Genomic DNA, 54,724 nt, shown 5'->3' on the forward strand with positions numbered 1-54,724 from the left:
GGCCTCGCCCCCAGCGACCGGTAGAAGTTGATCGACGGGGTGTTCCAGTTCAGCACGGACCATTCAAGGCGCTCATAGCCGCGCTCCACACAGATCCGCGCCAGCTCCGTCAGCAGCGCCTTGCCGTAACCGCCGCCTCGCAACCCGGGCCGTACATACAGATCCTCCAGATAGATGCCGTGCACCCCGCGCCATGTCGAAAAGTTCAGGAACCACAGCGCGAAGCCCGCCACCTCCCCGTCCGCAGTCTCCGCGATATGCGCGAAGGCGGCGGGCCGCTCGCCGAACAGCGCCTCGTGCAGCTGCCCTTCGCTCGCCCTGGCCTCGTCCAAGGCCTTCTCGTACTCGGCGAGTTCACGGACCATACGGTGGATTTCAGGGACATCAGCAGGCGTGGCGATACGAATCATGAGGTCAGAGTGCCCGCCGACCCGGCTACCGTGCCAACAGATTCCGACCGATGGACACCTGCTCCGCCTCAAGCCGCGTCTCCCCGTCATGCACATGCCACAGGCTGTTCTGCAACACACGCCCGAGCGTCCAGGCCCGCGCCCGCTCACGGTCCAGCCCCAGCACCTCCGTCATCAGATCAGGCGCCACAGCACCTCGGACGCATCGAAGCGGTTGTAGAGCCCCGCCGCCGGCTCGTCCGGAACCTCGATCACGGCCCGGATCCTACGACTGTGGCGAGGACCACCGTGAGCGAGGACGGCGGTGGGCGAGGACCACCGCCGCGTACGACCATGGGAGCCACGGGGTAGGCGCCCGATCAGCCACCCGGTCCTGCGAGTACCCTCCCGCCACACGCACTCGAGCTGAGCAGCAGGGGCATCATGAGCACGAACACCGTCAACGGCGGCATATCGTTCTGGTACGCGCAGGAGGGCACCCCCTTCCCCAGGGAGCCCCTCCCCGGGGACACCACCGCGGACATCTGCATCGTCGGCGGCGGGTACACCGGTCTCTGGACGGCCTACTACCTCAAAAAGGCCGTCCCCTTCCTCAACATCACCGTCCTCGAAGGCAAGTTCTGCGGCTACGGAGCCTCCGGCCGCAACAGCGGCTGGCTCTACAACGGCATCGCCGGCCGCGACCGCTACGCCAAACTCCACGGCCACGACGCCGCCGTCCGCCTCCAGCAGGCCATGAACGACACCGTCGACGAGGTCGTACGCGTCGCCGCGGAAGAAGAGATCGACGCCGACATCCACAAAGGCGGCGTCCTCGAAGTCGCCCACACCCCCGCCCAGCTGACCCGCCTCAAAGCCTTCCACGCCGTCGAAATCGCCTTCGGCGAGAAGGACCGCGTACTGTTCGGCGCCCGCGAGACCGCCGAGCGCGTACGCGTCACCGGCGCCGTCGCCTCCACCTGGACCCCGCACGGCGCACGCCTGCACCCCGTGAAACTGGTCAAGGGACTCGCGGCAGCCGTCGAAGCCCTTGGCGTCACCATCCACGAGTCGACCCCCGTCACGGAGATCAAGCCAAAGCACGCGATCACCCCGTACGGCACGGTCCGCGCCCCGTACATCCTGCGCTGCACCGAAGGCTTCACGGCCAACCTCAGGGGCCAGAAGCGCGCCTGGCTCCCTATGAACTCCTCCATGATCGCGACCGAGCCCCTCCCCCAGTCCGTCTGGGACACCATCGGATGGGACGGCCGCGAAACGCTCGGCGACATGGCACACGCCTACATGTACGCCCAGCGCACCGCCGACGACCGGATCGCACTCGGCGGCCGCGGCGTCCCCTACCGCTACGGCTCCCGCACCGACAACGACGGCCGCACCCAGCCCGCCACGATCGAAGCACTGCGCGACATCATGGTCCGCTTCTTCCCCACAACGGCAGGCGCCCGTATCGACCACGCCTGGTCCGGCGTCCTCGGCGTCCCCCGCGACTGGTGCGCCACTGTCACCCTGGACCGCTCCACCGGCCTCGGCTGGGCCGGCGGCTACGTCGGCTCCGGCGTCGCCACCACCAACCTCGCCGCCCGCACCCTGCGCGACCTGATCCAACAGGACTCGGGCCAGGCAGGCCCCACCGAACTCACGGCCCTCCCCTGGGTGAACCACAAGGTCCGCAAATGGGAACCGGAGCCGCTGCGCTGGCTGGGCGTACAGGGCATGTACGCGGCCTACCGCGGCGCAGACCGCCGCGAGGCGACGGCCGGGACGGCGGAAACCGACCGCATCGCACAGATCGCGGACCGGATCTCGGGCCGCCACTGATGCCCCCGGCCGACAGCACCCAGCAGCCCCGGGAATGACAAAGCCCAGGCCGGCGAATCACCGGCCTGGGCAGCTGAGCCCCCTGTCGGATTCGAACCGACGACCTACGCATTACAAGTGCGTTGCTCTGGCCAGCTGAGCTAAGGAGGCGCGTCCGAGCAGTCTAACCGGACCGGTCACGCGCTCCGGTCGAATATTTCATCGCCGTTCAGCTGCTGACAGGACGGGGCATGCCAGGTAGCGTCTCGGCAGGTCCACGTGTGTGGACCAGACCACTCCCTTACTCGGATCGTCCGGCACGTTCCTGCCGGTGAAGGAGAAGCATCACCATGGCCACTGTCACATTCGACAAGGCGACCCGGGTCTACCCGGGCTCCACCAAGCCCGCCGTCGACCAGCTCGAGATCGAGACCGAGGACGGCGAGTTCCTCGTCCTCGTCGGACCCTCCGGCTGCGGCAAGTCGACCTCCCTGCGCATGCTCGCCGGTCTCGAGGACGTCAACGCCGGCTCAATACGCATCGGTGACCGCGACGTCACGCACCTGCCGCCCAAGGACCGGGACATCGCCATGGTGTTCCAGAACTACGCGCTCTACCCGCACATGTCCGTCGCCGACAACATGGGCTTCGCGCTCAAGATCGCCGGCGTCAACAAGAGCGAGATCCGCAAGAAGGTCGAAGAGGCCGCGAAGATCCTCGACCTCACCGAGTACCTGGACCGCAAGCCCAAGGCGCTCTCCGGTGGTCAGCGCCAGCGTGTCGCCATGGGCCGCGCCATCGTGCGTGAGCCGCAGGTCTTCCTCATGGACGAGCCGCTGTCGAACCTCGACGCCAAGCTCCGTGTCTCGACCCGTACGCAGATCGCGAGCCTGCAGCGCCGTCTCGGCATCACCACGGTGTACGTCACTCACGACCAGGTCGAGGCCATGACCATGGGTGACCGGGTGGCGGTACTCAAGGACGGGCTGCTTCAGCAGGTCGACTCGCCGCGCAACATGTACGACCGTCCGGCCAACCTCTTTGTCGCCGGGTTCATCGGCTCGCCGGCCATGAACCTCGTCGAGGTTCCGATCACCGACGGCGGCGTGAAGTTCGGCAACAGCGTCGTACCGGTCTCCCGTGAGGCCCTGTCCGCGGCCGCCGACAAGGGTGACACCACTGTCACGGTCGGTGTCCGGCCCGAGCACTTCGACGTGGTCGAGCTGAACGGTTCCGCGGCCAAGTCCCTCTCCAAGGACAGCGAGGACGCTCCGGCCGGTCTCGCCGTCTCCGTCAATGTCGTCGAGGAGCTCGGCGCCGACGGTTACGTCTACGGTTCCGCTCAGGTCGGCGGCGAGCACAAGGACCTCGTGGTCCGTGTCGGCGGGCGTTCCGTGCCGGACAAGGGTGCCGAGCTGCACGTCGTGCCGCGGCCGGACGAGATCCACGTCTTCTCGACCTCGACGGGCGAGCGCCTCAGCGGCTGACCGAGTAGCGACTGACTGAGTAGCGACTGACCGAGTCCGGCGTCACCGCCAATTCGGCGGAACGGCCCCGCAGTTACCTGCGGGGCCGTTCTGCTGCAGGGCAGGCGTGTCGACAAATACCCCGGCAGATCCGCCATTTCGATCCTGTTCGTCAACACCGATTCGAAAAGCGTCGTCGAACGATCCCTCGCCAGAGTGACTAAATGTCGCCAAATCATCACTGCCCGCTACGCTCGCTCGCGTGACCCACACAGCCCGCCGAATCGGCCGCACTCTTGCCCTCGTTCTGCCCGTCGTCCTGGTGCTCTCCGGAACCCTCGCGGTCACCAGCGTGCCGTGGGCAGGGCACAACACCGAGTCGCAGATTCTCACCGCGTCCTCGCGGAACGTCTCCGTGCGTGCCAAGTCCCGCTCGCCGCAGGACGTTCTGCGCGACCGACTGCTCGCCGAACTCCAGGAGAAGAACCCGAGCATCGCGCTCACCCACCTCCAGCGCGAGGTCGAGGAGCGTCCGTCGCTCGCCAGGCACTGCATGTCGCTCGCCCGAGCCCTCGGACGCGCCGCCGTGGACCGCTACGGCCCCACCCGCGCCCAGACGTTCTCCCGTCCCGTCTGCGACACCTCCTTCGCCACCGGCGTCTCGCAGCAGACCCAGGGCAGCTGACCGCGCGAGCTGAGCCGGGAGCTGGCCGCGGGGCCGCCGCCCACGGCGCATATCGTTCACGGCATGCATACGCCTACGTATCCGACGCAGGCCGTGGTCCTGGCGGGCGGCCAGGGCTCGCGGCTGCGCCCGTACACCGATGACCGCCCCAAGCCGATGGTCGAGATTCCCGGAACCGGGACCCCGATCATCGGCCATCAGCTTGCCTGGCTGGCCGCCGAGGGCGTGACGGATGCCGTCGTCTCCTGCGGTCACCTCGCCGAGGTTCTCCAGACGTGGCTGGAGACCGCGGAGCTGCCGCTGCGTGTCACCACCGTCGTCGAGACGGAGCCGCTGGGCCGCGGCGGCGGCCTCAAGTACGCCGCCGCTCATCTGCCGCACCCGGACCAGCCCTGGTACGCCACCAACGGCGACATCTGGACCCGTTTCTCGCTGCGCGACATGGCCGCCTTCCACGCGGAGCGCGACGCCATCGCCACGCTCGCCCTCGCCCGCCCCCGGATCCCCTGGGGAGCCGTCGAGACGGACGCCTTCGGCCACATCACGGACTTCATCGAGTCTCCACCGTCGCCGTATCTGATCAACGCGGGTGTGTACGTCTTCTCCGCGGCCTTCACCGCGCTCCTCCCCGACCGGGGTGACCACGAGCGCACCACGTTCCCGCGTCTCGCCCGTGAGCAGCGGCTGGCGGGCTTTCCGCTGCCGAACGGCGCGTACTGGCGGGCGATCGACACCGCGAAGGACCTCACCGAGGCCGCCAAGGAGCTTGCCGCGCAAGCGCGTTGACCGACCTCGGCGAGATGCACGAGGTACGCGACGAGAGGGGCGGCCACCGGACTTCGGTGGCCGCCCCTCTCGTCGCGCATCTCAGCCCAGCAGGCCGCCGATCACCCTGCCGCCGCCGGAGCCGCCGCTGCCGCCTCCGGAGCTGCCCGAGCCTCCGTTTCCGCCGCCACTGCCGCCACCGCTGCCGGTGCCGCCGCTCGATGAGGGGCCGGCGCTGCTGGACGGCGGCTGGGCCGGTTCCGACTGGCTGGGCGGCTGCTGTCCCGTGCCCTGCGTCTGGCTGGGCTGTCCGCCGAGCCGGCCGGTCTCTCGGGCCGTGTGGTCGGAGGGCGTGGGCTTCGCGGACTTGGGGCTGCCGGAGCGGCTTGCGGACGGCGACGGCTTGCCGTCGTCACCGCGCGCGCCGGAGGAACTGCGCTCGCCACTGGGCTCCTGCGGGAGCGGGAACCCGGGCAGGTGGTTGGTCGGGTCCTGGTTGGGCTCGGGCACGGTCACCATGTCCGTAGAACGTACGGCTCCGCCGAGCATCGAGCCCAACAGCAGGGTCAGGCCGACGACCACGGCGGCGACGACGCCGCCGCGCCGCAGTACGCGCCGCCGCAGCTCCCACAGCTCCGAGCGCGGCCCGAGCTTGCGCCAGGCCTCGCCCGCGAGCCGGCCGTCGATCGAGTAGACCGGGGCGCCCGCGATGATCAGCGGGGACCAGGCGGCCAGGTAGATGATGTCGGGCGCGTCGTACGCCGGCACGGTCTTCCAGGTCACGGTCAGGATGAGCATGGCCGACAGCAGTGCGCCGATGACGGCCGCGACCCGCTGCCAGAGCCCCAGCACGGTGAGCACGCCGACGACCACCTGGAGGAAGGCGACGGTGAGCCCCGCACCCACCGGGTGGGAGAGCGCGAAGTCGCGCAGCGGTTCGGCGAGTTCCCAGGGGTGCAGCGAGTTGAGCCACTTGACCATGGAGCCGCGTTCGCCGCCGTCGAAGTAGACGGGGTCGCAGAGCTTGCCCATGCCGGCGTAGATGGAGATGAAGCCGAGGAAGACGCGCAGCGGCAGCAGTACCACTCCGAGGTTCATGCGCCGCCCGGGGTAGTAGGCGTGGCGGACGACGTCGGCGCCGTGCCGCTGGGAGCGTACGTCGGCGTCGGCGAACTCCTCCTGCTCGTGGCGCTCCTGCCCGTAGCGTTCCGGCTCGTAGAACTCGCCCCCGTAGGACTCCTGCCCGTCGCGCTCCGACTCGTAGGACTCCGACCCGTAGCGCTCCGACTCGTAGGGCTCCGGCTCGTAGGAGTGGTACGAGTCGTACGCGCCGACCGCCTGCCGCATCGGCGGCAGCAGCGGCCTGTCGGGGTCGCGTGGCGCGCCGAGAGAGCCTGCTGCGGGCATCCGTGCGGTGTGCTCGGCGAGGTCGATCCGCGGGATGACCTGGGTGGCTCCCGTGTCGAAAGTGTCCCTGTCGAAGGCGTCCCGGTCGAAGGGGTCGCGGTCGAAGGCGTCCCGCCCCATGGTGGAGTTGCGCACCGCCTGGAGAAGACCGGTGGCGCCGGCGTCCCCCGGCGCCGACTTGCCGCTCCACACGACGGGCGCCCGCCTGCGCACACCCGTCCCGGCTCCGCCGACGACGGGGATCCTTGCGTTGCCCGCCATGGCACGTACGGGGCGCGGGCTCTGGGAGAGCTGCACCCGGAAGCTGGCGTGGTTCACGATGACCTGCGCGGGATCGCAGTCCACCTTGACCATGCTCAGCGCAGGCTGATCATCGAACCCGGGCCGGGGCGTTCTGGTGTCCACACTCATCTAACCGAGTGACTTGTGATTAGGACACTGCTCCGACCGGCCTAAATGTCCGAGACCCGTCAAACCATCCTCAACTACGCGTTTCGACGCCGATCGGGGCAGTCGGAGCGGTCAGGACCGACGCTTGGCCGCCTCGTAGAGGACCACGCCCGCCGCGACACCCGCGTTCAGCGACTCCGCCCCACCCGGCATCGGAATCCTGACCAGGTAGTCGCACGTCTCGCCGACCAGGCGGCCCAGGCCCTTGCCCTCGCTGCCGATGACGATGACGACCGGGCCGCCCAGGGCCTCCAGGTCCTCGATCGTGGCTTCGCCGTCCGCCGCCAGGCCCACGACCGTGATACCGGCCTTCTGGTAGCCCTCCAGCGCACGAGTCAGGTTGGTCACGCGGGAGACCGGCGTACGAGCCGCCGTGCCTGCCGAGGACTTCCAGGCGCCTGCCGTCATACCGGCCGCGCGCCGCTCGGGCACGACCACACCGTGGCCGCCGAAGGCGGAGACGGAACGAACGATCGCCCCCAGGTTCCGCGGGTCGGTCACCCCGTCGAGGGCGACGATCAGCGGGTCCTCCCCGTTGTCGTAGGCGGCGGCCGTGAGGTCCTCGGGGTGCGCGTACTCGTACGGCGGGACCTGGAGGACGAGACCCTGGTGGTTGAGCCCGTTCGTCATCCGGTCGAGCTCCGGCCGCGGGGCCTCCATCAGGTTGATGTTGCCGCGCTCACCCGCGAGCTGGAGCGCCTCGCGCACCCGCTCGTCGTTGTCGATGTACTGCTGGACGTACAGCGTGGTCGCCGGGACGCCGTCGCGCAGCGCCTCGAAGACGGGGTTGCGGCCGACGACCATCTCGGACGTGCCCTTGGCGCCGCCGCGGCGCGGGGCCGGGCGGCGGGCCGCGGCCTGCCTGGCCTGGGCTTTGCCCACCCGGTTCTTCTTGTGTCCCTTGCGCTCGGAAGCGGGCGGCGTCGGGCCCTTGCCCTCGAGCCCGCGGCGTCGCTTGCCACCGCTGCCGACCTGCGCGCCCTTCTTGTTGGACGTGCGGCGGTTCCTGCGCTGGCTGTTCCCGGCCATGACCTACCTGTTTCTGTAAAGCTCGCTCAAAAGTGTGTACGTAAGTGAAGTGTGCCGCCCGGGCGCCCGGGCGGCACATCTTTGTCGGGCGGGCCCGGTGGGTTCAGCGGGGGCCGAGTGTCCACCGCGGGCCGTCAGGCCCGTCCTCGATGACCAGACCGGACTGCAGAAGCTGGTCGCGGATGGCGTCGGCGGTCGCCCAGTCCTTGCGGCTGCGGGCGGCCTCGCGCTGCTGCAGCACCAGCCGCACCAGTGTGTCGACGACGCCGTGGAGATCTTCGCCGCGCTCGCCCTCGCCCGCCCACTGCTCGTCGAGCGGGTCCAGGCCGAGGACGCCGAGCATGGCCCGTACTTCTGCCAGCCGGGCGACGGCCGCTTCCTTGTCGTCGGCGGCCAGCGCGGAGTTTCCCTGCCGGACCGTGGTGTGGACGATGGCGAGCGCCTGCGGCACTCCCAGGTCGTCGTCCATCGCCTCGGCGAAGGCGGGCGGCACCTCGGCGGCGGGCTCGACCGGCCCGCCGGCCTTTTCCACCACGCGCTGGATGAAGCCCTCGATCCGTGCGAACGCGGACTCGGCCTCGCGCAGGGCCTCCTCGCTGTACTCGATCATTGACCGGTAGTGCGGGGTGCCGAGGTAATAGCGCAGCACGATGGGCCGCCAGTGCTTGACCATCTCCGAGACGAGCACGGAGTTGCCGAGCGACTTGGACATCTTCTCGCCGCTCATGGTGACCCAGGCGTTGTGCACCCAGTACTTCGCGAAGTCGTCGCCGAAGGCCTTGGCCTGTGCGATCTCGTTCTCGTGGTGCGGGAAGATCAGATCGAGTCCGCCGCCGTGGATGTCGAAGGCCTCGCCGAGGTACTTGTGCGCCATCGCGGAGCACTCCAGGTGCCAGCCGGGCCGGCCGCGGCCCCACGGCGTCTCCCAGCTCGGCTCGCCCGGCTTCTCCGCCTTCCACATGGCGAAGTCACGGGGGTCGCGCTTACCGGTCTCGCCCTCGCCGGACGGCTGGCGCAGATCGTCCAGGTCCTGGTTGGAGAGCTCCAGATAACCGGGGAAGGAGCGCACGTCGAAGTAGACGTTCCCCTCGGCCTCGTAGGCGTGACCGCGTTCGATCAGGCCGCGCATCATCTCGACCATCTCGGTGATGTGGCCGGTGGCGCGCGGTTCGTATGTGGGCGGCAGGCAGCCGAGCACGTCGTAGCCGTCGTTGAAGGCGCGCTCGTTCTCGTAGCCGATGGACCACCAGGGGCGGTTCTGCTCCGCCGACTTCCAGATGATCTTGTCGTCGATGTCGGTGACGTTCCGCACGAAGGTCACGTCATAGCCGCGGTACTCGAACCAGCGGCGCATGATGTCGAAGTTCAGACCGGACCTGATGTGCCCGATGTGCGGGGCAGCCTGCACCGTGGCGCCACACAGGTAGATCGAGACGCAACCCGGCACGAGCGGGGTGAAGTCACGGATCTGCCGGGTGCTGGTGTCGTACAGGCGAATGGTCACGCAACAAGGGTAGTGGCCCGCTACCAGTGCCCCGCGACCCCTTCCGGGTCGCGGGACGAGTTTGTGACGTTGCCCTACCCGAAGACGACCCGAAGACGACCTGGATGCGATGCAGATACGACGCAGCTGCGATGCGGACGCGAGCCCGGTCCCGGCTGGTTGGCCGGTCGGTCGGTCAGTCAGTTCCTGACGACCAGCGCGGTGGCGATGGCGGCCAGCCCTTCGGCCCGACCCGTCAGTCCCAGCCCGTCCGTTGTGGTCCCGGACAGGGAGACCGGCGCGCCGACCGCCGCGCCGAGTGCCTTCTGGGCCTCCTCGCGCCGCTTGCCGATCTTCGGGCGTACGCCGATGACCTGGACGGAGACATTTCCGATCTCGAAGCCCGCGGCCCGTACGATCCGTGCCGCCTCGGCGAGCAGCGTGACGCCGGAGGCGCCGGACCACTCGGGCCTGGAGGTGCCGAAGTGGGCGCCGAGGTCGCCGACGCCGGCGGCCGAGAAGAGCGCGTCGCAGGCGGCGTGGGCGGCGACGTCGCCGTCGGAGTGCCCGGCGAGGCCGTCCTCGCCCTCCCACAGGAGTCCGGCGCACCACAGCTCGCGCCCCGGCTCGAAGGCGTGCACGTCCGTGCCGATGCCGACCAGCGGAATCCGCGTCTCAGAAGACATCGTTGGCCCTCCTCCGGGCGAGTACCGCCTCGGCCAGTACGAGATCGAGCGGCCGGGTCACCTTGAACGCCTCTTCATGGCCCGGTACGACCACGACGGGCGTGCCGAGCTGCTCGACCATGCCGGCGTCGTCGGTCGCGCCCTCGCCGTTGACGGCGACCGTCTCGTGCGCGCGGACCAGCGTGTCGCGGTCGAAGCCCTGCGGGGTCTGCACAGCGCGCAGCCGCGCCCGCTCGAGGGTCGCGACGACCGGTTCGGGCCGGCCCTTCTCCGTCGGCTCGACCTCTTTGACGGTGTCGGCGAGAGGCAGTGCCGGTACGACGGCCGGCGCCCCGTCCCGTACCGCCTCGATGACCGCGTCGACGGTGTCGACGGGTACCAGCGGGCGGGCCGCGTCATGGACGAGGACGACGGTGATGTTGTCCGGAAGTGCGTCGAGGCCGAGGCGTACGGACTCCTGCCGGGTGTCGCCGCCGGCCACGACCAGGAAGTCGGTGCGTTCGGGCAGGGCGTGCTCGTCGAGGAGGTTCTTCACCTCGGGCGCGCCGTCGGGCGGGGCCACCACGACGACGAGCGAGACGGCCCGGGAGGCCGCCATGGCGCGTACAGCGTGGATCAGCATGGGCGTGCCGTTCAGCGCGCGGAGCGCCTTGGGGGCGCCGGGGCCGAGCCGTACGCCCCGGCCGGCCGCCGGGATCACCGCGGCGGTGCGGTACGGGCGCGATTCGTCTGACATCGGTTGCACTCCGGCAGGTTTGTTTCCTTGGCCGACATGGGTATGGCCACAGCGTGCCGGGCGCGACGCCTTGACCGGACCCTTCCGTGACAACTGGTCTGCGCCAGCCGCCCGGGCCCGGCACAGCCAGTGGTACGGCGCACACTGGTTCGGCGCAAGTGCACTGTGAGCACAGACACCTTTGAACACGGGCACTTTTGAACGCAGACACAGTGAGCACAGCCGTACGGGGAGCACAGCGGTAGGTGCCGCGACGGACATGCCGCAGCGCCCGGCGACAGGACTGTTTTCACAGCATGTCAGCGGGCACCGCGGCATTGTTGCGCGTCAGGACGCGAGGACCTCGTCGAGCAGAGCCTCGGCCTTGTCTTCGTTGGTGTTCTCCGCGAGGGCCAGCTCGCTCACCAGAATCTGGCGCGCCTTGGCGAGCATCCGCTTCTCACCTGCGGAAAGCCCACGCTCTCGCTCACGACGCCACAGGTCACGCACCACTTCGGCGACCTTGATGACATCGCCGGAGGCGAGCTTCTCGAGATTTGCCTTGTAGCGACGGGACCAGTTCGTCGGCTCTTCGGCATACGGCGCGCGCAGCACCTCGAAGACCCGCTCGAGCCCGTCCTGACCGACCACATCGCGTACGCCGACGAACTCCGCATTGTCCGCTGGCACGCGAACCGTCAGGTCGCCCTGGGCGACCTTGAGCACCAAGTAGGTCTTGTCCACGCCTTTGATCTGGCGAGTTTCGATGGCCTCGATCAGCGCGGCCCCGTGATGGGGATAGACCACGGTGTCGCCAACCTTGAACGTCATGTGACAGGTACCCCTTCCGTGGCTATCCAGAGTAACACGAGAACGGCTTCTACTGAATGGCGTTTTCGCAGGTCAGGGCATATCTCGGGGCTTGACAACAGCAACGCGAACGTGCTGCGGACGCCTTCCGGAGGGGGGTATTCGCAGGTCGGAGCGGCTGCACGGGCGGACAGAAACGCGCACGTTACACACAACAGAACGCCCTCCCTGGAGGGTGAAACATCCCGTTTTGCCGGTTTCCAAGTGGTGAACTTCCCGTACTCCGTTCGGTGGCCGGTCACCCGTACGGACGGATGTGCTGTCGAATCCGGAATTGATCTACGTGGGGTATTCGGTAAGCAATGTGCGGTGGCCCGGAGAATTGATCACCCCGGTTATGTGAACGGAGTACGAAACGACACGATCGGACTGCCTTCTCGGACTGCGTTCTCGGACCGCCTCCCGAGCTGCCTCAGGACGCCTCCCGACCGCCTCTCCGGCGAAGGGGCGGGTCGGGTGCGGGGCGGGCATGGCGGCTCGGTAACCTAAGCGCGAGCTGACACCCCCTTAGCCGATCTTCGAGCCGGTGCAACCGCCGGCTCAACTGCCGGTGCCGGCTCACCGCCCGTCCATAGCCAGTCCGTACGTCCTAGGAGATGCCGCCGCCGTGAGCCGCAGCCTTCGACGCGGCGCCCTCGCCGCAACTGCCATCGTGTTCTCGATCGCCGCGCTCTCCGCCTGCGGTGCGGGCACCGACGCGCAGACCCTCGCCGTCAAGCCGGACAACGCCGCAACGACGGTCGACACGATCAAAATCCAGAACGTGATGGTGATCACCCAGCCGGATCCGAAAGCGGAGGGCCCCGCGGTCGTCAGCGCGACGGTCTTCAACAACGGCACCACGCAGCAGACCATCGACGCGATCACGCTGCCCGGCACGAGCGCCCAGGTGAAGCTCAGCCCGGCCAAGGGCTCCGGCCCGATCACGGTGCCGGCCTACAGCTCGGTCATCATCGGCGGCGCGGGCAACGCCTCCGCCGTGATCGAGAACGGCCGCGAGGCCGCCAAGGCCGGTAACGTGCAGGAGGTCGTCTTCCGATTCAGCGAGACCGGCGACGTAAAGGTGCAGGCGTTCGTCGTTCCGGCGAAGGGCTACTTCGCGGGCTTCGGCCCGAGCTCCCTGCCGAAGCCGCCGGAGAAGCCCGCGGAGAAGCCCTCCGGTACCCCCTCCTCAACGCCGTCCGGCACTCCCTCGGGGGGAGCCACGGGCGCGGCGGGCGAGCCCGGCAACGGCCGGTCCGGCGAGCCCGGTACGCCGTCGGACTCCGCCTCGGCGTCGAACGCGTCGAACGAAGCCGGTCACTGACGACCACGCCGGAGCAGCCGTAACAACGCGAGGGGCGCCCCGCCGGAAAGGATTCCGGCGGGGCGCCCCTCGTCGTACTGCTGCCGGTTTACGGCTCGAACTTGTAGCCCAGGCCGCGCACCGTGACCAGATACCGCGGCGCACCGGGGTCCGGCTCGATCTTGGCGCGCAGGCGCTTGACGTGGACGTCGAGGGTCTTCGTGTCGCCCACGTAGTCCGCACCCCAGACGCGGTCGATCAGCTGCATACGGGTCAGTACCCGGCCCGCGTTGCGCAGCAGCATCTCCAGCAGGTCGAACTCCTTCAGCGGGAGATCCACCTTGCCGCCCGAGACCGTGACGACGTGACGGTCCACGTCCATCCGGACCGGGCCGGCCTCCAGAGCTGCCGGAGTGGCCTCCTCCGGTTCGCCGCGGCGGCGCAGGACCGCGCGGATGCGGGCGACCAGCTCCCGCGAGGAGAAGGGCTTGGTGACATAGTCGTCGGCTCCTATCTCCAGCCCGACGACCTTGTCGATCTCACTGTCCTTGGCGGTCACCATGATGACCGGGACGTTCGACCGGCCGCGCAGCTGGCGGCAGACCTCGGTGCCCGGCAGGCCGGGCAGCATCAGGTCGAGGAGGACGAGGTCGGCGCCATTGCGCTCGAACTCGTCGAGCCCCTCGGGCCCCGTGGTCGCGATGGCGACCTCGAAGCCCTCCTTACGGAGCATGTAGGACAGGGCGTCGCTGAATGATTCCTCATCCTCGACGACGAGCACTCGGGTCACGGAAGGACCTCCGGGGCAGGGATTTCGGCGTTCGGATCGGTGTCGTAAGGCCGGTCGTCGTCCTCGTCGACGCGATCCGGTCCGGTGGTTTGGCGGTCCCGTACGGCGCCCGCTTCGGGCAGCCGCAGGGTGAAGGTGGAGCCCTGTCCCTCGGAGCTCCACACCGTGACCTCCCCGCCGTGCGAGGCGGCCACATGCTTGACGATGGCCAGTCCCAGACCTGTACCTCCGGTGGCCCGGGAGCGGGCGGGGTCGACGCGGTAGAACCGCTCGAAGACCCGCTCGCGGTCCTTCTCGGAGATACCGATGCCCTGGTCGGTGACGGCTATCTCGATGAGATCCCCGCCGGGTGCGGCGACGCGGCGCGCGGATACACCGACGCGGGTGCGGGCCGGGGAGTAGTTGACCGCGTTCTCGACGAGATTGCCGAGTGCGGCGGCGAGCTGGCCGCGGTTGCCCCAGATGTGCAGGTCTGCGGTACCGCCGGCGGCCATGGTGATCTGTTTGGTGGACGCCGGCTGCCGGGACCTGTCGATGGCCTCGGCGACCAGTTCGTCCACACGTACCGGCTCGGCGTCCTCCAGCGGGTTGTCGTTCTGCACCCGGGAGAGGTCGATGAGCTCCTGTACGAGGTTGGTGAGCCGGGTCGCCTCGATCTGCATCCGGCCGGCGAAGCGGGTGACCGCCTCGGGGTCGTCCGAGGCGTCCATGACCGCCTCGGAGAGCAGGGAGAGCGCACCGACCGGGGTCTTGAGCTCATGGCTGACGTTCGCGACGAAGTCGCGTCGTACCGCTTCGATACGGCGGGCCTCGGTGAGATCCTCGACCAGGAGCAGGACGAGGCGGGAGCCGAGGGGAGCCACCCGGGCGGAGACAGCGAGGGCCTCGCCGCGGCCGGTGCCGCGCCGGGGCAGGTCCAGTTCGACCTGGCGTATCTCGCCGTCGCGGCGGGTGTCGCGGGCCATGTGCAGCATCGGTTCGACGGCGAGCTTTCCACCGCGGACCAGACCGAGGGCGTATGCCGCGGAGCTGGCCTTGACGACGGAGTCGCTCTCGTCGAGGACGACCGCGGAGGAGCGGAGCACGGACAGGACAGTGTCGACGCCGGGCGGGAGCACGGCGTCAGTGTGCAGGGAGGTGCGGGTGGGTCTCCTCTGTTCGCGTTCGCTCCAGCGGAACGCCAGCATCGCGATGACACCGGTGCACAACCCGGCGATCGCTGCCGCTGCGGCGACCGCCGCGTTCACGTCCATGCCTCCAGGTTATGCGTGCTCCCGGAGATGCTCCCAGCCAAACGGGTGGCACCTCGAACAGTCGTCGCCCAGAGTTCACCATGGGGATAGAGCCGGTTCACTTCCGGTGGAGGAGCCGGACGCGTAACGGACAGAACGTGGGAGCGTGGGGGTCCGAGCCCCACCCGGACCCCGGTCGCACCAAGAGAGGGACAACCCATGCGGGACGCGTACCACGAGGAACTGGACTCGATCGGCGAGGGCCTGGTCGAGATGGCCCGGCTGGTCGGGTCGGCGATCGGGCGCGCCACCACGGCCATGCTCGACTCCGATCTCAAGCTCGCCGAGAACGTGATCGCCGCCGACCAGAAGGTCGACGATCTGCAGCACGACCTGGAGGCACGGGCCATCGCCCTGCTGGCCCGGCAGCAGCCGGTCGCGACGGATCTGCGGATAGTGGTGACCTCACTGCGGATGAGCGCGGACCTGGAGCGCTCGGGCGACCTTGCCCAGCATGTGGCCAAGCTGGCCCGGCTCCGCTTCCCGGACACGGCGGTGCCGCACGACCTGCACGCCACCATCCTGGAGATGGGGCAGCTGGCGCAGCGGCTGATGGCCAAGGCGGCGGAGGTGATCATCACCAAGGACGTCGACCTGGCGCTGCAGCTGGAGACGGACGACGACGAGATGGACCTGCTGCACCGGACGCTCTTCCAGCACCTGATGGACGACCGCTGGAAGCACGGCATCGAGACGGCGGTGGATGTGACGCTGCTCGGCCGCTACTACGAGCGCTTCGCGGACCACGCGGTGTCGGTGGCGAAGCGGGTCGTGTACCTGGTCACGGGCGAACACGCGGACGAGCTCCAGCCGCCGACGCAGGTCGAGGGCGTCTAGCGCGCCCTGCGCGCCGGGGGGCGCCCGCAGGAGCAGGGGGGCGGGGGCGTGCCTCCGCGCGCTGTTGATGCGCCCGTCGCAGCGGGCATGCAATGGGCAGAGGCGGACCATCTGGTACGCCATGAGGAGGGACCCATGGCCGAATCCCCCATGACCGACTCTCAGCAGGACACGCCTGTTGAAGTGGTGTTCCTGCCCGTCCTCGGTGCCTGCGGCTGCGGTCCGGGCTGTGGCTGCGGCTGCCAGTCGGGTGGGCCGTGCCAGTGCGGTGGCTGCTGCGGGTAGCCGATCCCCGGTACCTACGCGCGTACGCGAAAGGGCCCCGTCCGTGGAGGACGGGGCCCTTTCCGACGGGCCCGGTACTACATTCTTCTCGCCCTGGGTCTGAACGGCCCGTTTTTCGCCCGGGCAGACTTTGGTGACGGTCTTCTCGTAGCCGCCTTCGACCGCCAGGCGTATAAGCAGCGCCGGGCACTGACCAACGAGTCCAGCGGTTGCCCGTATCCGGGGAAGGCGGACAGGCCGGAACTCCGGGTGGCGGATGCAGCGCCGACCTCAGTGCCTGAGGCTCTTCTTCGTCCTCTCCACAGCCAACTGGATCTTGCCCTTCACCTTCTCGGTGCGACCTGCGGCCCGCATGCGCCTGTCGCCCATGACATGCCCAGCGGTCTCTTTGAGCTGGCCCTTCATCCGCGTCGCCGTGGCCTTCGCCTCTACCTTGTTCATGGCCGGTACCTCCTGTGACGAGCGATTACCGAACTACACCGTGGGCCGCCGCGCGGGCTCGGGCCGTTTCGCTGCGGATCGCATCGCGAGCGCCACCGCGACCTCGCCCAGGCTCATGAGGACCAGCCACAGCCCGAGCAGTCTGGCCAGCGCGGTCGCGGATTCCACCGGGAACGCGAGCACCACAATGCCGGCCACGATCCCGAGGACGGCCACGGCGAACGCCAACCCCCGGTGCGGCATATCGCGTTCGCCCCCGACGACGAAGGCCGCCAGCAGCCCCGACACCAGCCAGTAGGCACCGAGCACGAGCGCCAGCACCGCGGTGGTCTGCAGCGGGTGCCGCAGGCACAGCACACCGGCCAGGATGGCCACCACCGCGACCAGCACCGCTGCCACTCTGCCGCCGCCCTCCCTGTCCCGCGAGAAGGCCGTCACGAAGCGGAACGCGCCCGAGATGAGCAGGTACAGGCCGATGATGACCGCCAGAACGTGCAAGCTCTCGTCCGGCCAGACGAGCACGATGATCCCCGCCGCCAGGGTCACCAGAGCGATGCCGAGCAACCACGTCCATGCGCCGCCTACATCGGCCAGCACGTCACTGGGGTCGGCCGGCCCCGGTGACGTCGCGGAATCGGTTGGTGTGTTCATGACGCCCTCCCGGTTCACGGAGGTCGGGAGCCCGGAGTACCGGCCTTGAGGTGGTGGGGCGGCTCAGAGCAGGCACTGCTCCGGACGAGCAGGAAGGCGATGCCCCATACGAAGATCTACATCACGGAAGGAGCGCGCCTTCGTTGTCCGCTTGCACAAAACCGCTCTCGCTCCATCGTCGCGCGGTTTCGACGCCGAAGCCATCCAAGCCCTGGATCGCACCGGTCGTCGGCAAGGCGCGGGTAGTCGAGGCGGCAGCCGGGGAGAGCCTGATGCCGAGCAGTCGGGACCGCGCGCGGAAGGCCATCGGCTGGGCACTCAGGCCGCAAGAGCCGCCGCACTGACGGCCCACAGACGGCCCGAGATGCAGCGTCCGCAGCGTCCGCCGGGTATCGCTCGCCCCCTCTGACCTGCACTTTCCTGCGGACGCTCAACAGAATGTGTAGCGTCCGGCCACCCTCCGCTACTAAGGGCGCGTTTCCACAGGTCAACACGGCTCTTAGCATGGGGCCGGTTGCGGACGCTGCCCCCTCCGGAACAACGAAGAGACCACCCATCCGGCCGGGGTGGTCTCTTCGTTCTAGGGCCTGTCCGACGGGTCGCGTCACCGACCCCGCACCCGACAGCACTGTCACCCGAATGGCTCAACATGACGTGCCACCCACATGGGTGAAGATCAAGCTGACAAGTGCCCCAACCGATGCAATCCGTGAAAGGGAAACCAAATGCGCATTCGACGAATCCTCGCCGCCGTCATCGCCACGGCAGCCCTCGCCGGACTCGGCCTCACGGGCGCCGCCGCCGCCACCGCCACCGCCACCACACAGGGTGCCCCATCCTACGTCACCCCTTCTGAGTGCAAGCAGGGCGGCGGAACGCCCGATCTGGCGGACAACCTGTGCAAGGGCGGTACACACGACGGGGAGAAGGTCGACTAAACCCCACAAGGCGCCCCGCAGCCACGCGCCGCGGGGCGCTCCCGCTCGAGCGTAGCCGGGAGAGTCGCAGGGACTGTGCCGACCCGTCGGGCACGCTAGGTCCGAGTCGGCCCGGACCCAACGGCGGGCACATCTGGCGTACGTCGCTGAACGAAAACCGCTGGAAGCCTCTCTCGCGAGGGCGGGCGTCATCCCGCAGGCCAAGAGCCGGGAGCACGCCGCTGCCCGGGAGCACGGCATGCACGCCTTGCGGCACTTCTACGCGTCCGTCCTTCTGGACTCCGGGGAGAGCATCAAGGCCCTCGCGGAGCACCTGGGCACTCCGATCCGGGGCTGACGCTGAAGGTGTACGCGCACCTCATGCCAAGCAGCCGGGAGCGGGCCCGGAAGGCTCTCGGGCAGGCTCTCCGCCCGGAAGATCACACGGGCTGAGGTTCCAGGGAGGTCCCAGACCGTGAAAATGCCCCCGATCCGCACCGAAAGCGCAGATCAGGGGCATGATCACGAAAGCTACTTCTTCTTGCCCTGGTTCTTGACCGCCTCGATCGCGGCTGCGGCCGCGTCCGGGTCGAGGTAGGTGCCGCCCGGCTTGAGCGGCTTGAAGTCGGCGTCGAGCTCGTAGGCGAGCGGGATGCCGGTCGGGATGTTGAGGCCCGTGATGTCGGCGTCGGAGATGCCGTCCAGGTGCTTGACCAGGCCGCGCAGGCTGTTGCCATGGGCGGCGACCAGGACCGTACGGCCGGTCAGCAGGTCCGGGACGATGCCGTCGTACCAGTACGGCAGCATGCGCTCGACGACGTCCTTGAGGCACTCGGTGCGCGGACGCATCTCGCTCGGGATCGTGGCGTAACGCGGGTCGTCGCTCTGCGAGAACTCCGCGCCGTCCTCGAGGGGCGGCGGCGGGGTGTCGTACGAGCGGCGCCAGAGCATGAACTGCTCCTCGCCGAACTCGGCCAGCGTCTGCGCCTTGTCCTTGCCCTGCAGGGCACCGTAGTGACGCTCGTTCAGCCGCCAGGAGCGGTGGACCGGGATCCACTGGCGGTCCGCGGACTCCAGCGCGAGCTGCGCGGTGCGGATGGCGCGCTTCTGGAGGGAGGTGTGGAGTACGTCGGGGAGCAGGCCGGCGTCCTTGAGCAGCTCACCGCCGCGGACTGCCTCCTTCTCGCCCTTCTCCGTCAGATTGACGTCCACCCACCCGGTGAACAGGTTCTTCGCGTTCCATTCGCTCTCGCCGTGGCGGAGGAGGATCAGCTTGTACGGTGCGTCGGCCATGTGTCCGAGCCTAATAGACGCGAAAGAACCGGACGACACCGGCGACAGTTGACGGTCGGCGTCAATTGACTGGCGGCGCCGAGCGGCGCGCTTGTAACGTGCGGATGCCTGCCAAGCCACTTACACCCGGGGGGAATCCGCATGTCTGTCGCCGGTCTGCGACGTGCCGCGAGAGAGAGCGTCTCGGGGCTGCCCCGTGAGTTCTGGTGGCTGTGGACAAGCACTCTGGTCAACCGGCTCGGCGCCTTCGTCGCGACGTTCATGACGCTGTACCTGACCCTGGAACGGGGCTATTCACCCTCGTACGCGGGACTTGTCGCCTCCCTGCACGGGCTCGGCGGTGTTGTCTCCTCGCTCGGTGCGGGTGTGATGGCCGACCGGATCGGCCGGCGGCCCACGCTGCTGATCGCGCAGAGCTCGACTGCCGCGTCCGTGGCGCTGCTCGGCTTTGTGCAGCACCCGGTCGCCATCGCGGCCGTCTCCTTCCTGGTGGGTATGGCGTCCAACGCGTCCCGGCCCGCCGTGCAGGCGATGATGGCCGACATCGTCCGGCCCGAGGACCGGGTGCGGGCCTTCTCGCTGAACTACTGGGCGATCAACCTCGGATTCGCCGTCTCCTCCGCGGGCGCGGGTTTCATCGCCGAGTACAGCTATCTCGCCGGCTTCCTCGGCGAGGCCGCGATGACGCTGATCTGCGCGGTCGTCGTCTTCGTCAAGCTGCCGGAGTCGCGGCCGGAACGGGCGAAGGCCACTGCGGACAAGCCCGCCGAACCTGAGGTCAGCCTGAGGACCGTGCTGTGCGACGGGCGGTTCATGAGCGTCGTCGGGCTGTCCTTCCTGATCGCGCTGATCTTTATGCAGGGGAATGTGGGACTGCCGCTGGCGATGGGCGCGGACGGCTTCAGCAGCTCCGACTTCGGCATGGCGATCGCGGTCAACGGGGTACTGATCGTGGCCCTGCAGATCCCGGTCACCCGCTTCATCGAGCACCGCGATCCGCGCCGGCTGCTGATCATTTCCTCGCTGCTCGCGGGGTACGGCTTCGGGCTCACCGCTTTCGCCGGGTCGATCGCCGTGTACGCGCTGACCGTCTGCGTCTGGACGCTGGCCGAGATCGTCAACGCGCCGACCCAGACCGGACTTGTGGTGCGGCTCTCGCCGCTGCACGGCCGCGGTCGCTACCAGGGCATGTACACGCTGTCCTGGTCGGTCGCTGCACTCATCGCCCCGCTGATGTCCGGTTTCGTCATCGACCGGTACGGGGCGGAGTGGCTGTGGGGGATGTGCGCGGCGCTGGGGACGGTGGCGGGGCTCGGGTACTGGCTGCTGATGCGGAACCTGCCCGCGGAGAGCGGGAAGAGCGGGGAAAGGGAGAGCGCGGAGAGCGGGGAGGATGCCGCCGGGCCCGTGCCCGCCGCCGGAGTGGTCAGCCCGCCTGCGTCCGTCGCGTAGGAGCCGCCGCGGGCCCGTCAGGTGCGGGCCGGTCAGGTGCGGACCGGTCAGGTGCGCAACGCCCGCTGGGCCTCGTACAGATTGCCCGGACGCACACCGCCCGGCTGTCCGTACGCCTCGATGCGCGAGCCCAGCGTGCCGCTGAAGTCCGGTACGTCGATCTGGTCGAACTCGCGGACCGCGCTGATGGCGACGGTCGCGCTGTACGGGGCGATCTGGTCGATCTTGATCAGCCCCGCGCGCTCGTTGGTGACGGTGACATTCCAGTGGGTGAACCGGGCGCCGTACAGCGGTCCGGCGGACGCGTCGCCGCCGTGGCGGCCGTTGTTGTTCACCGTGATCTCGGTGCGGACGTTGGCGAACGGCATACCGCGGTGCGTGTCGAAGGTGCCCATTCCCATGTTCCCGCGCGACCAGACGTTGTAGCTGGACAGGCCCTCCACATTGATGCCGTGGAGCTGGGTGTTGGCGGGGGCCGGGACGGTGCGCCGGGCGATGGTGAAGTCCTCGATGAGGTTGTCGTGCGAGCCCTCGCGGCAGAAGTACGGATGGTGGGAGCCGCGGCCCTCGACGCGGGTGCGGCGCAGGGTGCAGGCGGAGGCGGCGACCAGACCGAAGCCGTTGTCGACATGACGGACGGTGATGTCGTCGGCCCAGCAGTCGTACGCGCACTGGAAAGTGACGCCGTTGTAGCCCTTGTCGAGGAGGTGCTGGGACTGCGGGGTCTCCATGGCTTCGAGGGTCAGGCCTTCGACGCCGGAGCCGGTGAGCGGAGTGACGAGGGTGGTGATCCGCGGGTCCCATTCGGGGCGTACGTCGAGGGGCAGCGGCCGTTCGAAGGTGACCTTGTTCCGCTTGACGGCCGCGATGCGTACGGGCCATTCATAGGGGACGTAACTGGTCAGCTTGGTCTTGTCGTCCCAGACGTACGCCTCGGGGCCCGCGCCGCCGCCGGCCATGTGCTCAAGGAGGGTGTGGCCGGCGTCGTCGGCGAGGCGGAGCAGGACGAGCTGTCCGCGACGGAGGTGGGAGGCGTCGGGGACGGTGACACACCAGTCGCCGCGCCTGGCGGGCCGGACGGTGGCGAGGGTGCGCCACTCGTCGCGCTTGTTGCCGGTCCAGCCCTCGAAGGGCCACGACTTGGCCTTGATGGCGGCGGTGAGACTGTCCCAACGGCCCTTCGGGCAAAGCCAGATGAGGCCGCCAGCCCAGGACCACGACGACTTGTCGCCGCCATAGCGGCTGCCGTACACGCCGATGAGCTCGGTGAGGTTCTTGGTGGCGTAGAGCTTGGTGCGGGTGCTGCCGGCGCCTTTCAGTACGACGTTGCTGTGGCCGATACGGATCAGGTCGTCGATGCGGTAGGTGCCGGCGGGGATGAGGACCGTGCCGCCGCCGCGTTCGCCTACAGCGGCGACGGCACGGTTGATGGCGGGGGCGGCGTCGGCGGAGCCGTCCCGTTTGGCGCCGTAGGCAAGGACGTTGGCGACGACGGGGCCGCGGGGGAAGCGGTGGGCTCCGCCTCGTTGACCTGCGCGGCCTACGTAGGGGATCTGCGGGTGGCTGTAGCGGTTCCGGCGGAACTCGTCCCACAGCGGGGAGGAAGTGGGGGGCGCGGTGACGGCCGCGGCTGCGGTGCGGGTGCCGGCGATGCCGCTCGCGGCGCAGGCGGCCGCGACGGCTGTGGCACTGCCGAGCAGACTCCGTCTACTGATGGCGCGTCGACCGGTCTCCATGAGCCCACCCTTCCACGTATGTGAACGACGTTCATATGAGCGTCGGCGGCGAGCATGCCATGAGCCTGCGGCGCGCGGGAAGGGGTCGTGCGGGGTCTTGTGGCCCGGGCCCGGGGGTGCGGGTTGCCTCCGGCGGGGTGCGGGTTCTTGTCGGGTGCGGGCTCCGGTGCCCCTCCGGGCTCGACTCCTCGGGGTCGGCGGCATGCAGGCTCTTGGTGCGTGACCCCGGCTTTGCCGCCAGTCCCCCCACAGTTCGCCGGTGGAAACCACCCACGAAGAGCAACCGCCAACACCCCCGGCCACCCTGACCACATGACCGAGCAACCGGCGGGGCCGACACTGCACGGCACCTCCCCACCCGAACGAGACAAGACCGCTCGCCGCGGGGGTACAGCGGCTCGCCGGAGGAAACCACCCACCGGACAGCAACCACCAACGCCCCCGGCCCACGCTCACCACATGACCGGGTGACTCCACCAACGTCCCCGGCCCACGCTCACCACATGACCGACAAATTGAGCGACGCGGCGCAGCCGCTGGAGCTTCGGGGGTGTGGGGGCGTCAGCCCCCACACCCCCTTCCCCCGGCAGGGGGTCTGGGGGCGCAGCCCCCAGTTCGGGAAGGGGCGAGTCAGGGGAACACCCCCGCACTCCTACTTGGTCAGGTTTGTGAACGCCTCAAGATTCCGCGTCGACTCCCCCCGCGACACCCTCCACGCGTACTCCTTGCGGATCGCGCTCGCGAACCCCAGCTCCAGCAGCGTGTTGAAAGAACCGTCCGCCGCCTCCAGGACCGTGCCCAGGAGGCGGTCCAGTTCCTCCGGGGTGATCACGGAGAGCGGGAGCCTGCCCACCAGGTAGATGTCGCCGAGGCGGTCGATCGCGTAACTCACCCCGTACAGGCGCAGGTTGCGCTCCAGCAGCCAGCGGTGGACCGCCGCGTCGTTCTCGTCCGGGTGCCGGATCACGAACGCGTTGATCGACAGCGAGTGCTTGCCGACCATCAGCGAGCACGTCGTCGACAGCTTGCGCGTGCCAGGGAGTTTCACCACGTACGAGCCGGGCTCCGGGCTCTCCCACTCGAGTTCCGCGTCCTTGAGCGTCTGCTCGATGACCTGCGCAGCCTGCCGTACGTCAGCCATGGTGCGAGCGTACCCGGCGGCGGTGTTCGTACATCGCCGCCGTGTAGACGTCCGCCGTCGCCGATGCCGCCGTGTCCCAGCCGAAGGACTCCGCGTGGCAGGCCGCCGCCGCGCCCATCCGGTCGGAGAGGGCCGGGTCGTCCAGCAGGCGGTGCAGCGCGGCCGCGTAGTCCTGCGGGTCGTGGCCCCGGACCAGGAAACCGGTCAGCTCGTCGCGGACCGCCACCGGGAGGCCGCCGACCTCCGCCGCCACCACGGGCGTGCCGGCCGCCTGGGCCTCGATCGCGACCAGACCGAAGGATTCGCTGTACGAGGGCATGACCAGCGTGGATGCGGCCCGGAACCAGTCTGCGAGGCGGTCCTGGCCGACCGGCGGCTGGAAGTGGACGATGTCCGCGATGCCGAGGCGGGCGGCCAGTTTCTGCAGGCCCTCCGGCTTGGCCAGGCCGCTGCCGCTCGGGCCGCCGACTATCGGTACGAAGAGCCGGGAGCGCAGGGACGGGTCGCGGTCGAGGAGCAGCGCCACCGCGCGGAGCAGTATGTCGGGAGCCTTCAGCGGCTGGATGCGGCCTGCGAAGAGCGGGACGAACGCGTCCTGCGGCAGCCCGAGGCGGGCCCTGGCGGCAGCGCGGCCGTCCGCGGGCCGGAAGCGTTCCAGGTTCACGCCCGGGTGTACGACGGCGACCTTCGCCGGATCGGCGTCGTAGAAGCGGACGAGCTCGTCGGCCTCCTCCGCGGTGTTGGCGATCAGCCGGTCCGCGGCACGCACGATCTGGGTCTCGCCGATGACACGGGACGGCGGCTCGGGGGTGTCGCCCTCGGCGAGCGCGGCGTTCTTGACCTTGGCCATGGTGTGCATGGCGTGGACGAGCGGGACGCCCCACCGTTCGGCGGCGAGCCAGCCGACGTGGCCGGAGAGCCAGTAGTGGGAGTGGACGAGGTCGTAGTGGCCGGGGCGGTGGCCGGCCCAGGCCTGCATCACGCCGTGTGTGAAGGCACACAGCTGGGCCGGGAGTTCTTCCTTGGCGAGGCCCTCGTAGGGCCCCGCGTCGATATGCCGTACGAGCACGCCGGGAGCCAGCTCCACGACCGGCGGCAGCCCGCCCGCGGTCGCCCGCGTGAAGATCTCGACCTCGATGTTGATGGCGGCGAGCCGCTTGGCGAGTTCGACGATGTAGACGTTCATGCCGCCCGCGTCGCCCGTACCCGGCTGGTGCAGCGGGGAGGTGTGGACGCTGAGCATGGCGACCCGGCGCGGCTTGCGATGGCCGCCGGGGAACCGGATACGCGGTGCCACCAGGCTGCCGCCGAGGCGGGAGACGTACTGGCTCACGTCGACGTTCCTCCTCGCTGCGGACGCGGCAAGCTGCGGGGCGATAGCAACCTCCAAAGCCTCACAACAGCGGACTCCCGGCTTCCATTTCCAGCCCTCTTCTGCTTTGCCAAATCATTACCGTACGGAGGCCGTGTCACGACCGCATACCCTCGCCTTTATGACCCGTCCCGTCGGCACCGCGACCCGCGGGACGACCAACCCCAACCGGCTGCGGCGTATGGACCGCTGGATCGCGGCGACGCACGGCCCCGCGCTGCGCCACGACGACGCGCCCGTCGCCGTCGACCTCGGGTACGGCGCCGCCCCCTGGACCGCGCTGGAGCTGATGCAGCGGCTGCGTACGGCCGAGCCCCGGTGCGAGGTCGTCGGCATCGAGATCGACCCGGCACGGGTCGCGGCAGCGAAGCCGTACGAGCGCGAGGGGCTCAGCTTCCGGCACGGCGGCTTCGAGGTCCCGTTGGAGCGGCGGCCGGCGCTCATCCGGGCTGCGAATGTGCTGCGCCAGTACGACGAGGGCGAGGTCGCCGCCGTCTGGGCGCGGCTCCGTGCGCGCCTCGCGCCCGGCGGGCTGCTGGTCGAGGGCACCTGCGACGAGATCGGGCGACGGCACGTCTGGGTCGCGCTCGGCCCGGAAGGTCCGCGCACGCTCACCTTCGCGACCCGGCTCGGCTCCCTGCAGCGCCCGTCCGATCTGGCGGAACGGCTGCCGAAGGCGCTGATCCACCGCAATGTGCCGGGCGAGCCGGTGCACGCCTTCCTGCGGGATTTCGACCGGGCGTGGGCGGCGGCCGCTCCGTACGCCTCACTGGGCGCCCGGCAGCGCTGGATCAGAGCCGTACGGGACATGGCGTCCGACTGGCCGCTGACGGACGGCCCGCGGCGGTGGCGGCAGGGGGAAGTCACGGTGAACTGGGCGGCACTCGCCCCCAATTCCGTATGAACAGGCGCCGCGCGAGGGAACGCAGAGGGCGCGTTGTTCGTCCCTGACGAGTGGGATTGATCCTCCAGTCGGCAGATCAACACCCGCTGACCCTGTCGATTTTGTGGACGTCGTGGCACCATCGCGACGTCGCCCGTAAGTTACTGACGGTAAATCACATTTACGTGTTCTGATGTGCGCCCGAAGTCCGAAGGGGGAGTCGTGAACCGACGCCGCTGTGCCACTGCCGCGATCACTATGGTCTGCGCACTGACCGTGCTGGCGTCACCCGGCCAGGCCTTCGCGGCCCCCGAGCCACCGCCGACGAGCGGGTCGGGCGCCGCCAAGGACGCCGCCAAGGACGCCCCCAGGAAGTCGCTGGAGCAGGTGCGCCAGGAGATCGACGCCCTCTACCGCAAGGCCGCGTCCGCGACCGACGCGTACAACCTCGCCAAGAGCCAGGCCGACAAGCAGTCGGCCGAGATCGTCAAACTCGCGCAGGAGATCGTCAAGGGACAGGCCCGGATCGACGATCTCAAGAACCGCGCGGGTGCCGCCGCCCGCGCCCAGTACCGCGACGGAGGACTGCCGCCCGAGGCGCAGTTGGTGCTCACCGACGATCCGCAGCTGTTCCTGGACGGGGCCGGCCGGATTCAGCAGGGCCAGAAGGCCACCAAGGACCTCCTTGGCGAACTGACCAGGACGCAGGCCGACTTGGCGGCGTACACCAAGGACGCGAGCACCCAGTGGCAGAAGCTCGAGGCCAACCGCGTCAAGCAGGCCAAGGCCAAGAAGGAGATCACCGCCCAGCTCGCCGCGGCCAAGAAGATAGAGGACAAGCTGGCGAAGCAGGAGCGGGAGCGGCTCCTGCAGCTGGAGCAGAACGCCGAGTACAAGGCGCAGACGGCCTGGCTGAGCTCGGGCGTACTGAAGGAGATCAGCCGCAGCGCGAGCCCGCAGGGCAAGAAGGCGATCCAGTTCGCGACGGCACAGATCGGCAAGCCGTATGTGTGGGGAGCGGAGGGCCCGGGGTCGTACGACTGCTCGGGGCTGACGTCACAGGCGTGGTCGGCGGCGGGGAAGGGCATCCCGCGCACCTCGCAGGAGCAGTGGCGGCTGCTGCGGCGGATCGAGATCAAGGACATGCGGCCGGGCGACCTGATCATCTACCACGCGGACGCGAGCCATGTGGGGATGTACATCGGCGACGGAGCGATCGTGCATGCGCCGCGACCCGGGCGGAATGTGACGATTACGGGCGCGGGCTCGATGGCGATGCTCGGAGTGGTACGTCCGGACATGTGACGCGCATAAGCGACCCGTGCGAGTGACGCGTAAAGGAACAAGTCCGCGGAGTGACAATCGCGTGATGTTCGTCATGACGCCTTGAGCAAGTACCTCCCCATGCGCGGCATATGACAGTGGCTCTTCGCACTTCACCATTCCGCTCCGACACCCGGTACCGCTATGGTCCCGGTCTGGTGAAGCGTCGATCGTCGCATCACCGCGCCCTCGGGGGGAGGGAAGGAACCAGGAACGATGCCCGTACCCGTACCCCGACAGAGGGGTGTCCCCGTCGCGGAGACCGACCGTGGGAGCACCGGCGCCGCCGGCAGCTCCGGCGGCGGCGACCTCACGCTTCTGGTGATCGAGGACGACCCGGCGGGCACCTTCACCGTCCCCCAGCTGCTCGACGCGGCAGGCACCCGGGTCCGTATCCGCAGCGCCCGCAATCTGACCGAGGCGGAGCGGCTGCTCACGGACGACGTCCACTGCATCCTCGTCGACCTCGCGCTTCCCGGACACGGCGAGGAGGAGCTCGCCCCGCTCAAGCACGTGCTGCGCCTCGCGCCGCGCCACGCCGTCCTCGCCCTGACCACCTCGGGCGATGCGGAGCGCGCCGCCGAGGCGGTACGGGTGGGGGCACAGGACCATCTCTTCCGCGACGAGCTCGACGGACGGCTGCTGAGTCGCGCCATCCGCTACGCCGTCGAGCGCAAACGCGCCGACACGGCCCAGGTGAAGCTGGCCGAGTCGAGACTGCGAGCCCAGGAGAACGCCCGCCTGGAGCGCGGTCTGCTGCCCACTCCCCTGCTCCAGGGCTCGGATCTGCACTTCGCCGCGCGCTATCGGCCCGGCCGCTCGCGGGCACTGCTCGGCGGCGACTTCTACGACACGGTCCGCACCGCGGACGGCACGGTCCACGCGATGATCGGCGACGTCTGCGGCCACGGCCCGGACGAGGCGGCGCTCGGCGTCGAGCTGCGTATCGCCTGGCGGGCGCTGACCTTCGCGGGCCTGTGCGGGGACGAGCTGCTCTCCACGCTGCAGCAGGTGCTGGAGCACGAGCGGGAGAGCGAGGAGATCTTCGCGACGCTCTGCACGGTCGACATCGCCCCGGACGGGCGGCGGGCCGGCCTCTGCCTGGCGGGCCACCCGACGCCGCTGATCGCCCGGCACGGGCGCACGGCCAAGCTGCTTCCGTACGACGACAACGGCCCGGCGCTCGGCCTGCTGCCGCGCGCCCGCTGGCCGCGCCGTCAGGTGGAGCTGGGCGGTGCGTGGAGCCTGATGATGTACACGGACGGGCTGATCGAGGGCCGCCGGGGACCGGAAGAGAAGCAGCGCCTGGGCCAGGACGGGATGGTCGAGATGATCAACCGGCAGCTGGCGGCGGGGCTCGAGGGCGAGGCACTGCTGGAGGCGGCGGTCTCGGAGGTGCGCGACCTGAACGGCGGGGAGCTGACCGACGATGTGGCGGTGCTGCTGCTGAGCAGGCACGGGGCCCGTAGGTAGCCCGCACCCGAAGGCGGGGCCGACGGGCTACCGGGTCTACCGGCCGCCGTTGTACGGACCGTACGGGCCGTCGCTGCTGGAGCCGCCACCGCGGCGGCCGCCGCCGCCGGAGACCTGCTTGAGGGCGGGCCGCACGTCCACGAAGAAGACGATGCTGGCGATCAGTCCGGCGATCGACAGGAACAGCACGGAGACGAAGAGGTTCACCGCGACCGTGATGCCCAGGATGATCAGCCAGAAGGACTTCTTCTGCTTGTCGGCAGCGCGGTAGGCGTCCTCGCGGGCCATGGCCGCCATGATCAGCGCGGTCACGGACGTGCCGAGGAAGACAAGGTCGAGCACCAGCCAGAGCCCGAAGTCGAATCCCGCACGCAACATGCTGAGCACCGCCTCATCAGTGGTTTGTAGCGCCTCGCGGCCAAGGTACCGGGAGCGAGGTACGGGGAGAACGAGCCGGACACCCCCAAAGGTGCCCGGCCCGTCTGCCCGGTAAGCGTTACCGGTGTTGCTTGGTGTTACTTGGCGGACTGCGGCGCGGGCTTCTTCGGCGTCGCCTTGCGCGCCGGGACCTTGCGGGCGGCTGCCGGAGCGGGCTTCTTGGCCTCGGTCTTCGCCTCGGTCTTCGTCCCGGTGGCTGCGGCCGCGGGCTCCTTCTCGGCGTCCGGCTCGACGGCGACGGCGATCTCGGCGATCTCATCGGCCGCCTCGCCGCGCCATGACCTCACGACCTGCTCGCCCTGCTCGGCGACCTTCTCGTAGGTCTCACGGGCCTTGACCGCGTACTCGGCGGCCACGCCGACACCACGCAGCGCCAGGTCCTGAGCGGTCTCGCCGAACTTCTTCAGATCGGTGTCAAGGGTCTCGAGCACCTCGGTGACCTTGGCCTGCACGGTGGCCTGGGCCTCCTTGGCCTGGGTGGTCACCTTCTCCTGAACGGCCTTGGGGTCCGCGTTGCGCACGGCATCGATACGGCTCGGGGCCTCGGCCTTGAGCTGCTCGATCAGCGCGGGAACCTTCTTCGCCTGCTGGACGGCGAGGTCGGCGGTACCGGCCGCGAAGTAGAGGGGAGTCGGGTCGGTGAGGGTCTTGCGCAGGTCATCGGTGATGGCCATGACTGTGGTCCTCCCGGATCGCAGATCAGTTTGAGGGTTGGTCGGCAGCACTGCCGTCGGCCGTGCGGGGGCCTTCAGCGGCGGTGTCCATGGCGTCCGTGGAGTCCATGATGTCCGTGGAGTCCGTGTTCTCGAACCCGTTCTCCTTGCGGAAGGACTCGTAGATCTGCAGCAGCACTTGCTTCTGCCGCTCATTGATCGAGGGGTCGGCGAGGATGACGGCACGCGTCTCCAGCTCCTCCCGCTCCCGCTCGTCAAGGATCCCGGCCCGTACGTACAGCGTCTCGGCGGAGATCCGCAGCGCCTTGGCAACCTGCTGCAGAACTTCCGCGCTCGGCTTGCGCAGGCCGCGCTCGATCTGACTCAGATACGGATTGGACACCCCGGCGGCGTCGGCGAGCTGCCGCAGCGAGAGCTGCGCTGTGCGCCGCTGCTCACGCAGATACTCACCGAGATTGCCGACGTTGAGTGATGCCATGCCCCGATAGTGCCCTGCCGTCGCTAACTATTGCAAGCACATGCTTGCAATAGTGTTCCACGACACGACCCGCGAGGGGTTCACCCGGCGGCGACTGACGCCTTCCCAGCTCGCCCATACCTCCTTACGCCGGTCGGCGCTCTCCTGATCGCCGCCACCCTCACCGCCGAAGCCGCCCACGTCTTCGCCCAGCTCGAACCCGCACTCGCCACCTATGCCACGCGTTGACCCCACTGTGGTCGGATCGGGATATCGCCCCCGCTCAATGACGAAAGGGAAAAAATGGCCAGCGCTACCCCCGCCGGTACCCTCACGCTCGCGGACGACCTCACCATCAGCCGCATGGGCTACGGCGCCATGCAACTGGCCGGTCCCGGCGTCTTCGGGCCGCCCAAGGACCGTGACCAGGCCATCGCGGTGCTCCGCGAGGCGGTCGACCTCGGCGTCACCCACATCGACACCAGCGACTACTACGGCCCCGTCGTCGTGAACGAGATCATCAAAGAAGCCCTGCACCCCTACCCCGAGGACCTCCACATCGTCACCAAGGTCGGCGCCCGCCGCGGCGACGACGGCTCCTGGAACGCGTCGCTGGAGCCCGACGACCTCAGGGCCCAGGTCCGCGAGAACCTGGAGCACCTCGGCCTCGACACCCTCGACGTCGTCAACCTCCGCATCGACTCCTTCGAGGGCACCTCCGACAAGTCCGTCGCGGAGCAGTTCGGCGCTCTCGCAGAGCTCCGGCAGCAGGGGCTCATCCGCCACCTCGGGCTCAGCGGCGTCTCCTCGGCGCAGCTGACCGAGGCTCAGGCCATCGCCCCGGTCGTCACCGTGCAGAACCTCTACAACCTCGCCACCCGGCAGGACGACGACCTGGTCGAACGGTGCGCGGCGGAGAACATCGCCTTCGCTTCGTTCTTCCCGCTCGGCGGCATCAGCCCGCTCCAGTCCGAGACCCTCACCGGCGTCGCCGCCCGTCTCGAAGCCTCGCCGCAACAGGTTGCCCTCGCCTGGCTGCTGCAGCGATCCGCGACGACGGTCCTCATCCCCGGCACTTCGTCCGTGGCCCACCTCCGCGAGAACGTCGCCGCAGCGAGCCTCGAACTCCCGGCCGATGCGGTCGCGCAGCTCGACGCCATCGGCCGATAGCCCCCGGCCACGGTCGCCGTTGTGCGGTGCAGGTGGCCGGTCACCTGAAAGCCGCGATGTTGCGCACCGCCCACTCGGCGAAGGTCCTGGGCCCGCGGCCCAGGATCCGCTCGACGTCCGGGCTCACCCGCTGCTCCGCGGCCGTCGGCTCGCCCAGGATGGTGAGGGTGCCGTCCACCACGGGCTCCGGCATGAACTGCACCATCTGCGCCCGCGCCTCGGCACGGCTCAGCTCGACGAATCGTACGGAACTCCCCAGCGCGTCCTCGATGGCGTGCGCCTGTTCACGCGGGGAGACCGGCGCCGGGCCGGTGAGTTCGTACGTGCGGCCCGCATGACTCCCGTCGCGCAGCGCCGCGGCCGCGACCTCCGCGATGTCCGCCGGGTCGATGACCGGCAGGCCGATGTCGGCGAAGGGCGCGGCGGCCGTCCGCTGCGTACGGACCGTCTCCGCCCATGCGAAAGCGTTGGAGGCGAAGCCGCCCGGCCGCAGGACCGTCCAGGCCGGGCCCGCCTGCCGGACGGCGTGCTCGAAGTCCCGCAGATGGGCGTGGGCGAGGGACCCCGGCCGGGTCCCCACGCCCTGGGAGGAGAGCAGGACGACCCGGCGTACCCCGCCCGCCGTCACGGCGTCGAGGATGCCCTGCGGGTTGAGGTTCTCGCCGTCGGCGGAGACGAGGAGGAAGAGCGCATCGGCTCCGTCGAGTACGGGCTTGAGGCGCTCGGGTTCGGCCAGATCGGCCTGCCGGTGGAGTACGCCTTCCGGTGCCGATGCCTCCGAAGGCCGCCGCGAGACGGCCGTCACCTGCTCGCCGGCGGTGGTGAGGGCCTGCACGAGCGAACGTCCGACGTTCCCGGTGGCTCCTGTTACGACGATCATGGTCAACTCCCGTTTCCAGTCCGAAGTTTCGGTTCTGATGCCATCCTGGAGACCAAACTGGCCATCTTCTGGCCAGTTTCCGGAGGAGAGTGATCTGCTGTGAGAGCTGATCGTCTGGTGGCGACCCTGCTGTTCCTGCAGACGCGGGGACGGGTGACCGTGGCCGAGGTGGCCGCGGAGCTGGAAGTGTCCGAACGCACCGCCCGGCGCGACCTGGAGGCGCTCGCGACCTCCGGCATCCCCGTCTACTCGCAGCGCGGCCGCGGCGGCGGCTGGTCACTGGTCGGCGGGGCCCGGACCGACCTCACCGGGCTGACCGCCGACGAGATCCGGGCGCTGTTTCTCGTCGCGGGACCTTCGTCGGCCACGCCCGAGCTGCGGACGGCGCTGCGCAAGCTGGTGCGGGCGCTGCCGTCGACGCTGCGGTCGGGAGCGGAGGCCGCCGCGAACGCCGGTGTCACGGACGACACGGACTGGTCGCGCTCCCCCGTCACGGCCGCGGCGCCCCAACTCGGCGCGCTCCAGAGGGCGGTGGTGGAAGGTACGCAGATCCGCCTCGGATACGCACGCCCCGGCAGGCCCGCGGGCGAGCGTACGGTCCATCCCCTCGGCCTCGCGTCCAAGGCGGGCGTCCGCTATCTCGTCGCGGGTACGGCCCACGGCCTGCGAACCTTCCGCCTCAGCCGCGTCACCTCGGTCACCCCGACCGGCGATCCGGTCGTGCGGCCGGACGGCTTCGACCTGCCCACGGCCTGGCGCTCCCTCGCGGCGGGAATGGAGGACCGCATGCTCGCTGCGACGGTACGGGGCCGGGCGGAGAGGGGCGCCGAGCCGGTCCTGCAGGGGCTGTTCGGCGGACGGTTGCGGATCGGCCCGTCGCCCCTTCCCGACGGCCGGCTGGAGATCGAGATCGACGGCCCGTCACCGGAGATCGTGGCGGCGCAGCTGGCGGGGCTGGGAGCGCGCGTGGAGGTCCTGGACCCGCCGGAGGCCAGGGAGCGGCTCGCGGAGCTGGCGGCCGAACTCGCGGCCGTCTACGGGCGGTGAACGCCGGTGGTGTTCCTCTCGTCGCACCAGCGATAAGGCAACGGACCATCAGGAGTATGCGGGAGGATCAACCAGGACCGCCGAACCGGCAAACCGCCGTACCGCCGTACCGCCGACCGTCGACCTCCGTATCTCCGTACGCCCGAACCGCCGTACCGTCGAGAGGAAATCCGCAGTGCCCGTCGAACGCATAGGCCCGCCCCTGACCGGAGGCGAGCGCGAAACGCTGCGCGCCTTCCTCGACTTCCACCGCGCGACCCTCGCCATGAAGGCCGACGGCCTCTCCGACGAGGACCTGCGCCGCCGGTCCATGCCGCCCTCGACGCTCTCCCTGCTCGGCCTGGTGCGGCACATGGCCGAGGTGGAGCGCACCTGGTTCCGCCGGGTGATCAACGGGGAGGACATCCCGCTCGTCTGGTCCGACGAGGGCGACTACCAAGTGGCGTACGACGCGAGCGAGTCCACCCGCTCGGAGGCTTTCGAGGCCTGGCAGACGGAGGTCGAGCACTCTCGCCGGATCGAGGAGCAGGCCACGTCCCTCGACGTGACCGGCTACCAGGCCAGATGGGGCGAGGACGTGTCGCTCCGGCTGGTGATGCTGCACATGATCCATGAGTACGCCCGGCACAACGGCCACGCCGACTTCCTCCGCGAAGGGATCGACGGCACGGTGGGCGCGTAGGGCGTGCTTCAGAAGTCCCGCCGCGCGATCTCCGGCGGCAGCGGGCGGCTGTGCAGCACGTCCAGCCGGGACACGGCCCGCGTCAGCACCACGTACAACCGGTGCAGGCCGCGCGCTTCCGCGCCGGCGATCGCCGCGGGCTCGGCGACGACGACATGGTCGTACTCCAGGCCCTTGGCGAGCGTCGCGGGCAGTACGGTGACGCGCGCGCCCGCCGTGAGGTCGTCGCGGTGGCGGTCGCGATACCCGCCGTGGCGAGCGCCGCGCGCAGCCGGTCCGCCTCCGGCCCGTCCGCGATCACTCCGATCGAGCCCTCGTGGGCCAGCGCCGCCCGTACCGCGCCGACGGTCGCGGCGGCGACGTCATCGACCCGCCGGATCGTCAACTCGCCGTCGCCGCGCATCGACCGGGCCTGTGGCACGTCGACGTCCAGTGCGCGGACCAGCCGGTTGGCGAGGCCCACGATCACCGCCGGGACCCGGAACCCCGTCGTCAGCGGGACCACCGCCGCCTGCTCCTTGCCGAGGTGCGCCAACTGCTCGGGCCAGCTCCGGGCCGCCCACGGCGTGGTGCCCTGTGCGAGGTCGCCGAGCACCGTCAGCGAGCCGAAGCCGGCCCGGCGGGCGATCGCGCGGCACTGCATCGGCGAGAGGTCCTGCGCCTCGTCGACGACGATATGGCCGTAGCCCTCGGGACGTTCGATCAGACCGGCGAGCTCGTCGAGGAGTACCAGATCGGCCGCCGACCACTTCGCCGACCTGTACGAACGCGGAGGCCTGGCCCAGCGGATCGCGTCCTGCTCCGCCACCGTGAGGAGCGGGTCGACGGGGTCGTTGAGCAGCGCGGCCAGCACCTCCTCCGGCTGCGTACGCGGCCAGACCGTGTCGACGAAGGCGGAGACCGCGCGGGCCCGGCCGACCTTCTGCACCCAGATGTTGCTCACCGGTCCGGCCCGGCGCTCCGCCTGGAGCTGGATGGCGCGGACGGCGCGGGTGCGGACGCGTTCGCGGCCGACGGCGTACGGCGGCGCCTCCGATCGCACCTCGGCGACGATCCGCTCGAGCTCGTCGAGCGGGATGCGCCAGCGGTACGAGCCGTCGGGGACGGCGACCGGCTCGGCCGGCGGCGCCACCCTGGCGTACAGCGCGCGATGCAGAACGGCGGCCATCCGGGCGTCGTGCTTGACCACCGCGGCGGCCTCACCGTCCTGGGCCCGCACCTCGTGGCGGGCGATCTCGTCGTCGACCGTCGACTGGCGGATGCCGATCTCGCCGAGCGAGGGCAGCACCTCGGAGATGTAGGAGAGGAAGGTGCGGTTGGGGCCGAGGATCAGCAGTCCGCGGCGCTGGATGCGCTGCGGGTAGGTGTAGAGGAGATACGCGGCACGGTGCAGGCCGACAGCGGTCTTCCCGGTGCCCGGGGCGCCCTGGACGCAGACGGAATCGGCCAGCCCGGACCGTACGAGATCGTCCTGCTCGGGCTGGATGGTGGCGGCGATGTCGCGCATCGGGCCGACGCGCGGCCGCTCGATCTCGCCGGCCAGGATCGCGCTCTCGGCCGACTCGCCCGCCGTCAGGTGCTCGTCCTCGAAGCTGGTCAGATCGGCGGAGTCGCCCTTGCTCCAGGGCGCCCAGCCGAAGCGGCGGCGTACGGCGACGCCCTGCGGGTCGCGGGCGCCGGCCTGGTAGAAGGTGCGCGATACGGGGGCGCGCCAGTCGACGACCAGGGGCGGGGCGGAGGGGTGTTCGGTGATACGGCGGCGGCCGATGTGGTAGCGCTGCCCGTCCTGGAGGTCGAGGCGGCCGAAGAACAGCGGGCTGTCCGGTTCCTCGGCCAACTCCTTTGCCCAGCTGCGCAGTTGGTAGCCGAGAACCTCGGCGTCGGCACCGGAGGCGAAGGCGTTCTCGCCGGTGACGACCCGCTGCGCGGCGCCGTCGACCATGCCGGTCATGGCGGCGCGGCAGGCCTCGTGAAAGGTCCGTTCCTGAGCCAGTTCCCTGGCGAGTACGTCATCGGGTGCCGTCATTCCATAAAGAATAACGTAACCGAGTTACATTTTTAACCGAAACTCATTTCAGCCCGCTGCGCAGCTGGTCGAAGGCCAGTCCGGCCGCGGCGACCGCGTCGGGTCGGACCTGTTCGGCGCTCTCCCCCGCCGCGATCCGCCGCCAGTTCTCCTCGGCGAGGATCCGCTGTACGGCGACGATCTGACCGGCGGCGAGGCGCGCGCCGAGACGGCCTGCCCCGGCCGGAAGACCGGCGGCACCGAGGGCTTCGGTCAGCGCCTCCTCCGACCTTCCCTGGTACGCGTACAGCCGCGCCACCAGGCTCGGCGTCCCGTACAGCAGCCGGTGGTAGGCGAGCACAGCCTCCTCGCCACTGAGCCCGGTGATCGGGTCGCCGCGCTCCAGCCCGTCGAGGAAATGCCGGTGCAGGGCGTCCAGTGGAGAGACGCCGGCGGGCCGGGCCGCCACCACGCGGGCCGCCTCGTCCTCGTGGTCGGCGAACCGGTGCAGCGCCAGGTCCTCCTTGGCGGGGAAGTACCGGAAGAGGGTCGGCTTGGAGACATCCGCGGCGGCCGCGATCTCCGCGACCGAGACCCGGTCGAAGCCCTTCTCCAGGAAGAGCGCGATCGCGGCATCCGAGATCGCCCGGTACGTCTGCCGCTTCTTGCGCTCCCGCAGGCCCATCTCACCGCTCATGACTCCGAAGCGTACGCAGTCGGAGTTGACCTCAACCGCAGTTGAGGTTCCAGACTGCCGGAACAAGCTCGAATTGAGGAGTGGACGGCATGCGCGTGGCACAGGTGAAGGACTTCGGCGGCCCCGAGGTTCTGGTCACGACGGAGGTCCCGGATCCGGTGGCGGGTCCCGGCGAGGTGGTCGTGGCGGTCTCCGCGGTGGACACGATCTTTGTGGAGACGCAGGTGCGGTCCGGCGCCTTCGGCGAGCACTTCGCGGTCCGGCCGCCGTATGTGCCGGGCGGCGGCATCGCCGGTACGGTGCGCGCGGTCGGCGAGGGGGTGGACAAGGCGTGGACCGGCCGCCGTGTCATCACCGCGCTCGGCTTCACCGGCGGCTACGCCGAGCAGGCCGTGGCCTCCGCGGCCAAGCTGGTCCCCGTCCCCGACGGCCTCGGACTGCAGGAGGCCGCCGCCCTGGTCCATGACGGCGTCACGGCCGGCGCGCTTTTGGAGTCCACCGGCCTGGGCACGGGAGAGCGGGTGCTGATCCTGGGCGCGTCGGGCGGCATGGGCACGCTGTTGGTGCAGCTCGCGAAGGCCGCCGGGGCGAAGGTGGTCGGGGTGGCCCGGGGTGAGCGGAAGACGTCCCTGGTAAGGGAGTTGGGCTCGGACGTGGTCGTGGACGCGACCCGGGACGACTGGGTCGCCCAGACCCGCACGGCGCTGGGCCCGGCCGGCGCGGACGTGGTACTCGACGGGGTCGGCGGCGCTCCGGGCCTGGCCGCCTTCGCGCTGACGGCGGACGGCGGACGCTTCTCGGCGCACGGGGCGCCGACGGGCGGCTTCGCCCCGGTGGATGCGGCGGAGGCGGAGCGCCGTGGGATCAAGCTGCTCGGCATCGGGGACGTACAGCTCTCGGACGAGGAGTACGCGCGCCTGGCGGCGAAGGCCCTGGAGGATGCGGCCACGGGCCGGCTGCGCCCGGTGATCGGCGGCACGTTCCCGCTGACGCGTGCGGCGGATGCCCACGCGGCGATCGAGGCCCGGACGCTGCGGGGGAAGGTGCTGCTGACGACGTGAGAAGCGGCCCTCGCCCCTCTCACGCCACCCGCCGAACCTCGCCCACGTCCACCTCGTCGGCCCCGGCCCCGTCCGCCTTCTCCACCGCTGCCTTGGCGCGCTGCCAGGCGACAAGCACCAGGGCTGTCCGCCCGGCGCTCGGCACCCGCCGCAGCCCGAGCGGTCGGCGCCCCGCGTGCAGCACCGCCTCGATCCCCGTCGCGGTCCGCTCCAGAGCGGCCCGGTCGGGATGGCGGGCGAAGGCCAGGGCCAGCCGGATCACATCGATGTAGACCGACTGCAGCCGTTCGAAGTCGAGATAGATCCGCAGTGCGCGGCGGTGCCCGGTAAGCGCTGCCGGGCGGCTGTGGGCGACAGCCGTGCGCCAGGCCCTCAGCGCAGCCCGCCGCTCGGCCCGTTTCGCGTACCGCATCCGCGAGAGGTGCGAGGCAATCTCGTAGACGGGGTCACCGAAGAGGGCGAGTTCCCAGTCGATCAGGGAGAGCCGGCCGTCCGCGCCGGCGATGAGGTTGCCCCGGTGGACATCGGTGTGAAGGAGTACGAACGGCCGCTCCCCCAGCTCCTCGGCGCGTTCCATCAGCCGTGCGAAGGCATCGTCGGGCACCTTCAGGCCGGCGAACAGCGTCCGGAAATCCTTGCCGTGCCGCCCCTTCACCTCACTCTCGGTGAAGCCGGCCAGCGTACGGAGAAAACCTGCGCAGTCGCCGTCGGCCGGCCAGCCCTCGGGACAGGGCGGGAGCAGCCGGGAGGGGACCGCTGCCGTCTGCCGGAAGAGCTCCCCGAGGGAGTCGATGTACGGGAGTGCCACCGGCCCCTCACGTCCCACGAGGTCCGACAGCGGATCGCCCTCGGCGAAGGAGTGCACGGTGAAACCGGGCCGGTCGGCCAGCACGCGGGGGCTTCCGTCCACCCGGCCCGCGATGGCGCCGAGCAGCTCCCCCTCGGGCCAGATCCGCAGATTGAACTGGACGGCCTCGGTGATCGGCGCCCGTACCTTCACAGGCGTACCGGCAGGCAGCTCGACCGACGCGGCGAGCGCGTGCGGCAGTTCCACACAGTAGTTGCGGTGGTAGTAGCCGGTGAGGGGCGCCCCCTCACCGGCCGCTCGGTACAGCGACTCCCAGCTGTCGACGACACGTCCGGACGCGCTGCGGGCTACATCGGACATGCGGCTCCTGCGCTCTCGAGGCCGAAGACACCACTGACGGACCGTTCCGGGCCGCCGGTCACGTTCATACCCAAAGAGTAGTGACAGCACCAAACCCCTTGCGGAGAAGGAAGGTTGACACTGTGCACACGCCATATGGCCGGGGCTCGTCCGTCATCCCTACCCGACTCTCATCCCTACCCGACTCTCATCCCTACCCGACTCTCATCCCTACCCGACGACAGCCGCCTGCATGACGCCCAGATCCGCGGCAAAGCAGGTGGCTCCGGCCGCCTCGAGCCGCCGCAGTTTCTCCTGGCGCGGGTGGTATCCGATGAACGGCACACCGGCCGCCGCTGCCGCCTTGGCGTCGGCGGGCGAGTCGCCGATCATCACACTGTCCGCGGCAGCCGTACCGGTGCTGTCGAGGAGTTGCCGCAGGCTGTGCGGAGCGGGTTTCATCAGGCTCAGATCATCGGGCCGGCCGACGATCCGGTCGTTGAAGTACTTCTCGAGCCCATGGCGGTGGAGATACGCCCGGATCGCCGCCTCACAGTTGTTCGATGCGATGGCAAGCAGCTTGCCCTCGCCGCGCAGCTGCGCCATGAGCGGCTCGGCCGCGGCGGTGGGCACCGCCGTCTCGGCGGCTTCGGTCTCCGCCTCTTCAAGGCACTTGCGCACCGTCCCGACCAGGCCGACAGGGTCGCCCGTACGGACGGCGTGCACCTGCAGCATCACTTGGAGGGGATCGGTCATCCCCTCGGTCCTGGCGCTCAGGTCGGCGTCGGGGCGGACGATGTCGCGCAGCGTCGCGGCGATGCTCGAGGCCGTGCGGGGGTGCGCGAAGAGATCACAGACGGGTCCGTCGAAGTCCCACAGGACGAGGGAGGCACGGGAGAGCAGATCTCGTAGCTGGGTAGGGGAGGTGAGCAACACGATCAGTCGCCAAAGTCCGCATCTTGGGCCAGTAGCTCCCAATAGGAGTCGAAGAACGTTTGCGCTGTCTCCACCTTCAGTGCCTGGTCAGGCTTGGAGTACGGAAAGAGCGTGGCGCCGAGCCCGAGCGAGTTGAGGGTTGTGCCCTCCTGCTCCTCTCCCTCGACCGGGTCGGGATCCGTGCCCTCCAGGGTGTAGTAACCCTCGAGCAGCAGATCCCTGTTCAGGAGATACATCTTGCTGGTCGGCGTGAGGCGCACGGTCCTGATCTGGACCGACACCTCGGGAACGAGCCGCTGTCGCTTGAGGGTACGCAATTCACTGCGCAACGACTTGGAACACTGGATCAGGGTGTCGCGGTGCCGCTGGCGCGGCCGCTCGTCGTCCGGGTCGTGCAAGGACACGGGGAAGGCGAGCTTGATGCCGGGGTCGGGAAGCATCAGGCGCAGAGAGATGCTCCGCGGCCGGATGCTGCCGTCGTGGATGCGGGTGATCTGTGCCCCGAGTTGCCGGTTCATCGTCTCCGAGGTGAGGGAGAAGACGTCCATAGTGATGTCATCGGCATCGAAGGCTGCTTGAAGATGGGGCTGGAGCGTCTCCAGGGCGGGCCGCGCGAAGACCTGCTGGGCCGTGGAAGCGCGGCCTCCGGCGGGCAGCACCCGGGCGCCACTACCCTGACGTGACTCGATCAGGCCCTCGTCGATGAGCAGTTTCAGAGCCTTGGTCACCGTCGCCCGGGACACCTGGAAGGTGTCCCTCAACTCCCGTTGCGTAGGCAGCAACTTGCCCGCTCCGTACGCACCGCCGCTGATGCCTTCCCTCAGCCGGGCGGCGACGATCTCGTACTTCCTGCCCTCTTCGCCTGCCAGTTCGCGAGTTGCCACCGTCCCACCGTACAACTGCCCTATGGGTACGCGTAATTGGCCCGTCGAATAAGACATGTTCAGGCCACTTCGGGCCGACCGGCCAATTTCCGGTCAACTGCCCGATCCAATAGTCATACAAGTTTGCCGGTGCCTGACGAACGGGAAGACAACAGACAGGTCAACCAGACTGATTTGCTTGCAACTTGACTGCTTGACCGACTCTGACGGAGCGCCCGAGCGGGTACAACGGCGTGCGGGCACAGGCGCTCCCCGCCATTCCGAAGGAGGGGGACCCATGCCTTGGATGACCTTAGTGGTCGAACAGTTCGTGCAATGGCGGTTCGGATACGTCGCAGCGCTCGGACTCACCCTGCTGACCATCGGGGTGAAGGCCGAGAACCCCACCTGTGCCGGCGTCGGCGGCGCCCTGCTGACGGTGCCGGTCGTGGCGGCCGGCACCTGACGGACCTCCGCGCCTCAGCCGCACGCCCGGCCCCCACAGCGCCCGCCCGGACATCACTGCGCAGGCATCAGAAGATGTCCGGGCACCAAGGCCGCCTCGACGTCCGGAACAGCCGGTCCGCCACCCCCGCCGCCCCCGGCGTCCCCTCCTCCACCAGGCCCAGCGCCGCCAGTCGTACCGCCGACTCGTCGCCCAGGTACAGCGCACCCAACTCCCTTACATCCAGCGTCAGATCGGGCGACCGGGTCGACGGACCACACACCGAACCCTCCGGCGACGCGTCCAGGCGGAAGCAGCCGGCCGCCAGGCCCGCCGCATCGCGGATGTCCAGGACCAGGGTCGCGGAAGTCCCGTACGCACGCGCCTCCAGGGCCCGTACGACATCCAGGATCCGCACCCACAAGAAGTCCGCCTGCGTCAGGATCCTCGCCGCGCGCGGGTCCGGGAGCAGCAGGGGGAGCAGGTCGTCCGGGGCGCGGTAGCCCGACTTGACCGTGGTGATCCAGTCCACCGAGCACAGGTAGTGCCACAGGGCGCGCTCCGCCGCCGGCGTCAGCGCGATCATGTCGCGCACCGTCGCCGTGTTCAGCGGCTGCTTGGCATCCCCCCAGGTGTCGTCCGCCTTGTAGGCGAGCAGGCCCTCGACCTCGCCGGTCGCCGCGCGGTAGACCGCGTAGAACGGCTCCGTCCAGGGGTGGGCCGACAGCTCTGCCTGGCCCGTGTTGATCTGCCACCAGCGCTCGTCGCGGTTCACCGCGCCCGGCTGCCCGGCCGCGAGCCGTGCGTGCAGCTCCGGGCCGAGCTTGCGTACGTCCGTCCCGTCGACCAGGTCGATCCGGCCGCCGTCGCCCGGGCCCGACCAGCGCGGGTCCAGGCCCGTGCGCGGGACGTCGACCGCCCACTCGGTGATCCAGGCGGCCGGGCCGAAGCCGTACCGACCGTAGATCGGGTACTCCGCGGCGATCAGCGTGGATACGACGTCGCCGCGCTCCTTGGCCTCCGCCAGGTCCGCGGTCATCATCCGGCTGAGCAGACCCCGGCGGCGGTGCGTGGGCGAGACGGTGACATTGGAGACCGCGCTCGCCGGGAGCGCGGCGCCGCCCACCGCGGTGAGCTGCTGGGCGAAGGAGCGGTACGTCGCGACACAGCGGCCGTTGTCGAAGGCGCCGCGGACCCGCGACAGGTCGGTGTGCGCCAGGCGGTCGGCGAGCTCCTTCTCGGAGATCACCGGCGGCCTCAGGAACCCGGTGGACAACGCCCGCAGCCAGTCGGCGAATTCGGACTCGGTGACGGTGCGGGTTTCGACACTCATGCGTCTCACGCTAGGCCGAATGCCGATCCGCCCGCATCCGGGTTTCCGGCAGACCCGTGCGGCTCGGCCCCCGTGCGGCTCCGAATGCGTGCGTCTCAGGCCCGTACCGCTCCGAATGCGTGCGACTCAGCCGTGTGCGGCTCAGAACGCCGTGCGACTCAGCCCTGTGCGGCTCAGAACGCCGTGCGGATCTCGCCGACCTCCACGCCGCCGCCCAGCAGCGGCGCGTGCCCGATTCGCGCCACCACCGGAGCATCCACACCCAGCAGTTCGAGGGCACGGGCCAGCACCGGGCCCAGCGCGCGGGTCGAGCCGTCGTCCACCTTGAAGGCCAGCGCGCGGCCGTCCGCCAGCGCCACCGCCTGGACCGCCTCCGCGCCCATCTTCGACAGCGTGCCCGGCACCTCGCGCATCAGCCAGGTGTCGTGGCGGCGCGTGCCGGCGACGTACTCGGGGTGGGCGCGCATCGCGTCCGCGACCCGGCGCTCGGCCGAACCCGGCTCGGCGAGTACGAAGTGGCGGAAGGCGCGTGCCAGTCCGGTCAGGCTGACCGCCATCAGCGGGGCGCCGCAGCCGTCCGTGCCGACCGCCGTGACCCGCTCGCCGGACGCGTCCTCGACCACCTCGTGGACCAGCTGGTGCAGCGGATGCCCGGGGTCCAGGTAGTTCGTCCGGTCCCAGCCGTTCAGCGCGCAGGCCGCCAGCATCGCAGCGTGCTTGCCGGAGCAGTTCATCGTGACCTTGTCACGGACCTGGCCCGTCGCGAGATAGGTCTCGACCTCGGCCGGGTCCAGCGGCAGGTCCGGCGGCGTCTGCAGGTCATCGGCCGACAGCGTGTGCTCGGCGAGCATCTTCCGTACGAGATCGAGGTGGAAGCCCTCACCGGAGTGGCTCGCGGCGGCCAGCGCCAGCCGCTCCCCGGAGAGGTCGAGCCCGGCGCGGAGTACCGCCGCGGCCTGCATCGGCTTGTTGCTGGAGCGCGGGAAGACCGGCACGGCCGGGTCTCCGAGCGCGAGTTCCACACTGCCGTCCGCCGCCAGGACGACGAGCGACCCCCGGTGACGGCCCTCGACAAAGCCGGATCGTACGACTTCGGCGAGGACCGGGGGTATGGCAGTGGTGGAGGTGCTCATCGTGGGCCTTCCCGGGGCGTGTGCCCGCTCCCGGAAGGATCGCTTCAGGTGAGCAGGTCGTCTACTTGTGCTTCACCTTCACGGTACCTGCGGGCGATCTCGGCACTGCAATCGTCCGCCGTGCGCTGCAGCAGCTGACGGCTGCGCGAAACCTGCTGTTCGTAGCGGACCAGCCGGCCCATCGCCGCGTGCAGCTCCTCGTCGGTACGGGCGTCGAGGTCGGAGAGCTCGACCTCGGAGAGCATGTCCGAGGCCAGCCGCCGGTACTCCTCGCTGTGCGGCGTGGAGAGCGTCACATGCCGGGCCGACGAGCGGTGCCGCGAGGGGGCGTCGGCCAGGATCTTCGACAGACGGTCCACGACGGTTGTCTCCGGGACGACCGGCGCCTGTGGGGCCGTACGCCGCGCCAGCTCGGCCCGCAGGATGTCGATGCGGCCCTGCAGCAGCCGCCGCACATAGCTGAGGTCCGCCTCGTCGCGATGCGAGTCGCGGCGGAGATTGCGCAGCTCAGGCAGGCGCAGTGCCGCGAGATCGTGTTGCGGGGGCTCAGGCAGGGCGTCTCCGGAACGCTGCTGGGGCGGTCGCGCGGCACGTGAGCGGCCGGTACGGGTCGGCACTGAAGGTGGCACGGAAGACGGTGCGGAACGCGGCACGGAAGGCGACGCGGGAAGCGACGCGGGAAGCGCTGTAGGCAGCGATGTGGGAAGCGATACGGGACCGGGCGGCTGTCCGGCGCCAGATGTGCTCATGTGCGTATGTCCGTCCCCTCGACCGGTGCGGCTGCACCGCCTCCGTGCATGGTGCCACTCCCGAAGGTCCCGACGCAGGTGCTCTGCACCCGTTCAGCCCCAGATAGGTTGGTCTGTATGCGTGCAGTGGTGCAGAGGGTCGACGGCGCGAGCGTCGTGGTGGCGGGCGAGACGGTCGGCGAAATCGTCGGCGAAGGGCTGTGTGTGCTGGTGGGAGTGACCCACGAGGACACCAAGGAGAAGGCGGCGCAGCTGGCCCGCAAGCTCTGGTCGGTCCGCATTCTGGAGGGCGAGAAGTCCTGCTCGGACGTGAACGCGCCCTTGCTGGTGATTTCGCAGTTCACTCTCTACGGGGACGCCCGCAAGGGCCGCCGCCCCACGTGGAACGCCGCTGCGCCCGGCGATGTGGCCGAACCACTGGTCGACGAAGTGGTGGCGCAGCTGCGGGCGCTGGGGGCACGGGTGGAGACAGGCCGGTTCGGGGCGGACATGCGTGTCTCGCTCACCAATCACGGCCCGTTCACCGTACTGATCGAAATCTGAGGAGCTACGGCTCGACCACGAGCTCCTGCGCGGCCGCCGTGTCGCCCGCCAGCAGCTCCGCGTCCATCGGCACATTGCGCTTGACCAGCGCCAGTGCGATCGGGCCGAGCTCGTGATGACGGGCTGACGTGGTGATGAAGCCCAGCTGGCGGCCCTCCTCACCGTCCGCAGCGAGCCGCACCGGAGTGCCGTGGCCCGGAAGGTGCACCTCACTGCCGTCGAGGTGCAGGAAGACCAGCCGACGCGGCGGCTTCCCCAGGTTGTGGACGCGCGCGACGGTCTCCTGGCCGCGGTAGCAGCCCTTCTGCAGGTGGACCGCGCTGCCGATCCAGCCCAGCTCGTGCGGGATGGTGCGATGGTCGGTCTCGAAGCCGAGGCGGGGGCGGTGGGTCTCGACGCGCAGTGCCTCGTACGCCAGGATCCCGGCGACCGGGCCGTTCGCGGCGGCGTACGTTTCGAGGTCGGCACGCGGCAGGAACAGATCGCGGCCGTGCGGAGTCTCCCGTACGACAACGCCCTCGGGCACCTCGGCGATGGAACCCGCGGGCAGGTGGACGACTGCGAACTCCTCGGTCCGGTCGGCGACTTCGACCCGGTAGAAGAACTTCATCGACTCCAGGTACCCGATGAGTTCCTGCTGCGTGCCCGGTTCGACATGCGCCCAGACCGTCTCGCCGTCGTCGACGAGATACAGGGCATGCTCGATATGCCCGTGCGCGGAGAGGATCAGCGCCTCGGTCGCCCGGCCGGCCGGGAGCTCGCTCACATGCTGGGTGACCAGCAGATGCAGCCAGCTCAGGCGGTCGTCGCCGGTGACGGTGACGACGCCGCGGTGCGAGAGATCGACAAGGCCGGCGCCGTCCGCGAGGGCGCGCTGCTCGCGGAACAGATCGCCGTAGTGCGCGGCGACGCCTTCGTCATGGCCTTCGGCGGCGACCGCACCGGGCAGGGACAGCAAGGGGCTCTTCATGCGCTAAGCCTACGACTCGGTGGTCGGGGCCTCAGCGGTGCACTTCTTGCAGCGGCCGAAGATCGCGAAGTGCTTCATATCCGTCTCGAAACCGAAGGTCTCGCGGAGCTTGGAGGTGAACTCGGCGGCGACGGAGACATCCGCCTCGATCACATTCGTACAGTCGCGGCAGACCAGGTGGATGTGGTGATGCCGGTCGGCGAGGTGGTACGTCGGGGCGCCGTGGCCGAGGTGGGCGTGGGAGACCAGGCCGAGCTCCTCGAGGAGCTCCAGCGTCCGGTAGACGGTGGAGATGTTCACGCCGGAGGCGGTCTTGCGCACCTCGGAGAGGATGTCGTCGGGCGTCGCGTGCTCGAGCGTGTCGACGGCCTCGAGGACAAGCTGGCGCTGCGGAGTCAGCCGGTAGCCGCGCTGCCGCAGATCGCTCTTCCAGTCGGTGCTCACCACGCACCCAGTGTAGGCAGGCGCTTCGACCGCGGGGAGCGGTTGTCGGCCTTGATCCTCCGGCGGGGCGTGGCGAGCGCCGGCGGGCTACTTGAAGAAAGCGATGCCGTCGTCCGGGAGGTCGCCGAGGTCCTTGGCCCACTCCTCGACCTGCTCCGGGGAGACGACCTTCTTCAGATGCGCCGACATGTACGGACGCAGCGGCACCTCCGGAGTGGCCTTCTCGCCCACCCACATCAGGTCGCCCTTCACATAACCGTAGAGCCGCTTGCCACCGGTGTACGGCCCCGAGGCCCCGGTGCGCGCGACCGCGTCCGTCACCAGGTCGATCTGCGGCTTCTGGTCGGCGAGCTCGCCGTACCAGATCTCGACGATGCCCTGGTCACGTGCCATGACGACCTCGACCTTGCGGTCGGAGTCGATGCGCCAGTAGCCGGTCTCGGACTCCAGCGGGCGGATCTTCTTGCCTTCGGCGTCGAGCACCCAGGTGTGCGAGATGTACTCGAGGAAGTCCCGGCCGTCGTGGCTGAAGGTGAGTTCCTGGCCGAAGTTGCACTTCTCGGCGCCGGGGAAGTCGGAAACGCCCGCGCCCTCCCAGGTACCGAGGAGGAAGGCGAGGGGCACGAGGCCCGGGTTCAGGTCGGACGGAATCTCGATCATGAGCAGCTCTGGCGATCTGTAGAGATACGGGGGTGACGAGCGCGAGGGGCGCTGACTAGCGCTGACCCTGGTACAGCTTCTTCACGGTCAGACCGGCGAAGGCGGCGACGCCGACGCAGACCAGGACCAGCAGGGCTTCGAAGAATGCCTCAAGCACGGGGTGCTCCTCGGATGTGCGGTGTGGGCGGTAAGGGCCGGGTCCAAGCCTAGTGGGTGGGGCCACGGTCATCTCTGCGAGGTCAGCCAAGCAGCTGATTCTGCAGGACCACCGTCTGATGGAAGGGGACGGCCAAGGCCTTGCCCTTCCGGGACTGGATGATCAGCGCCACCGTGTCGCCCGCGGTGATGTATGCGTGCCGGACATGTACCGACCCCGGTTGCGACTCGTCGTACACATAACGGTCGGTGGAGGGGACGACCGCCTGGGACGGGTACGTCTCGTCGACCGGAGCGACCTGGTCCACCCCGTTCAGCTGTGCGACCGCCTCCGGCTCCCCGCCCAGATGCTCCGAGAAGAACTCGCCGGCGAACGTGGCCGAGTGGAACCGCAGCAGATAGATCCGGGTGCTGGTGGAGTCGGCCGTGGTCCAGCCATGCGCCACGACGTGCCGCAGCCCGCCGTCGGCGAGGTCCTGGCCCAGGTTCTCCCGCAGACCCTCGGGGTACTCACCGAGGAACCTGCCGACCGGCACCCGCTGCCCCTGGCCCTGGAGCTTCTTGTCGGGCCGCGCGCCCGTGGGCGCCGGGAGCAGCAGCGCGCTCAGGTCCGCGTAGTGGACGTGCCCCGGGTTCGTCCGGTCGAACGGATCCACCGCACCGGCCGGCAGCACCGGCTTCTTCAGCTCCGGATACGCCCAGCGGCCGTCGCTCCTGGTGGAGAGCCCGGGAACATCGGTGCGCCGCTGCTCCGTGATGCCGTATGCGACGGCCACACCGAACGAGGCGAAGGCCAGTACTGCCGCCGAGGAGCGCAGCGCGGTCCGCAGGCGGCGTCGGCGGGACGGGACAGCAGGCGCCGGATCCTCCGGCGGGAAGCCGCCCTCGGCCTGTGACGCGATCAGATGCACGTTGTGCACGTTGTGCACGTTGTGCACGTCCTGTACGTCGTGCACTTCGGGTGCCGTATGGGTTTCGTCGGTCACACGGACTCCCCAGGAAATTTCAGACGGTCCAGCTGAAGCCGCAGGAGCTCGGCGGCCGCCGCGGTGTCCAGCGGCTTGGGGCCGTACGCGGTCACATTCACCAGCACGTCGCCCTCGTAGGCGCTGCAGAACATCGCGTCGAATTCTTTCGATGCGCTTTTGGGCAGCAGGAAGCACTTGGCGTTCTTGAAGTCGGGGACTGTCGGTCCCTTGCGGAAGATGCCGAGCGCGTCCGCGACCTCGGACTGGAACCGGGCCAGCTTCCGGCCGTCCTTGGCATTGTCGATCTGCGCGAGCTGCATCTCGACGATCAGCTGATGGTCGACGGACACATAGCTGCGCATCGCGAGGCCCTGCAGCCGCAGCTTGTCGATCGCCTTGCTGCGCGCCTTGCGCTGGGCGGACGGCAGGCTGCGCGTGCCCTCCTTGAACGTGACGATCGCCTGCTTCCTGCCGAGGACCGTGTTGTTGCCCACGCCGTTGACGTCCGGCCCCAGCTCGTATGCGTACGGCACCGGCGGCAGCTTGGCGGCAAGCCCCATGGGCTCGGCCGCCGGGTTCTCCGGCCGCTGCGGGGGCTCGGCCCAGACGACGGTGGGCGCGGTGCGGTCGGCGTTGCCGAGCCGGTCGAGCGCGAGGACACCGAGGCCGGCGACGGCCGCGAGGGCGAGAACTCCCGACACCGCGACGACGGTCTTGCGGTTCAGACGACGCGGCTCCTTGAGCGTGCCGAGGATCTCGGGCACGGGCTCCCGGAACTCCGGGGTGGTGGTCGGCTGATCACTCACAGGCGCCCCAGTTGCTGCTCGGCAAGGGCCGTCACGGCCTTCTCGGAGACCTTGCGAGTGTTGTTGATGTACCAGATCTCCATGGCGACATCGCCGCGGTAGGCGATGGCCCGGGCCTGGTACAGCGGCTCATAGCCGGCTTCGCGATGCGGCTCGTTGTAGACGTAGACCCGTCCGTTGCCACTGCCGGCGATCAGTTCGCCGGCGTTTCCGGCGAACTTCTGTTGGGGCATATAGGCCTGCTGGCCCCGGGCCCATTCGGCGGCCGCGGTCCTGGTCTCGTCCCGGAACTGGAGCAGGTTGACCGTGACGAACACCTCGCCGCGCTGCTCCCAGGTGGTCGTCGCGATCCGGCGGATCTCGGACTCGACCAGGTCGGTGAACGACTCGTCGGGCTCGTCGTAGCCGCCGGCGAAGGACATGACGCTCGTCCAGCCCTCGGACATCGCCTTCCTCGCCTGCGCGCCCTTCGGCTTTTTGACCAGCAACGTGCGCAGATCGCCGTCCGTCCTGTGTCGGCGGTTCGCGCTGACGGTCAGCGGTGTGGTGTCCGGTCCCGCCGGGACCGTCTTCGGTGTCCGCAGCTCCGGCTGCGACAGCGCCGACAGCGGCGTCGGCCGGCGCTCGTACTGCACGGCATAGCCGGTGACCGTGCCGGCGAGCACGCCCAGCACGGCGGCCCCGGCGACGATCAGCGCCGTACGGCCCCATCGGCGCGGAGCCGGTGCCTCGGGAACACCGTGCTCACCCCGAGGTTTCTCGTGTTCCTCCTGTATTTGCACACCCAGCAGACCATCGACGGCGGATCGAAGTTGTGGCCACGACCATTACAGTTCGGTACATGGCGAAGAAGCTCGTGATCAAGGTGACCGCCGGGGCGGATGCGCCCGAGCGCTGCTCGCAGGCCTTCACGGTGGCGGCCGTCGCCGCGGCCAGCGGTGTGGAGGTCTCGCTCTGGCTGACCGGTGAGTCCGCGTGGTTCGCGCTGCCGGGGCGCGCGGCCGAGTTCGAACTGCCGCATGCTGCGCCGCTGCCGGATCTGATCGAGTCGATCCAGGCGGCCGGGCAGATCACGCTCTGCACGCAGTGCGCGGTCCGTCGGGACATCGCGGAGAAGGATGTGCTCGACGGCGTACGGATCGCGGGCGCGCAGGTCTTCGTCAGCGAGATCATGCCGGACGGCGTCCAGGCGCTCGTCTACTAGCGAACTCGTCCATCAGCGGTACGGCTTACTGCGACCGGCGCTTCTTGCCGTCCAGCTCGTCCCACCACTCGTCGGACTTCGGGTCCCCTGAGGGGTCGTCCCACCAGCGGTCCTCGGGGCCGCGCGCGTTGGCGAACATCGCGGCGAGCGGCGGGATGACCATGGCCACGAAGCACATGCCGACGGCGACGGGGACCGACCAGAGACGCACGACGGCCCACGCGGACACGAAGAGCAAGACGCATCCGCCCATCAGCAGGAAGTAACCACGCCGGCGTCGCGCGTACATACCTCCAGCGTACGACCGGCGACGCGGACGACCGAAGGGCCGCACCCCGATCAGGAAGCGTCCAACCCCCTGGGGTGCGGCCCTTCGGCCAGTACGTGATGAATCAGACCGCGATCGCGACCTCGGCGAGGCCACCGGTCTGCGCGACGACCGTACGGTCCGCCGTGCCACCCGGGACGAGCGCGCGCACCGTCCACGTGCCCTCGGCCGCGTAGAAGCGGAACTGTCCGGTCGCCGAGGTCGGGACCTCGGCGGTGAACTCGCCCGTCGAGTCCAGCAGGCGGACGTATCCGGTGACGGGCTCGCCGTCACGCGTCACGCTGCCCTGGATGGTCGTCTCACCGGGCTTGATCGTCGAAGCGTCGGGGCCGCCGGCCTTTGCTCCACACATAGGGGTCGTCCTTCAGGTCGGGAGGAGGGGTTACTTGTTGGCGCCGAGCTCGATCGGCACGCCGACGAGGGAGCCGTACTCGGTCCACGAGCCGTCGTAGTTCTTGACGTTGGGCTGGTCGAGCAGCTCATGCAGCACGAACCAGGTGAGCGAGGAACGCTCACCGATGCGGCACAGGGCGATGGTGTCCTTCGCGAGGTCGACGTTCTCGTCCTCGTAGAGCGCCTTGAGCTCGTCGTCGGACTTGAAGGTGCCGTCGTCGTTGGCGTTCTTCGACCACGGAATGTTGCGGGAGGTCGGGATGTGGCCCGCCTTCTGCGACTGCTCCTGCGGGAGGTGGGCCGGGGCGAGGAGCTTGCCCGAGAACTCGTCGGGCGAGCGGACGTCGACCAGGTTCAGCTTGCCGATCGAAGCGATGACCTCGTCGCGGAAGGCGCGGATCGAGGTGTCCTGGGGCTTGGCCTTGTACTCGGTGGCCGGGCGGTTCGGGACCTCGGAGCCGTCGACCAGGTCGCGGGAGTCGAGCTCCCACTTCTTGCGGCCGCCGTCGAGGAGCTTGACGCTGTCGTGGCCGTAGAGCTTGAAGTACCAGTAGGCGTACGAGGCGAACCAGTTGTTGTTGCCGCCGTAGAGGACGACGGTGTCGTCGTTGGCGATGCCCTTCGCCGACAGGAGCTTGTCGAAGCCCTCCTGGTCGACGAAGTCGCGGCGGACCGGGTCCTGGAGGTCGCTCTTCCAGTCGATCCGTACGGCGTTCTTGATGTGGTTCTTGTCGTACGCGGAGGTGTCCTCGTCGACCTCGACGATGACGACCTTCGGGTCCTCGATGTGGGCCTCGACCCAGTCGGCGTCTACCAGGACGTCGCTGCGGCTCATGCTCTTTCTCCTCCGGGGCAGTGTGCGGCGGGTGGTGCGAAGAGGGGTGCGCGGGTACGCGGAACGAGCGGCGTACGTACACGGGGTGGCCCTGACAACGGTCAAAGGGCCCGGGGGATACGGGAGCCGGGCTCCCGCTCAGAAAGTGCGACAGAGCATGGCGGCGACGCGGCACAGGTCTACTGCCCGCCGCTTCGTGAGATCCGCCTGTCGCTTCATGGGTCCGATCGTAGGGACGATTCAGCCGCGATGTCACCGGGGTGTCGGATGCTGAGACGCGATCATCCACTATGCGGGACGGGAAGAGGCTGAGGCCGGCTTCCGCCCGGCCGCGCGGCAGTGTGCGCGCCACTTCCTTCTACCCAGCGGACACGGCCGTCTCACCATGCGGCCGGGGTGACGAGCGGACGGCGGATCCCTGCCCCTCCCCGCCCCTTCCCGTTTCTGCCCTCAAGCGCCGGACGGGCTGCATTTCAGCAAGCCCCGGACGGGTTGAATCTCAGCCCGCCAGCGACACGTTCCTACCCGTGCCCGAGAACTGCAGTCCGCCGTCCGCCGCCCGGACCTTGTCCAGCTTGATGCTCGACGGCATCCCGGCAATCTTCAGGTCGTAGTCGATGGCCTTGCGCAGCTTCTCGTCGAAGCCCGGCACCGGCAGCTTCGGCAGCGCCTCGGCCCGCAGCTGGACCGTGTCGCCGCCCTTGAGCACGACCGTGCTGTACGTGGTGACCATGCGGCCCGCGAGCAGGCCCTTGAAGGCGCCCGGCACCTGGATGCCCGCTCCGTCGAGCACGTCGGTGAGCGGTCCCGTGACCTTGACCTGGCCCTTGGCTGCCCGGTCGGCGCCCGCGTAGCTGACGGTGGCGCCCTTGGGCGCGGCCTTCGTCAGATCGGCGTAGGAGATCCGGGCGGAACCGTCGGCCCGGTCCGCGACGGCGGAGGAGAAGCTGCTGTCGATCTTCACGTTGCGCAGCTCGGCCTTGACCTCGGTGACGTTGACCGAGTGGCCGCCCGCGGTGGCGGTGATGCCGGCGAGGCTGACGTCGACCTCGTCGAGTTCCTTGCCCATGACCTGGGTGAGGAAGGGGAAGCCCTTGATGGAGATCTCCGGCGTCGAACTCAGCCCCTGGTTGCTCTTGATCTTGTCGGCCGCCTCCGACTCGGCCAGGTTCACCGCGATCCGGTCCGCGGCGACGAAGATGCCGCCGAGGATCACGGCGACGATCAGCAGTATTCGCAGTGCGCGCATTGCTCGGTGTCCCCCACCTTGGTCTGTCCGGCCCCCCGTGACGCCCGCGAGCCTAAACGAATCCGGACGACGACCTCTGTCCAATGATCGACGAGTGACGCCCGTCATTGGTTCCTGGGGGTCACACGAGCGCGCGGCCGATCAGATAGACCGCAGGGGCAGCGGCGGTCAGCGGCAGGGCCACGCCCGCCGTCATATGGACGAAGCGGGACGGGTAGTCGTAGCTCGCCACCCGCAGGCCGACCAGCGCGCAGACACCCGCGGCGAGACCCAGCAGCGCGCCCGCGGAGCCGATGTCGGTCAGACCGCCTGCCGCGATGCCCGCACCGGCCGCGGCCAGCAGTGACAGGACGACGGAGGCGACGCCGGGCAGCGGCAGCGCGCGGACCAGGACGGCCACGGCGACCGCGATCCCGCCCACCACCACGGCGTCGTCCGCGGCCGCGAGATGCCCGGCCGCGAGGATCGTCAGCGCGGCCGACGCGACCGTCGCCATCAGTCCGGACATCCGCTCGTCGGCGTCCGCGTGGCTGCGCAGCTGCAGCACGAGGGTGAGCAGCACCCAGACACCGAGCGTGCCGATGATCGCGGCGGGCGCGTTCTCCCGGCCGACGCCGATCAGTACGGCGTCGGCGGCGAGGCCGCCCGCGAAGGCGAGCGCGATGCCCTGCCGGGCGGGCCACATGCCGTTGAGCCGGAACCATCCGGCCGCGGTGACGGCCTGCAGCAGCACGAGCGGTACGAGCAGAGCGTACGAGCCGATGGCCGCGCCGCCGGCGAGCAGCAGTCCGAGGACGGCGGTCAGCCCGGCGGGCTGCATGCCCGGCGCGATGATCGGCGAACGGCCCTCGGCGCGGGCGCGCTGGGCGTCGGTGATCCGGGCGTTCCCGACGGTGGTGGGGGCGCTGTACCAGGCGCTGCCGGTCGCGGCGGTGCCTGTCGCAGCCAGGCCGGCGGCTGCGGCCGGCGGCTCGTACGCGGCGGGCGCCGGCTCCGGCGCCTCGGGCGGCAGCGGGTACGCGCCCTGCGGCGGCAGATACACGGCGTCGGCCGCGGCGGCGGACTGCGCGGGCCGCACGGTCGGCTGGTACTGCGTGTCCCAGGTCTCGGCCTCCCACGTCTGTGCCGCGCCGGGGTCGTGGAACGGCTGCTGGTAGGGCTGCTGGTAGGGCTGCTGATACGGCTCCTGGTACGGCTGCTGCTGTTCGTACGGATACTGCTGATCGCTGCTCATGCTGTGCGGTTCACCCTCCTGCGAACGGCGGAAGCACCTCGACCGTGCCGCCCTCGGCAAGCCGTACGGTCTCATGGCCGCGGGTCCCGACGGGGGCACCGTCGACGAGGAACGAACACCGTTGCAGTACCCGCGTCAGCTCACCGGGGTGCCGTTCGCGCACCGCGGTCAGCGCCTCCGCGAGCGTTCCCGCGGCGTACGGCTCCTCCGCGATGCCGGCCGCCGCCTTGGCCGCGGCCCAGTAGCGGATGGTTCCCGCTGCCATGTCGGCACTCCTTTC

The 54,724-nt window shown here is 69.7% G+C and carries 57 protein-coding genes, 1 tRNA gene and 3 pseudogenes (1 of these 61 only partly in view); 19 read left to right on the plus strand and 42 right to left on the minus strand.

Annotated elements, in window-relative coordinates:
* Both AB0D12_RS15635 and AB0D12_RS15640 read right to left on the minus strand, forming a co-directional pair.
* Window positions 1-410 carry the 5' portion of a GNAT family N-acetyltransferase gene (locus AB0D12_RS15635; RefSeq protein ID WP_362681909.1) on the minus strand. The gene continues 88 nt to the left of window position 1, outside the view, so only the first 410 of its 498 coding nucleotides appear in the window; its start codon is at window positions 408-410; the stop codon falls past the left edge of the window.
* A 25-nt stretch (window positions 411-435) separates the two neighbouring features.
* Window positions 436-632 (minus strand): annotated as a pseudogene (locus AB0D12_RS15640) (hydroxyurea phosphotransferase); the annotation flags it as partial.
* A gap of 201 nt (window positions 633-833) precedes the next feature.
* Here AB0D12_RS15640 and AB0D12_RS15645 point away from each other — a divergent pair.
* Entirely contained in the window at window positions 834-2,231 is a 1,398-nt protein-coding gene (locus AB0D12_RS15645; RefSeq protein WP_362681912.1) for an FAD-dependent oxidoreductase, read from the plus strand.
* Between the two features lie 76 nt (window positions 2,232-2,307).
* Here AB0D12_RS15645 and AB0D12_RS15650 read toward each other — a convergent pair.
* Window positions 2,308-2,381, minus strand: a tRNA-Thr gene (locus AB0D12_RS15650).
* A 179-nt stretch (window positions 2,382-2,560) separates the two neighbouring features.
* Here AB0D12_RS15650 and ugpC point away from each other — a divergent pair.
* From ugpC to AB0D12_RS15665, 3 genes are all read left to right on the plus strand, one after another.
* Window positions 2,561-3,697 (plus strand): sn-glycerol-3-phosphate ABC transporter ATP-binding protein UgpC, encoded by a 1,137-nt coding sequence (gene ugpC, locus AB0D12_RS15655; RefSeq protein WP_362681915.1) that lies wholly within the window; start codon window positions 2,561-2,563, stop codon window positions 3,695-3,697.
* Window positions 3,698-3,938: 241 nt separating this feature from the next.
* On the plus strand, window positions 3,939-4,361 hold the full coding sequence (locus tag AB0D12_RS15660; RefSeq protein ID WP_327324452.1) for a hypothetical protein: 423 nt from the start codon (window positions 3,939-3,941) through the stop codon (window positions 4,359-4,361).
* A 63-nt stretch (window positions 4,362-4,424) separates the two neighbouring features.
* A complete protein-coding gene (locus AB0D12_RS15665) occupies window positions 4,425-5,147 on the plus strand; it encodes a nucleotidyltransferase family protein (RefSeq protein ID WP_362681918.1) in 723 nt (240 codons plus the stop codon).
* Window positions 5,148-5,228: 81 nt separating this feature from the next.
* Here AB0D12_RS15665 and AB0D12_RS15670 read toward each other — a convergent pair whose 3' ends face one another.
* From AB0D12_RS15670 to AB0D12_RS15695, 6 genes are all read right to left on the minus strand, one after another.
* The gene (locus AB0D12_RS15670; RefSeq protein ID WP_362681921.1) at window positions 5,229-6,944 is read right to left on the minus strand and encodes a DoxX family membrane protein; all 1,716 of its coding nucleotides are present in this window, start codon (window positions 6,942-6,944) and stop codon (window positions 5,229-5,231) included.
* A gap of 111 nt (window positions 6,945-7,055) precedes the next feature.
* Window positions 7,056-8,012 carry a 23S rRNA (guanosine(2251)-2'-O)-methyltransferase RlmB gene (gene rlmB / locus AB0D12_RS15675; protein ID WP_362681924.1) on the minus strand — a complete coding sequence of 319 codons (957 nt, stop codon included), beginning with the start codon at window positions 8,010-8,012 and terminating at the stop codon, window positions 7,056-7,058.
* A 103-nt stretch (window positions 8,013-8,115) separates the two neighbouring features.
* Window positions 8,116-9,516, minus strand: a complete 1,401-nt coding sequence (gene cysS, locus AB0D12_RS15680; protein ID WP_362681927.1) for a cysteine--tRNA ligase — start codon at window positions 9,514-9,516, stop codon at window positions 8,116-8,118.
* A 179-nt stretch (window positions 9,517-9,695) separates the two neighbouring features.
* Window positions 9,696-10,181 (minus strand): 2-C-methyl-D-erythritol 2,4-cyclodiphosphate synthase, encoded by a 486-nt coding sequence (ispF, locus tag AB0D12_RS15685; RefSeq protein ID WP_327324457.1) that lies wholly within the window; start codon window positions 10,179-10,181, stop codon window positions 9,696-9,698.
* Window positions 10,171-10,917, minus strand: coding sequence for a 2-C-methyl-D-erythritol 4-phosphate cytidylyltransferase (ispD, locus tag AB0D12_RS15690; protein ID WP_362681930.1), 747 nt, complete (start codon window positions 10,915-10,917; stop codon window positions 10,171-10,173). The genes ispF and ispD overlap by 11 nt, the downstream gene beginning before the upstream one ends.
* Window positions 10,918-11,244: 327 nt before the next feature.
* Entirely contained in the window at window positions 11,245-11,727 is a 483-nt protein-coding gene (locus tag AB0D12_RS15695) for a CarD family transcriptional regulator (protein WP_050374646.1), read from the minus strand.
* Window positions 11,728-12,373: 646 nt separating this feature from the next.
* Between AB0D12_RS15695 and AB0D12_RS15700 the strand changes: the two genes are divergently transcribed.
* Entirely contained in the window at window positions 12,374-13,072 is a 699-nt protein-coding gene (locus AB0D12_RS15700; protein ID WP_362681933.1) for a DUF461 domain-containing protein, read from the plus strand.
* Window positions 13,073-13,160: 88 nt separating this feature from the next.
* Here the strand turns inward: AB0D12_RS15700 and AB0D12_RS15705 are convergent, their stop codons facing one another.
* Together AB0D12_RS15705 and AB0D12_RS15710 are read right to left on the minus strand one after the other, a co-directional pair.
* Window positions 13,161-13,841, minus strand: a complete 681-nt coding sequence (locus AB0D12_RS15705) for a response regulator transcription factor (protein WP_362681936.1) — start codon at window positions 13,839-13,841, stop codon at window positions 13,161-13,163.
* A complete protein-coding gene (locus tag AB0D12_RS15710; RefSeq protein ID WP_362681938.1) occupies window positions 13,838-15,094 on the minus strand; it encodes an ATP-binding protein in 1,257 nt (418 codons plus the stop codon). Before AB0D12_RS15710 ends, AB0D12_RS15705 begins: the two co-directional genes overlap by 4 nt.
* Before the next feature lie 198 nt (window positions 15,095-15,292).
* Between AB0D12_RS15710 and phoU the strand changes: the two genes are divergently transcribed.
* Window positions 15,293-15,970, plus strand: coding sequence for a phosphate signaling complex protein PhoU (phoU, locus tag AB0D12_RS15715; protein WP_362681941.1), 678 nt, complete (start codon window positions 15,293-15,295; stop codon window positions 15,968-15,970).
* 555 nt (window positions 15,971-16,525) lie between these two features.
* Here the strand turns inward: phoU and AB0D12_RS15720 are convergent.
* Complete coding sequence (locus AB0D12_RS15720) at window positions 16,526-16,696, minus strand: CsbD family protein (RefSeq protein ID WP_362681944.1); 171 nt, start codon at window positions 16,694-16,696, stop codon at window positions 16,526-16,528.
* Window positions 16,697-16,729: 33 nt separating this feature from the next.
* On the minus strand, window positions 16,730-17,347 hold the full coding sequence (locus tag AB0D12_RS15725; RefSeq protein WP_362681947.1) for an HdeD family acid-resistance protein: 618 nt from the start codon (window positions 17,345-17,347) through the stop codon (window positions 16,730-16,732).
* A 725-nt stretch (window positions 17,348-18,072) separates the two neighbouring features.
* On the opposite strand from AB0D12_RS15725, the gene AB0D12_RS15730 reads away from it, so the two are divergent.
* Together AB0D12_RS15730 and AB0D12_RS15735 are read left to right on the plus strand one after the other, a co-directional pair.
* Window positions 18,073-18,285 (plus strand): hypothetical protein, encoded by a 213-nt coding sequence (locus tag AB0D12_RS15730; RefSeq protein ID WP_362681950.1) that lies wholly within the window; start codon window positions 18,073-18,075, stop codon window positions 18,283-18,285.
* Between the two features lie 113 nt (window positions 18,286-18,398).
* Window positions 18,399-18,717, plus strand: a pseudogene (locus AB0D12_RS15735) (tyrosine-type recombinase/integrase); the annotation flags it as partial.
* 78 nt (window positions 18,718-18,795) lie between these two features.
* On the opposite strand, the gene AB0D12_RS15740 reads toward AB0D12_RS15735, so the two are convergent.
* Window positions 18,796-19,557: a phosphoglyceromutase gene (locus AB0D12_RS15740; protein ID WP_362681953.1), complete on the minus strand. Its 762-nt coding sequence runs from the start codon at window positions 19,555-19,557 to the stop codon at window positions 18,796-18,798.
* Between the two features lie 141 nt (window positions 19,558-19,698).
* Here AB0D12_RS15740 and AB0D12_RS15745 point away from each other — a divergent pair, with 141 nt between their 5' ends.
* A complete protein-coding gene (locus tag AB0D12_RS15745) occupies window positions 19,699-21,009 on the plus strand; it encodes an MFS transporter (RefSeq protein WP_362681956.1) in 1,311 nt (436 codons plus the stop codon).
* A 47-nt stretch (window positions 21,010-21,056) separates the two neighbouring features.
* Here AB0D12_RS15745 and AB0D12_RS15750 read toward each other — a convergent pair whose 3' ends face one another.
* The 3 genes from AB0D12_RS15750 to mshA all read right to left on the minus strand — a co-directional run bounded on the left by AB0D12_RS15750 (window position 21,057) and on the right by mshA (window position 25,219).
* Window positions 21,057-22,745 carry a glycosyl hydrolase family 28-related protein gene (locus tag AB0D12_RS15750; protein WP_362681959.1) on the minus strand — a complete coding sequence of 563 codons (1,689 nt, stop codon included), beginning with the start codon at window positions 22,743-22,745 and terminating at the stop codon, window positions 21,057-21,059.
* Between the two features lie 652 nt (window positions 22,746-23,397).
* Complete coding sequence (locus AB0D12_RS15755) at window positions 23,398-23,886, minus strand: YbjN domain-containing protein (protein WP_362681962.1); 489 nt, start codon at window positions 23,884-23,886, stop codon at window positions 23,398-23,400.
* The gene (gene mshA / locus AB0D12_RS15760; RefSeq protein WP_362681965.1) at window positions 23,879-25,219 is read right to left on the minus strand and encodes a D-inositol-3-phosphate glycosyltransferase; all 1,341 of its coding nucleotides are present in this window, start codon (window positions 25,217-25,219) and stop codon (window positions 23,879-23,881) included. The genes AB0D12_RS15755 and mshA overlap by 8 nt, the downstream gene beginning before the upstream one ends.
* A gap of 160 nt (window positions 25,220-25,379) precedes the next feature.
* Between mshA and AB0D12_RS15765 the strand changes: the two genes are divergently transcribed.
* From AB0D12_RS15765 to AB0D12_RS15775, 3 genes are all read left to right on the plus strand, one after another.
* Window positions 25,380-26,162, plus strand: a complete 783-nt coding sequence (locus AB0D12_RS15765; RefSeq protein ID WP_362681968.1) for a class I SAM-dependent methyltransferase — start codon at window positions 25,380-25,382, stop codon at window positions 26,160-26,162.
* A gap of 201 nt (window positions 26,163-26,363) precedes the next feature.
* Window positions 26,364-27,446: an NlpC/P60 family protein gene (locus AB0D12_RS15770; RefSeq protein WP_362681971.1), complete on the plus strand. Its 1,083-nt coding sequence runs from the start codon at window positions 26,364-26,366 to the stop codon at window positions 27,444-27,446.
* A 234-nt stretch (window positions 27,447-27,680) separates the two neighbouring features.
* Entirely contained in the window at window positions 27,681-28,937 is a 1,257-nt protein-coding gene (locus tag AB0D12_RS15775; RefSeq protein WP_362681974.1) for a SpoIIE family protein phosphatase, read from the plus strand.
* A gap of 36 nt (window positions 28,938-28,973) precedes the next feature.
* Here AB0D12_RS15775 and AB0D12_RS15780 read toward each other — a convergent pair whose 3' ends face one another.
* From AB0D12_RS15780 to AB0D12_RS15790, 3 genes are all read right to left on the minus strand, one after another.
* A complete protein-coding gene (locus AB0D12_RS15780) occupies window positions 28,974-29,315 on the minus strand; it encodes a DUF2516 family protein (protein WP_362681977.1) in 342 nt (113 codons plus the stop codon).
* Between the two features lie 137 nt (window positions 29,316-29,452).
* On the minus strand, window positions 29,453-30,049 hold the full coding sequence (locus tag AB0D12_RS15785) for a hypothetical protein (protein ID WP_362681980.1): 597 nt from the start codon (window positions 30,047-30,049) through the stop codon (window positions 29,453-29,455).
* A gap of 25 nt (window positions 30,050-30,074) precedes the next feature.
* Complete coding sequence (locus AB0D12_RS15790; protein WP_362681983.1) at window positions 30,075-30,527, minus strand: helix-turn-helix transcriptional regulator; 453 nt, start codon at window positions 30,525-30,527, stop codon at window positions 30,075-30,077.
* A 282-nt stretch (window positions 30,528-30,809) separates the two neighbouring features.
* Here AB0D12_RS15790 and AB0D12_RS15795 point away from each other — a divergent pair, with 282 nt between their 5' ends.
* Complete coding sequence (locus AB0D12_RS15795; protein WP_362681986.1) at window positions 30,810-31,676, plus strand: oxidoreductase; 867 nt, start codon at window positions 30,810-30,812, stop codon at window positions 31,674-31,676.
* 40 nt (window positions 31,677-31,716) lie between these two features.
* Here the strand turns inward: AB0D12_RS15795 and AB0D12_RS15800 are convergent, their stop codons facing one another.
* Window positions 31,717-32,556 carry an NAD(P)H-binding protein gene (locus AB0D12_RS15800; protein WP_362681988.1) on the minus strand — a complete coding sequence of 280 codons (840 nt, stop codon included), beginning with the start codon at window positions 32,554-32,556 and terminating at the stop codon, window positions 31,717-31,719.
* 99 nt (window positions 32,557-32,655) lie between these two features.
* Between AB0D12_RS15800 and AB0D12_RS15805 the strand changes: the two genes are divergently transcribed.
* Window positions 32,656-33,603, plus strand: coding sequence for a WYL domain-containing protein (locus AB0D12_RS15805; protein ID WP_362681991.1), 948 nt, complete (start codon window positions 32,656-32,658; stop codon window positions 33,601-33,603).
* 175 nt (window positions 33,604-33,778) lie between these two features.
* On the plus strand, window positions 33,779-34,285 hold the full coding sequence (locus AB0D12_RS15810; RefSeq protein ID WP_327324489.1) for a DinB family protein: 507 nt from the start codon (window positions 33,779-33,781) through the stop codon (window positions 34,283-34,285).
* A gap of 8 nt (window positions 34,286-34,293) precedes the next feature.
* Here AB0D12_RS15810 and AB0D12_RS15815 read toward each other — a convergent pair.
* Together AB0D12_RS15815 and AB0D12_RS15820 are read right to left on the minus strand one after the other, a co-directional pair.
* A pseudogene (locus AB0D12_RS15815) lies at window positions 34,294-36,311 on the minus strand (AAA family ATPase).
* Between the two features lie 43 nt (window positions 36,312-36,354).
* Window positions 36,355-36,987, minus strand: a complete 633-nt coding sequence (locus tag AB0D12_RS15820) for a TetR family transcriptional regulator (protein WP_362681994.1) — start codon at window positions 36,985-36,987, stop codon at window positions 36,355-36,357.
* Window positions 36,988-37,076: 89 nt separating this feature from the next.
* Here AB0D12_RS15820 and AB0D12_RS15825 point away from each other — a divergent pair, with 89 nt between their 5' ends.
* On the plus strand, window positions 37,077-38,048 hold the full coding sequence (locus AB0D12_RS15825) for a zinc-binding dehydrogenase (protein WP_362681996.1): 972 nt from the start codon (window positions 37,077-37,079) through the stop codon (window positions 38,046-38,048).
* A 19-nt stretch (window positions 38,049-38,067) separates the two neighbouring features.
* Here AB0D12_RS15825 and AB0D12_RS15830 read toward each other — a convergent pair whose 3' ends face one another.
* The 3 genes from AB0D12_RS15830 to AB0D12_RS15840 all read right to left on the minus strand — a co-directional run bounded on the left by AB0D12_RS15830 (window position 38,068) and on the right by AB0D12_RS15840 (window position 41,015).
* A complete protein-coding gene (locus tag AB0D12_RS15830; RefSeq protein WP_362681999.1) occupies window positions 38,068-39,216 on the minus strand; it encodes a phosphotransferase in 1,149 nt (382 codons plus the stop codon).
* 210 nt (window positions 39,217-39,426) lie between these two features.
* Window positions 39,427-40,131, minus strand: coding sequence for an HAD hydrolase-like protein (locus AB0D12_RS15835; protein ID WP_362682002.1), 705 nt, complete (start codon window positions 40,129-40,131; stop codon window positions 39,427-39,429).
* A 2-nt stretch (window positions 40,132-40,133) separates the two neighbouring features.
* Window positions 40,134-41,015 carry a GntR family transcriptional regulator gene (locus AB0D12_RS15840; RefSeq protein ID WP_362682005.1) on the minus strand — a complete coding sequence of 294 codons (882 nt, stop codon included), beginning with the start codon at window positions 41,013-41,015 and terminating at the stop codon, window positions 40,134-40,136.
* A 277-nt stretch (window positions 41,016-41,292) separates the two neighbouring features.
* Between AB0D12_RS15840 and AB0D12_RS15845 the strand changes: the two genes are divergently transcribed.
* On the plus strand, window positions 41,293-41,460 hold the full coding sequence (locus tag AB0D12_RS15845; protein WP_362682008.1) for a hypothetical protein: 168 nt from the start codon (window positions 41,293-41,295) through the stop codon (window positions 41,458-41,460).
* A gap of 67 nt (window positions 41,461-41,527) precedes the next feature.
* On the opposite strand, the gene AB0D12_RS15850 is transcribed toward AB0D12_RS15845, so the two are convergent.
* From AB0D12_RS15850 to AB0D12_RS15860, 3 genes are all read right to left on the minus strand, one after another.
* A complete protein-coding gene (locus AB0D12_RS15850; protein ID WP_362682011.1) occupies window positions 41,528-42,772 on the minus strand; it encodes a GNAT family N-acetyltransferase in 1,245 nt (414 codons plus the stop codon).
* Between the two features lie 173 nt (window positions 42,773-42,945).
* Entirely contained in the window at window positions 42,946-43,905 is a 960-nt protein-coding gene (locus tag AB0D12_RS15855) for an asparaginase (RefSeq protein WP_362682014.1), read from the minus strand.
* Window positions 43,906-43,949: 44 nt separating this feature from the next.
* A complete protein-coding gene (locus tag AB0D12_RS15860) occupies window positions 43,950-44,654 on the minus strand; it encodes a hypothetical protein (protein ID WP_362682017.1) in 705 nt (234 codons plus the stop codon).
* A gap of 117 nt (window positions 44,655-44,771) precedes the next feature.
* Here AB0D12_RS15860 and dtd point away from each other — a divergent pair, with 117 nt between their 5' ends.
* A complete protein-coding gene (dtd, locus tag AB0D12_RS15865; RefSeq protein ID WP_327324499.1) occupies window positions 44,772-45,197 on the plus strand; it encodes a D-aminoacyl-tRNA deacylase in 426 nt (141 codons plus the stop codon).
* Between the two features lie 4 nt (window positions 45,198-45,201).
* Here dtd and AB0D12_RS15870 read toward each other — a convergent pair whose 3' ends face one another.
* The 6 genes from AB0D12_RS15870 to AB0D12_RS15895 form a co-directional block, all read right to left on the minus strand.
* On the minus strand, window positions 45,202-46,167 hold the full coding sequence (locus AB0D12_RS15870) for a folate-binding protein (protein WP_362682020.1): 966 nt from the start codon (window positions 46,165-46,167) through the stop codon (window positions 45,202-45,204).
* Window positions 46,168-46,176: 9 nt separating this feature from the next.
* On the minus strand, window positions 46,177-46,614 hold the full coding sequence (locus AB0D12_RS15875; protein ID WP_327324501.1) for a transcriptional repressor: 438 nt from the start codon (window positions 46,612-46,614) through the stop codon (window positions 46,177-46,179).
* An 84-nt stretch (window positions 46,615-46,698) separates the two neighbouring features.
* Window positions 46,699-47,271, minus strand: a complete 573-nt coding sequence (locus AB0D12_RS15880; protein WP_362682023.1) for an FABP family protein — start codon at window positions 47,269-47,271, stop codon at window positions 46,699-46,701.
* 239 nt (window positions 47,272-47,510) lie between these two features.
* Complete coding sequence (locus AB0D12_RS15885; RefSeq protein ID WP_362682026.1) at window positions 47,511-48,413, minus strand: hypothetical protein; 903 nt, start codon at window positions 48,411-48,413, stop codon at window positions 47,511-47,513.
* A complete protein-coding gene (locus tag AB0D12_RS15890) occupies window positions 48,410-49,201 on the minus strand; it encodes a hypothetical protein (protein WP_362682029.1) in 792 nt (263 codons plus the stop codon). Before AB0D12_RS15890 ends, AB0D12_RS15885 begins: the two co-directional genes overlap by 4 nt.
* Window positions 49,198-49,983, minus strand: a complete 786-nt coding sequence (locus AB0D12_RS15895) for a hypothetical protein (protein WP_362682032.1) — start codon at window positions 49,981-49,983, stop codon at window positions 49,198-49,200. The genes AB0D12_RS15890 and AB0D12_RS15895 overlap by 4 nt, the downstream gene beginning before the upstream one ends.
* 59 nt (window positions 49,984-50,042) lie before the next feature.
* Here AB0D12_RS15895 and AB0D12_RS15900 point away from each other — a divergent pair, with 59 nt between their 5' ends.
* Window positions 50,043-50,405: a DsrE family protein gene (locus AB0D12_RS15900; protein ID WP_362682035.1), complete on the plus strand. Its 363-nt coding sequence runs from the start codon at window positions 50,043-50,045 to the stop codon at window positions 50,403-50,405.
* A gap of 25 nt (window positions 50,406-50,430) precedes the next feature.
* Here the strand turns inward: AB0D12_RS15900 and AB0D12_RS15905 are convergent, their stop codons facing one another.
* From AB0D12_RS15905 to AB0D12_RS15935, 7 genes are all read right to left on the minus strand, one after another.
* Window positions 50,431-50,694: a DUF3099 domain-containing protein gene (locus tag AB0D12_RS15905; RefSeq protein WP_362682038.1), complete on the minus strand. Its 264-nt coding sequence runs from the start codon at window positions 50,692-50,694 to the stop codon at window positions 50,431-50,433.
* Window positions 50,695-50,797: 103 nt separating this feature from the next.
* Window positions 50,798-51,085 carry a DUF1416 domain-containing protein gene (locus AB0D12_RS15910; RefSeq protein ID WP_018101653.1) on the minus strand — a complete coding sequence of 96 codons (288 nt, stop codon included), beginning with the start codon at window positions 51,083-51,085 and terminating at the stop codon, window positions 50,798-50,800.
* A gap of 30 nt (window positions 51,086-51,115) precedes the next feature.
* Complete coding sequence (locus AB0D12_RS15915) at window positions 51,116-51,961, minus strand: sulfurtransferase (protein WP_362682041.1); 846 nt, start codon at window positions 51,959-51,961, stop codon at window positions 51,116-51,118.
* A gap of 138 nt (window positions 51,962-52,099) precedes the next feature.
* On the minus strand, window positions 52,100-52,180 hold the full coding sequence (locus AB0D12_RS15920) for a putative leader peptide (protein WP_350310325.1): 81 nt from the start codon (window positions 52,178-52,180) through the stop codon (window positions 52,100-52,102).
* 280 nt (window positions 52,181-52,460) lie between these two features.
* On the minus strand, window positions 52,461-53,210 hold the full coding sequence (locus AB0D12_RS15925; protein ID WP_362682044.1) for a DUF2993 domain-containing protein: 750 nt from the start codon (window positions 53,208-53,210) through the stop codon (window positions 52,461-52,463).
* A 121-nt stretch (window positions 53,211-53,331) separates the two neighbouring features.
* Window positions 53,332-54,444: a hypothetical protein gene (locus tag AB0D12_RS15930; protein ID WP_362682047.1), complete on the minus strand. Its 1,113-nt coding sequence runs from the start codon at window positions 54,442-54,444 to the stop codon at window positions 53,332-53,334.
* Window positions 54,445-54,454: 10 nt separating this feature from the next.
* Complete coding sequence (locus AB0D12_RS15935) at window positions 54,455-54,709, minus strand: MoaD/ThiS family protein (protein WP_327324511.1); 255 nt, start codon at window positions 54,707-54,709, stop codon at window positions 54,455-54,457.
* Window positions 54,710-54,724 lie beyond the last annotated feature (15 nt).

This window comes from Streptomyces sp. NPDC048479 (genome assembly GCF_040651435.1).
Lineage (GTDB): Bacteria > Actinomycetota > Actinomycetes > Streptomycetales > Streptomycetaceae > Streptomyces.

Coding starts and splice junctions, on each gene's coding strand:
- dtd (WP_327324499.1), top strand. CDS start 44,772: ATGCGTGCAGTGGTGCAGAGGGTCGACGGCGCGAGCGTCGTGGTGGCG.
- AB0D12_RS15850 (WP_362682011.1), bottom strand. CDS start 42,772: ATGAGTGTCGAAACCCGCACCGTCACCGAGTCCGAATTCGCCGACTGG.
- AB0D12_RS15795 (WP_362681986.1), top strand. CDS start 30,810: ATGGCCAGCGCTACCCCCGCCGGTACCCTCACGCTCGCGGACGACCTC.
- rlmB (WP_362681924.1), bottom strand. CDS start 8,012: ATGGCCGGGAACAGCCAGCGCAGGAACCGCCGCACGTCCAACAAGAAG.
- AB0D12_RS15860 (WP_362682017.1), bottom strand. CDS start 44,654: ATGAGCACATCTGGCGCCGGACAGCCGCCCGGTCCCGTATCGCTTCCC.
- ugpC (WP_362681915.1), top strand. CDS start 2,561: ATGGCCACTGTCACATTCGACAAGGCGACCCGGGTCTACCCGGGCTCC.
- AB0D12_RS15855 (WP_362682014.1), bottom strand. CDS start 43,905: ATGAGCACCTCCACCACTGCCATACCCCCGGTCCTCGCCGAAGTCGTA.
- AB0D12_RS15845 (WP_362682008.1), top strand. CDS start 41,293: ATGCCTTGGATGACCTTAGTGGTCGAACAGTTCGTGCAATGGCGGTTC.
- AB0D12_RS15755 (WP_362681962.1), bottom strand. CDS start 23,886: ATGGCTGACGTACGGCAGGCTGCGCAGGTCATCGAGCAGACGCTCAAG.
- AB0D12_RS15920 (WP_350310325.1), bottom strand. CDS start 52,180: ATGAAGCGACAGGCGGATCTCACGAAGCGGCGGGCAGTAGACCTGTGC.
- AB0D12_RS15915 (WP_362682041.1), bottom strand. CDS start 51,961: ATGAGCCGCAGCGACGTCCTGGTAGACGCCGACTGGGTCGAGGCCCAC.
- AB0D12_RS15900 (WP_362682035.1), top strand. CDS start 50,043: ATGGCGAAGAAGCTCGTGATCAAGGTGACCGCCGGGGCGGATGCGCCC.
- AB0D12_RS15785 (WP_362681980.1), bottom strand. CDS start 30,049: ATGGCCATCACCGATGACCTGCGCAAGACCCTCACCGACCCGACTCCC.
- AB0D12_RS15825 (WP_362681996.1), top strand. CDS start 37,077: ATGCGCGTGGCACAGGTGAAGGACTTCGGCGGCCCCGAGGTTCTGGTC.
- AB0D12_RS15775 (WP_362681974.1), top strand. CDS start 27,681: ATGCCCGTACCCGTACCCCGACAGAGGGGTGTCCCCGTCGCGGAGACC.
- ispD (WP_362681930.1), bottom strand. CDS start 10,917: ATGTCAGACGAATCGCGCCCGTACCGCACCGCCGCGGTGATCCCGGCG.
- AB0D12_RS15830 (WP_362681999.1), bottom strand. CDS start 39,216: ATGTCCGATGTAGCCCGCAGCGCGTCCGGACGTGTCGTCGACAGCTGG.
- AB0D12_RS15730 (WP_362681950.1), top strand. CDS start 18,073: ATGCGCATTCGACGAATCCTCGCCGCCGTCATCGCCACGGCAGCCCTC.
- AB0D12_RS15790 (WP_362681983.1), bottom strand. CDS start 30,527: ATGGCATCACTCAACGTCGGCAATCTCGGTGAGTATCTGCGTGAGCAG.
- AB0D12_RS15710 (WP_362681938.1), bottom strand. CDS start 15,094: ATGGACGTGAACGCGGCGGTCGCCGCAGCGGCAGCGATCGCCGGGTTG.
- AB0D12_RS15870 (WP_362682020.1), bottom strand. CDS start 46,167: ATGAAGAGCCCCTTGCTGTCCCTGCCCGGTGCGGTCGCCGCCGAAGGC.
- AB0D12_RS15765 (WP_362681968.1), top strand. CDS start 25,380: ATGACCCGTCCCGTCGGCACCGCGACCCGCGGGACGACCAACCCCAAC.
- AB0D12_RS15750 (WP_362681959.1), bottom strand. CDS start 22,745: ATGGAGACCGGTCGACGCGCCATCAGTAGACGGAGTCTGCTCGGCAGT.
- AB0D12_RS15670 (WP_362681921.1), bottom strand. CDS start 6,944: ATGAGTGTGGACACCAGAACGCCCCGGCCCGGGTTCGATGATCAGCCT.
- AB0D12_RS15645 (WP_362681912.1), top strand. CDS start 834: ATGAGCACGAACACCGTCAACGGCGGCATATCGTTCTGGTACGCGCAG.
- AB0D12_RS15720 (WP_362681944.1), bottom strand. CDS start 16,696: ATGAACAAGGTAGAGGCGAAGGCCACGGCGACGCGGATGAAGGGCCAG.
- AB0D12_RS15935 (WP_327324511.1), bottom strand. CDS start 54,709: ATGGCAGCGGGAACCATCCGCTACTGGGCCGCGGCCAAGGCGGCGGCC.
- phoU (WP_362681941.1), top strand. CDS start 15,293: ATGCGGGACGCGTACCACGAGGAACTGGACTCGATCGGCGAGGGCCTG.
- AB0D12_RS15930 (WP_362682047.1), bottom strand. CDS start 54,444: ATGAGCAGCGATCAGCAGTATCCGTACGAACAGCAGCAGCCGTACCAG.
- AB0D12_RS15910 (WP_018101653.1), bottom strand. CDS start 51,085: ATGTGTGGAGCAAAGGCCGGCGGCCCCGACGCTTCGACGATCAAGCCC.
- AB0D12_RS15780 (WP_362681977.1), bottom strand. CDS start 29,315: ATGTTGCGTGCGGGATTCGACTTCGGGCTCTGGCTGGTGCTCGACCTT.
- AB0D12_RS15925 (WP_362682044.1), bottom strand. CDS start 53,210: ATGCGCGCACTGCGAATACTGCTGATCGTCGCCGTGATCCTCGGCGGC.
- AB0D12_RS15695 (WP_050374646.1), bottom strand. CDS start 11,727: ATGACGTTCAAGGTTGGCGACACCGTGGTCTATCCCCATCACGGGGCC.
- AB0D12_RS15820 (WP_362681994.1), bottom strand. CDS start 36,987: ATGAGCGGTGAGATGGGCCTGCGGGAGCGCAAGAAGCGGCAGACGTAC.
- AB0D12_RS15800 (WP_362681988.1), bottom strand. CDS start 32,556: ATGATCGTCGTAACAGGAGCCACCGGGAACGTCGGACGTTCGCTCGTG.
- ispF (WP_327324457.1), bottom strand. CDS start 10,181: ATGTCTTCTGAGACGCGGATTCCGCTGGTCGGCATCGGCACGGACGTG.
- AB0D12_RS15745 (WP_362681956.1), top strand. CDS start 19,699: ATGTCTGTCGCCGGTCTGCGACGTGCCGCGAGAGAGAGCGTCTCGGGG.
- AB0D12_RS15725 (WP_362681947.1), bottom strand. CDS start 17,347: ATGAACACACCAACCGATTCCGCGACGTCACCGGGGCCGGCCGACCCC.
- AB0D12_RS15880 (WP_362682023.1), bottom strand. CDS start 47,271: ATGATCGAGATTCCGTCCGACCTGAACCCGGGCCTCGTGCCCCTCGCC.
- AB0D12_RS15740 (WP_362681953.1), bottom strand. CDS start 19,557: ATGGCCGACGCACCGTACAAGCTGATCCTCCTCCGCCACGGCGAGAGC.
- AB0D12_RS15905 (WP_362682038.1), bottom strand. CDS start 50,694: ATGTACGCGCGACGCCGGCGTGGTTACTTCCTGCTGATGGGCGGATGC.
- AB0D12_RS15665 (WP_362681918.1), top strand. CDS start 4,425: ATGCATACGCCTACGTATCCGACGCAGGCCGTGGTCCTGGCGGGCGGC.